Consider the following 53,833-nt stretch of genomic DNA (forward strand, 5'->3'; position numbering starts at 1 on the left):
CACCCAGGCCGTGCTCGCTCTGGCCCGCCGACGCGTGAACGTCCTGTGGGCCCTCATCCGTGACGGACGGTGCTACCAACACGAACTCCCGGTCACATCAGCGGGTTGACAACAGCATTAGGAGGTGGTCAAGGGCGCGCGGGTTCGGGGGAAGGCGTGGCCGCGGGCCGCGGTGGCTATGGCCAGGGCGGTTGCTGCTGCTGGGAGTGCCACCCACGGGAGTGCGGAGGCGCCTGCGTCGGTGCGTTCCAGGACGACGCCTCCGAGGAGCGAGCCGGCGGCGATGCCGATGTTGTAGACGGTGGCCTGGAGCGCTGTGGCCATGTCGGCTTGTGCCGGGCCCGACGCGTTGACGAGTGCGGTCTGGATCAAGGTCGGCGCGGCGCCGAAGGCCGTTCCCCAGAGGGCGGTTGCGGCGAGCAGGATCGTGGTGTTGTCGGAGCCCGAGGCGCCGAGGGCAGCCATGACTGCGGCGACTGCGGCCAGGGCAACTATCAGCGTCGGGCGGAGGCTGCGGTCGGCGAGTGTGCCGGCTGCCCAGATTCCGCCGACGGTTGCGATTCCGAAGATCAGAAGCACCAGGCCGGGGCCGACGGCACCGGCAGTCTTTGTGAACGGCGCGAGGTAGGTGTACAGCGTTTGGTGCGCCAGGAGGAGGGTGAGCGTCACGCCGAGGATCGGGCGGATGCCCGGTGTGGCGGCGATGCGGCGCAGGGGCAGGCGGTCGGCGGGCGGCTCGCCGGGGAAATTCGGGACGGTACGCCGGACCCAGAGGGCCACGGCGAGGCCGAGGACGGCCAGCCCGCCGAAGACGCCGCGCCATCCGATTGCTGTGCCGAGCGCTGTGCCTGCGGGGATGCCGGCTGCCAGGGCGACGGTGATCCCGGCGAGCACGACGGCGATCGCGCTGCCGCGCCGCTCGGCGGGCACCATGCGGGCGGCGTACCCGGCGAGCATTGCCCACATCGTGCCGCCCATCGCCCCCGCGACCAGCCGGGCGCCGAAGGTCAGCGGGTACGACGCCGACAGGGCCGTCACCGCATTGCACAGCGCGAAGCCGAGGAGAGCGCCGATGAGTACTGGGCGGCGAGGCAGCCCGCGCAGGGCAGCCGTGAGGGGGATCGCGGCAGCGAACGACGCGGCCGCGTAGGCGGTGACCAGGAAGCCGACCCGGCCTTCTGAGACCCCCAGGCCCGCGCTCATCTGGGGCAGCAGACCGGCCGGGAGGAGCTCGGTGAGTACGGCAGTGAAGGCTGCGGTGAAGAGCGCGAGCAATCCCGCCCAGGGAAGGGTGGGGCGAGATGCGACGGGAGGGGAGGACGCCTTGCGGGCGCTGCGCGAGGGGTCGTGCGGCGGCGTGGGCGGAACGTCGGGCAGAGCTGTCCGGGCTGCGGGCGCGGGCCCGCCCCTGGGGGATGACGCGGTCGGCATGCGACCATGCTTGAACCTTCACATCAATGTGAAGGCAAGCGGCGGCCCGGGAGCCTGTGGGGAGCGTACCCGGGGCGGTGGCCGTGAGCGGCGGCCACGAGCGGAGGGAACGGGATGCGGATCGGCGAGCTGGCCCGGCGTACCGGGGTTCCGACCCGGATGCTGCGCTACTACGAGGAGCAGGACCTGCTGCACCCGGACCGCTTGGCCAACGGCTACCGCGACTACCCGGAAAGCGCGGTCCACCGGGTCCAGCAGATCCGCGGCCTGCTGGACTCCGGCCTGACCACCGAGATCATCCGCAACGTCGTCCCGTTTCTGAACCGCCCTGACGAGATCCACCTGCACCCCGACTGCCTGACCGCGGAGACCGCGGCCCTGCTGCGCGGCGAGGCGGACCGCATCCAGGCCCGGATCGACTGCATGGGCCGCAACCTGTCGGCGATCCGGGCGTATCTGGCCGCAGTACAGCCGGGCGCGGGGGATGGGCCTCCGGCCTGAGCAGCGCATCGGGTATCGGCGCGCTGGGCCGCGGCGACCGACGGGTCGTTGCCGACTGGGAGCCCGCATGAGCCGCGTCGGCCGGCGGGATCCGGAGGGCGCGACCTGGGTCGAGCAGGCCGGATGAGCCGGATAGGTGCCGTCGGCGGCTTCGGCCGAGGGGCCCTCGATCCGGTCAACCCGCGAGGTGCCGGGCCAGCAGCGAGAAGCTGGAGTCGAAGCCGGCGTGCGCATGCGGGCCGCGGAACTGCTCGGGGACGTTCGTCTGGTGCAGGGTCAGCCGGCAGCGGCCGCCGCCCAGGTCGGTCAGCGTGATCTCCTGCTCCATCGCCTCGCCGGGCACATGGAACGCGAGCCGCTCGGGCTCCTCGATGGCCAGGAAGGCGCCCGCGAACGGGATCTCCATCTCGCCCATCACCATGGTCAGTTCGAACCGTCCGCCCTTCTCCGGCTCGACGGTGACGCTCTCGCGCGGCACGGTCAGACCCTCGGGAGCGAAGAAGTTCGCCAGTTGGTCCGCGTCGGTGTACGCGGCGAACACGGCCTCGCGCGGCGCGTCGAACTCGCGGACGAAGGTGACGTTCCCGTCGCCGTTGTCGGTCATGGCGGTGGTGAAGGGGGTCTCGGTCATTGCGGGCTCCTTGGGTGTGTTGCGCTCGTGCGTGCTTCTTGCGGGGGTAGACCCCGGCAAGGCGGCGGACTCATCGGTGCGGCGGAAAGAACTTTTCCGGCCGCCCCGACGCGCACGGCTGTGCCGCCGGGGGCGTCTCCCGCGGCACGCCGTCTGAGCGCACGATTCAGTGCACTGCCGCCGGACGGGACGCAGCCGCCTCCCAGGCCGCCCGGCTCGGGCCGTCCGGCGGGGGTACCCGGCCGTCGCGGTCGGCGAGCCACCGGGCGACATGGCTGCGGACCTCGTCCGTGCCGTACGCCTGCTCGGGCAGCTCGATCAGATGCCGGACCCGGGAACGGGCACGCATCACCACCGGGTCTTCGAATGCGCAGGCGGCACGTGCGGCGCGTTCGAGGACCGCCGGGCTCGGCGCCTCGTTTTCGGGTGCCACGCCGAGGCTGCCTGCCAGTGATTTGTCCGCGGCCACTTGGATGTCGAACCACGGCCGCAGCGTGGCCTGCGCCCAGGAGTGGTGGCGGCGCGCGAAGCCTTCGGGGTCTTCGGTTGCCTCCCCGGCGTGCCCGGCGACCCACTCGGCTTCCCGGAGCGCGAGCGAACAGCCCTGGCCGAGCGTCGGGTTGGTGTGCGTCACCGAGTCCCCGACGCCGATCAGCCCGGTGACCACCGGACCGCCGCCGTCGACGAGCGACGTCCAGCGGTTGTCGAGCCCGGCCATCGCATACACCCGGGACAGCGGTTCGGGGTCCGCTGCGAGCCAGGCCGCTGCGGTCGGGAACAGCCGGGCCACCGCCTCGAACACCGCCGGATCGCGTAGTGCGCCGCGCGTGGGGTCGAGGGTGGGGACCATGAGGGCGATCGCGAACACGTCGCCGTCGGACGGAAAGACCAGCGCGGAGGCGAACGCCGACACCGACGACAACCGCATCCCGCCGACCTCCGGACTCGGCCCGCGCAACCGGTACCAGCGGCACAGGTAGGCGATCCCGGTGCGGTGGCTCTCCACGACCGGCGGACGGGTCCCCGCGTCGGCGAGCAGACCCGGAATCGGGGAACGCCGTCCCGCGCAGTCCAGGACCAGGTCCGCATGGTGTACGCCGTGGGCGGTCCGGACAGCGGTCACGTGCGGAACATCCTGTGCGGTTCCGTCGGTTCCGCCAGTTCGGTCGTTGTTCGGCCAGGTGACCTCGAGGCCCGTCACCGGGTCGCCGAGACGCAGGCTGATGCCGTTCTGCTTGGCCATCGCATCGGCCAGCGCCGCCTCCAGGAGGATCCGGCGGGACCGTACGGTGATCAGGTCGGCGTCCCCGGGACGCGCCGGCGGATGGCTGCTGAAGCAGTCGAACTCGTGGTGCTCGCGGGAGCCGGCCTGCAGCATCTGTGCGTAGACGTCCGGAGCTTCCTCCCGCAGCACGGTACGGACCGGAGCCAGCAGGCTGTGCGGCTGAACAGCCTGCGGGACGCCGGGGCGCGGCCAATCGAAGAACTCGGCGCTTGTCGGCCGCCGCGCCGCGCGTTCCCCTTCGCGCTCGAACACCGTGACATCGTGGCCCCGCCGCGCCAGGAACAACGCTGCGGCCATGCCCCCGATCCCGCCGCCGACAACTGCAACGTGCACGACGTGCTCCCTTGCTCCGCGTTCCGGAAAGCCTGTCGAGGCGGTCCGGACAGCGGCAAGGGCAAAGTCCATCGCATCGGCGGAGCCGGGCGCGCTGGTGGCTGCGGGGGATCCTGCGGCCTGCGTCGGGTGCGTGGCGTGCGTGGGGTGGCTGGGGTGCGGTCAGGCTTTGCCGGTGGCGTACCAGTCGCGCACCTGCTCGGGGAAGTCCGGGGCCCGCTCTTCGACCTTGCCGCGGATGTCGGCGATGGTCTGCGCGGCGAGTTCGCGGCGCCAGGCCAGTTCGGCGCGCCGCATCGCCTCGTCGATCAGGCACGGCGACGGATCCTCGGCCTGGGACGCCGCGTGCGGCCCCTGGCGGCGGATCTCCGTGCAGCGGAACGCGTCCTCGGGTCCTTCGATGGCGGCCACGACGTCCATCAGGGTGATCCGGGCCGGTGCCTTGGCCAGCCGGAAGCCGCCGCGGGGGCCGGGGGAGGAGGACACGATCCCGGCCCGCGCGAGGGCCTGGAGCTGCTTGTTGAGGTAGGCGGTCGGAAGGTCGTAGAAGGCGGCCAGCTTGGCCGCTGTGACGGCCTGGTCAGGGCCGATCCAGGAGAGATTGACGCAGCAGTGCAGGGCCCACTCGACGCCTTCGTTCATCCGCATAATCTGGATGGTAGATATCCAGGTAGCCGACCGCAAACGCGCGGTCGGCAGGCCGCACGAGTACGGCGCGGCCGGCGCGGGGCCGGCCGCGCCACCCGCTCCGCACGATGGTCCGAACGACAGCGCCTGGTGATGTGCCAGTCGGAGCCCTTGAACCGGTGGATGGCGGGGGTCAGCTGCCGGCCAGGGCCCGCCCCGCGTCGCGGGCGAGTTCCAGTGCCCGGGAGTGCTCCCCGGCGGCGAGGTCCTGGAGCGCCTCCATTCCGGGTGTGGTGGCGGCGAGGGTGAGTTCGCGCTTGACGAGGGTCAGGTCGGCCTGCCAGACGTCGCGGACGACGCGCTCCAGGTAGGGCGTGGAGTGGTCCCAGCCGTCGCGCGGGGTGCCGGGTCCGTAGCCGCCGCCGACGGTGGTGACGAGCACGGTGGGCGTGTTCTTCAGCAGCGGCGTGGCCGGGCCGGCGCCCGCGATCACCAGGTCGACCCAGGTCTTGAAGTGCTGGGAGACGCCGTAGTTGTAGAGCGGTACGGCCAGGATCGCGGCGTCGGCGCCCTCCAGTTCCGCGGCCAGCTCGGCCGCGAGGGCGAGTGCCTCGCGGTGGCTCTGCGTGCGCTCCCCTTCGGGCGCGAACGCGGCCATGGTGGCGTGCGTCCAGGCGTCGGCGGGCAGCGGGGCGGTGCCCAGGTGCCGGCGGGTCACCGTGCCGTCGGGGTGCGCGGCGCTCCACTCGCGCTCGGCGGTGTCGGCGATCTCCGCGCTTGCGGAGGTGGCCGGGAAGAGGCTGGCGTCGAGCCGGAACAGGTTCATGGGTCTTGTCTCCTCGTGAAGCGGCCCGCACGTGCGGGCCCAGGGATCGGCGACGCGGCCGGACAGGCTCGGCCGCCTGCCGTCGTCGCGTGCCACTCTAAACGGACTTTACCCCGCTTAGGCTTCCCCGGGTAGATTTACCCTCGTGAACAGCCCTCTGGTGCCCTTTGGCAGACCACGCGGCGAGCGTGCGGACGCGGCGCGCAATCGCGAGCAGTTGCTGGAGACGGCCCGCGCGATGCTGGCCGAGCACGGCGCGGCCAAGGTCACCATGGACGCCCTGGCGGAACGCGCCGGGCTTGGCAAGGGGACCGTCTTCCGCCGCTTCGGCACCCGCGCCGGGATCTTCCAGGCGCTGCTCGACGACGACGAACGCCGGTTCCAGCAGCTGGTCCTGTCCGGGCCGCCCCCGCTGGGCCCGGGAGCGGACCCCGCGGCGCGCCTGATCGCGTACGGCCGCGCCCGGACCGCCTTCCTGCTCGACCACCACGCCATCGCGCGGGCGGCCCTGGACCGCAACCAGCCCGTACCGGCCGGGGATTCGCTGACCCGGCTGCACATCCGCATGCTGCTCGGCCGCCTCGACCTCGGCCTCGCCGACCTGGACAGCCTCGCCATCCAGCTCACGGGCGCTCTCGAAGGGCCGCTGCTGCTCTACCTCGCCATGGCCGAGTCGGAGGAACGACCGGTCCCCGTTGCCGACCACCCGCTGGCGGACGCGTGGCAAGTCCTCGTCGAACGCCTCACCTCGGGCGCCGGACAAGCTCCGAAAGACACCGCGTAGTTCCGAAAGACCCCGCGTGGTCCTGGAGCGCCGGCTCAGTCGTAAGGGGTCGGGTCGGTGCCGCCGGCCGGGGTGGCGGCCAGTTCGGTGCGGAGCCGGGTCAGGGCGCGGTGCAGTTCGCGTTCGGCGCCGACCGGCACTATCGCTGCGCGGCCCGGCACGCGGACTCCGCCGGTCAGCGCGACCCGGGTGCCCGGGGTGCCGTCGGGGAGGGGCTCGGCGGCCATGCCGATCACCAGGAACCGGCTCTGCAGCCAGCACCAGCCGGGGCGGACGACGCCGTGCAGGCGGGCCCGGAAGCCGAACCGGCTGCGGGCGTACGCCGTCACGCGCTCGCCTTCGCGATGCGTCACCCGGAGGTCGCGCATGTCCGGCTGGAACCGGCCGAAGCCGCCTTCCAGGTCGCCCATCACCAGCCATACGTCCGCGAAGTCGCCGGGCACGACGTCTGCCGCGATCCGCGCGCCCGGGATACCGGACACCATGACCTCCAGCCGGCCGACAGCCCCCAGTACCGCGTCGGACTCGTGGGCTGCAGGCTGTTCCGGCCCGCCCCCGGCCGAGGTGTCGTTCATCGGGTCCACATCCTTCGGAATCCGGCCCGGGCGCGGTGCAGCCGGGACTTGACGGTGCCTTCGGGCACCCCGAGCAGGGCGGCCGCCTCGCGTTCGTCCAGGCCCTCGACATCGCGCAGCACCAGGACGGCGCGGTGTTCGGGGGAGAGCCGGGCCAGGACGTCGGCGATATCGGCGGCGAGGTGGGGATCGTGGGAGCTCGTGCCGTGATCGTGACCGTGGCCGCGGCTGTGCCCGGAGCCGAGTTCTGCGGTGACGGCGGTGGTGCCCGACGCGGTGAAGTCGGCCGGCTCCACCGGAATGTCGCGTGCATCGCGCCGGGCGATCCGGACCGCTTCCCGGACCGCGATGGACCGGACCCACGCATAGAGCGCGTCCGGCCGATCCAGCGAGCGCAGCGCGCGGAAGACCGCGACCAGCGTTTCCTGGACTGCGTCCTGACGGCTGCTCAGGGCGATCGGATTGCAGATCGACGCGACGTAGGGGATCAGGTGGTCCAGCAGGTCGTTCATCGCGATCGTGTCGCCGCGCCGGGCCTGCCCGGCCAGTTCGATACCGCGGGCCCGGGTCTCGGCATGCCGGTCCGCGCCGGGGTCCGCCCGTGCGGCCGAGGGCGTTTGGTCCGCGGTCCGTTCGTCGCTCACGGCGCTGATCATGCCTCCTGGCCCGTGGCTCGGGCGGGCATCACCCCCCGCGCCGAGCCATGCGTCGACCGCGGCGCCGTGCCGTGCACGGTCCCGGGCGCCGACCCGTGCGACGGGCTCGGCGTCACTCCGCGCCGGCCGCCCGCGGCGGCGAGCCGGGCTGCCGCGTATCCGAAGCCCACGCAGACAGGCGTGTAGAGGGCCAGGTTGAGCCAGTAGAAGGTCGTGTCCGAGTCGGCGCCGATGCCGAACGCCCAGCCGACGCCCGCCAAGGCGCGCACGGTCATCCCCGCGGCGACTCCTGCGGTGGCCAGGCGTGCTGCGGAGCGTACGAACGGGCCGCCGAGGCTGCGGGAGTACGCGAACACGCCGAGCGCTGCCGTGCCGAGCACCGCGCACAAGGGCAGCAGTATCGGCGGAGTGAAGGGGACGTCGGCGTTGAGGAGGCCGTACGACAGCCCCTCGGTCGTCTCGGCGGGCCAGGTGGCGCCGGTCGCCCAGAAGGCGTGCAGCACGGCATCCGCCGTGAGCAGGGCGGCGACCGCAGTGCCGAGACGTCGCGCGGTGGCGGCCGCGAGCGGGGCGAATACGTCGACCATGGTGTCTCCTCGTTCCGAGTTCGAGTGCCGAGACCCGGTCTCGGCGTGGCGAGCCGAAGCGGGTGTCGGTGGGAAGAGGAGGCGTAGCGGCGGTTCGTTCCCTGCGAGTTTCGGGATTCTTTTGGCGAGGCGGATGAGGTGGACGCGGCGGACGAGGCTGGGCTGTGCAGGCCCGGTGACGCGGCGGTTCGGCGGCTGGATGGCTGGGTGGCCGGGCAGCCTCGGGTCAGGAGAGGTGCCGCCGGGCCGCGGTCGCCGGGCCGGACGGCAGGTCGGCCAGCATCGTGAGCTCGGTGCGCACGCGCGCGAGTTCGGCAGGGTCGAGGTCGGCGTACACGAGTGCGTCGCCGTGTGCCGGCGCCTGCGCCACCAGTTGCCCGTCCGGTCCCCAGAACGCGCTGCCGCCGCTTGCGTCCCAGGAACCGGCGGGTCCCACGTGGTTGGCCAGCAGCGTGTACACGGTGTTGTCGATGGCGCGGGCCGGGAACCAGGTGCGGTACTGGAGTTCGCCGCCCCCGCGGCTGAACAGCGCGCCGACCAGGTACGCGTGGCAGCCGTCCAGCGCCGCGGCGCGGGCGTGTTCGGGGAAGCCCGAGTCGTAGCAAATGCCCAGCCCGAGGCGCCATCCCCGCAGCTCGAACGAGCAGACGGTCCGGCCCGGCACGTAGTAGTCGACCTCGGTGGCGAAGAGGTGCTGCTTGTCGGCGCGGCCGAGGACCGTCCCGTCGGTGCCGAAAACGAGCGCGGAGATGAGGAGTTCGGTACGCCCGTCGCCGGCGGGGTCCGGATCCGGCTCGTCGTCCGCGCTGCGCCCGGCGACCGCCGCGCCGACCACCGCAGCGGCGCCCGTCGTCCGGCAGGCCTCGGCGATCGGTGCCAGGCGCGGGTCGGTCTCGGTCACCGCGTACCTCGCGGGGTCGGAGACGATGAGGGCCGGTTCGTACCCGGTGAGGATCTTCTCCGGGAACACCACGAGCGCGGCGCCCTGCGCCGCCGCCTCGCGGATCATGCGGGCCGCGGTCGCGACGTTGGCGGCGACGTCGCCGCGGACGGACGACGTCTGAGCTGCGGCTATCCGCAACGGGGTGTCCGGAAGCCCGGTGATGATCTTCATGGACGGCCAGCTTATCGAGCGGCGGGCACCGCGTACCGGCCCGATCGGACGGCTCCTTAGACTCCCGGCATGCTCATCGAACCGCGTGACTTCACCGACCCGGCTGTTGTCGCGTTGGCCGCCGAAGCGGTCGCCGAACTCGACATGCGCTACCCCGAGGACGCCGACAAGGGCCGCCCGCTGGACCCGTCCGCGGAGTTCCTCGTCGCGGTCGGCGACGACGGCACCGTGCTCGGCATCGGCGCGCTTGCCCGCATCGACGACGAGACCGCGGAGATCAAGCGCATGTACGTGCCCCCGGCCGGGCGCGGCCAGGGCGTCGCCAAGCAGCTGCTCGCGGCCCTGGAGGCCCTGGCGGTCGAACGCGGCGCGCGGCGGATCAAGCTGGGCACCGGTACCCGCCAGCCCGAAGCGATCGCGCTGTACGGCAAGCACGGGTACATGGAGATCCCGGTCTACGGCATCTACAGGACCAACCCGCTGTGCGTGTGCTTCGGCAAGGACCTGCCGGGGCCGAGCGCGGCCTGAGCACCCCGCCCGGCGGCGCTGCCGTCGTCCGCGGGCTGTCCCGCACCCGCCCCCTGGCTCGTACAGTGGCCGGTATGCCGATGCCTTCCGACCTGGACCTGCGCAAAGTGCGGGTGCTGCGCGAGCTGGACCAGCGCGGCACCGTCTCGGCGGTCGCCGAGGCACTGCACCTGACGCCGTCCGCGGTCTCCCAGCAGCTCACCGCGCTCGCCCGGGAGACCGGCGTACGCCTGCTCGAACCGGCCGGCCGCCGGGTCCGGCTGACCGGCGCCGCGCGCGTCCTGCTCCGGCATGCCGACCAGCTGTTCGCGCAACTGGAGCGGGTGCACGCCGATCTGGCGGCGTATCAGGAAGGCGGTACGGCCGAGGTACGGGTCACCGCCTTCGGGTCGGCGATCACCGGGCTCGTCCTGCCCGCGGTGCGTGACCTGCGCGAACGCCGCCCCGGGCTGTCGCTGATCCTGCGCGAGTCGGAGCTTCCCGAGGGCCATGTCGGCCTCGTGCACGGCGAGATGGACATCGCGATCGTGATCGCCGCGCCCAACGGCCCGGCCGGGGACGATGCGCGTTTCGCCCGCGTCCCGCTGCTGGCCGATCCGCTGGACGTCATGCTGCCTGCCGACCACCCGCTGGCCCGGTCGCGGTCGATCGCGCTGACCGACCTGGTCGACGAGGCGTGGGTGACCGGGTCGGTCGGCGCGTGCAGCCACCTGACCGCCACGGCCTGCGCGGCCGCCGGGTTCGCACCGAAGGTCGTGCACCGGGCCGACGAATGGACGACCGTGTTCGGACTGGTCGAGGCGGGCCTCGGTATTTCGCTGGTGCCGCGGCTGGTCACCGCCCGGGTGGGCCAGATGATCCCGCAGCGGGCCGGCGGCGTGGTGATCCGCGAACTGGCCGGGGTACCCCCGCAGCGGCACATCGCCGCGTACGTCCGCAACGGCTCCGAGGAAGCGCCGCATCTCGCCGTGGTGCTGGACGCGTTCGCGGCCCAGGCCGCCCGGGTCCGGACCGGGCGGCCGATGGCGGCGGTGGCCGCGGGGGCCTGAGCACTCCGTACGGACCGGCCTGCCCGGCAGCCCGGACCCGTGCGCGGCCGGGGTCAGCCGGCCGCGACCACCTCGACCTCGACCAGCCAGTCGTCCTCGAGGTGCTGCACGATGACGGCGGTGGTCGGGACCGGACGGCCCTCCAACGCGGCGACGCGCGCCGCGGCATTGGCCTCCGCGTGCGCCGGGTCGCGCAGGTAGCTGGTCAGCCGGACGATATTGGCCGTGGTCATGCCCGCCGAGGCGAGGATGGCCCGGATGTTGGACCAGATCAGCTCCAGCTGGACATCCAGATCGGCCCCAGGCTTGCCGGCCGGGTCGAGGCCCATCGTGCCGGAGACGAAGAGCAGGCGCTCGGCGCTGCGCACCTCCATCGCGTGCACGTAGTCGTCGGTCGTGGCGTAGACGCCGTCGGCGGGGTCGTGCGGCACAAGTTCCATGGCAGTTGCGGACCTTCCCGTCGGATCGCGCGGCGATCACGGAAGCAGTGGACGGGGGCATGCTGCGCGCGGCTCCGGCGGCCGGTCAACGGGATATCCGCACGGCGCGAGCAGGCCCGACCTTTCAGTCTTTGCTTAACGTTCTCCGGTGGATTTTGTCGATGGACGTAAACAGTCCGGGGCCGCCAGGCTGGACTCCGAAGGGCGGCGCGGCGGGCGCGCGGCCCAGGCGAGGAGGAGCCGGACATGGTCGGGACCGTGCGATGGGGGAGCCTGGCGCGGGTCGCACTGCTCGCCGCCATCTGGGGCTCCAGCTTCCTGTGGATCAAGCTCGCGCTGCGCGGCTTCTCGCCGGTGGAAGTCGCCCTGGTGCGGATCGCCCTCGGCGCGGCCACGCTGCTCGCCATCAGCCGGGTGCGCGGCATCGGCCTGCCGCGCGGGATGGGGACCTGGGGTCATCTGACGGTCGCGGCGTTCTTCAACAACGCCCTGCCGTACGCCCTGTTCGCGTTCGGCGAGGAGACCGTGGACAGCAGCGTCGCCGGGGTCATCAACGCCACCACGCCGCTGTGGACGATGCTGCTCGCCGTCCTCGTGGGCAGCGGCAAGCGGCTCGGCACCGGCCAGGTCGCCGGACTGTTCCTCGGCTTCGCGGGCGTCATCCTGATCCTCGCGCCGTGGCAGTCGGCCGGGGCTTTCGGCGCGGGCGCCGCGATGATCATGATCGCCGCGTTCAGTTACGCGATCAGCTACCTGTACCTCGAACGCTTCCTGTCCGGCCGCGGCCTCGACCCGATCGCCATGTGCGGCTCGCAACTCGCCGCCGCGACCGGCCTGCTGCTCCTCGTGCTGCCGTTCAGCGGCGATCTGGCCGTGCACGCCCGGCCGGACGCGTTCGCGGCCATCGCCATCCTCGGCGTCCTGGGCACCGGTATTGCGGTGGTCATCAACTACCGGCTGATCCTCGACGACGGGGCCGCGGTCGCGTCCTCGGTCACGTACCTGCTGCCGCTCGTGTCCGTTCTGCTCGGGGCGCTGGCATTGGGCGAGGGCTTCGGGCTGCGGATGGCGGTGGGGATCGCGGTCGTCCTGGGCGGTATCGCGCTCAGCCAGCGGACACCCAAGGACGATGCGGACGCCGACGGGGGCCTTGCCGACGATGCGGCTGCCGCGAGCGGCGCCGGCCTCTCGGGTGAAGCCGCCCTCGCAGGTGAAACGGCAGGTGAAGCCGCAGGTGACGCGCACGACGCCCGCGCCGGGGCGCCGAAGCAGGCAGTTGTCGGAGCAGGCACATAGGCTGCCGGGGCGGCCGCCGGGACAGCCGGCGCCCGCCCCGCAGTCCCGCTCGTCCGACGAAAGGCCCCCGGTGTTCGCTCTGCACGCGCTCTGGCGCGCGGACCGGACGCTCGCGGTCTGGGGCGAGGACGCCCGCCCGGCCGATGCCCCCGCCGCTCTGCCCGGCCTCCCCGGCCCGCCTGCCCTTCCCCGCCTTTCCCTGATCGCCGATGCCCCGGGTCCCGACCCCTCCGGGGCATCGGGCATGTCCGGGGACAGCCCCGAGGCCCGGCCGCACCCCTTCGCCGCGTCCGGCCAAGTGCTCGCCGAGCTGCTCTCCGGCGTCGGCCCGGGCCTCGAATGGCTCGTCGGGTACGCCCGTCCCGCGCCCCTCGTCATCGACCTCCCGACCCTCGCCGGCACCGCCCCGCAGCCCTCGCCCGAACTGCCCGGCGAACCGCTGCGCGGCCCCCGCCCCGACCTGGCCCTGCGGCCATGGCAGGTGCCCGCGCTGGTCTTCGGCGCCGACGAGGCGGCGCAGCTGCTGGGGGCTCTGTACGACCCGCGGCATGCCGCGCTGCGCACCGAACTGGCCGCGGAAGGCGCGGTCGACGTCCCGTACGGAGCTTCGCTGCGCTGGCTGACCGGCGTGCACGACCTGGCCTGGCGGCTGGTCGGACGCGGCCGCGTCCTGCCCGGGCTGGCCGACGAGCGGGACGGGCCGGACGGGCCCGAAGTCCCGTACGCCCGCTGGCGCCCGGCCCCGGCCGAGGCCGACTGGCAGCTCATCCGGGACCTGGCTGCGGCCTGCCCGCCGGTCTGCCGGGCCGAGCACCGCGGCCCCGACGCCGAGGCGGTCACCGCCACCGCGCTGGTAGGGGACCTCCTGGAGACCTTGGCCGACCGCGAAGTGCGGGCCGCGCTGGAAGGCCTGCCGCCGCTGCTTCCGGCCGGGCGCCCGCCGCGGCCGCCCGCGACGGCCGCGGAGCACTGGCTTGCCGCACTCGGGGCCTCCGACGGGCGCTTGCACGGGGTCGGCCGGGACAGCGGATCGATCGAGGAACTCGGCCTGCTGCGGGCGGCGTTGACGGACTGGCACGGGTCGGAGGCGGTGCCGCAGCGTGCGTTGCGTACCTGCTTCCGGCTCGTCGAGCCCCTCGGGCCCGACCCTGCCGACCTCTACGGCGGCACCACGGACGCGAATTGGCGCGTGGACATCCTGCTGCAGGCCCCTGACGAGCCGTCGCTTCTTGTCGAGGCCGCCGAGGTGTGGACCGCGGGGCCCGTGCTGAACGTCTTCGAACGCAAGCAGTACCAGCCGCAGGATGCGCTCCTCGCCGACCTGGAACGCGCCTCCCGGGTTTGGCCGGTGCTCGACGCGACCCTGCGCGAGGCCCGCCCCGCGCAGGTACGCCTGGACCGGGAGGGGGCCCTCGGGTTCCTGCGCGACGCCGCCCCGGTGCTGGCCGCATGGGGCTTCGGCGTGCTGCTGCCGACCTGGTGGCAGCACCCGCCGAAGGTGGGGCTCATGCTGTCGGCCCGCACTGCGACACCGGGCGTGGTCTCCGGCGGCAGCCTGCTGGACCAGGACGCCGTCGTCTCCTTCGAGTGGCGCGCGGCGCTGGGCGACACTCCGCTCACTTCCGCGGAGCTGCGCGAACTCGCCGCGGCCAAGCAGCGGTTGGTGCGGTTCCGCGGCCAGTGGACCGAAGTCGACCAGAAGGCCATCGCGGCGGCCGCGGCGTTCATCGCGCGCGACGGGTCGGGCACGATGACGGCCGGGGAGGTGCTGCGTACGGCGATCGATCCCGGGGCGAGCGCCGCCGGGCTTCCGGTGTTCGGCGTCGACGCGGACGCCTGGCTCGGGGAGTTGCTCGCGGGCGCGGAGGCGGTACGGGAGCGTCCCGTGCGTCTCCCGGACACCTTTGCCGCCGTGCTCCGGCCCTACCAGCAACGCGGCCTGGAATGGCTGGTGTTCCTCGCCCGGCTCGGAGTCGGAGCGGTGCTCGCGGACGACATGGGGCTCGGGAAGACCGTCCAGACCCTGGCGCTGCTTGCGGTCGAACATGCGGAACACGCGGAGCACGCGGCGCACGCGGAAGAGGCGGGAGGGGCGGAAGCGGCGGGAGAAGTGGGAGAGGCCGACGGCGGGCCCGGGCCGACTCTCGTGGTCTGCCCGATGACGCTCGTCGGCAACTGGCTCCGCGAAGCCGAACGCTTCACACCGACCCTGCGCGTGCACGTCCACCACGGCGCCGACCGCCTCGCCGAGGGCGTACTGCCGGGCGCGGTGGCCGCCGCCGACCTCGTCGTCACGACGTACGAGACCGCGCACCGCGACGCCGAAGCCCTTGCCGGGGTGGCCTGGCGCCGCATCGTCGCGGACGAGGCACAGCACATCAAGAACAGCGCGACCCGGCAGGCCCGGGCCATTCGCTCGCTGCCGGCCGGGCACCGGATCGCGCTCACCGGAACGCCGGTGGAGAACCGGCTCGCCGAACTGCATGCCGTCCTCGACTTCGCCAACCCCGGACTCTTCGGCAGCGCCGAGCAGTTCAAGGCGACCTTCGCGATCGCCATCGAACGCAACGGCAGCGAAAGGGCCTTGGCCGCGCTGCGCCGGGTCACCGCACCGTTCGTGCTGCGCCGCCACAAGACCGATCCGGCCATCGCCGCCGACCTGCCCGCCAAGCAGGAGATGACGGTGCTGTGCCCGCTGACCCCGGAACAGGCCGGGCTGTACCGGGCGGTGGTCGCGGACATGAACCACCGCATCGCGCACACCGCGGGCATCGAACGCCAAGGCCTGATCCTCGCCACGCTCGGCAACCTCAAGCAGATCTGCAACCACCCCGCGCAGTTCCTCAAAGAGCGCCGCACGCCCTTCGGCGGCCGTTCGGGCAAGGTGGAACGCCTGGTCGGGGTGCTCGAAGAGGCCCTTGCCGAGGGCGACAAGACACTCTGCTTCACGCAGTACGCGCAGTTCGGCAGCCGGCTGCGCGACCACCTCGCGGACCGGCTCGGCGTCGAAGTCCTCTTCCTGCACGGCGGGATCACGGGACGCAGGCGCGACGAGATGGTCGCCCGGTTCCAGGAGGGCGACGGCCCGCGGATCTTCCTGCTGTCGCTGAAGGCGGGCGGCACGGGGCTCAATCTGACCGCGGCCTCTCAGGTGGTCCATGTGGACCGGTGGTGGAATCCGGCGGTCGAGGACCAGGCCACCGACCGGGCGTACCGTATCGGTCAGGAACGGCACGTCCAGGTCAGAAAGTTCGTGTGCGTGGGCACCGTCGAGGAACGCATCGACGCGCTGATCGCGGCGAAGCGCGGCCTCGCGGCCTCGGTGGTGGGCGGCCCCGGGGGAAGCGCCGCGGGGGAGGGCTGGCTGACGGACCTGTCGGCGGAGGCGCTGCGCGAACTGGTCGCACTGTCGGAGGAGGCGGAGGCATGACGGACCACGGGGGCGCCCCGGCCGGGCCTGATCCGGACGGGCCGCTGAGTGCCCGGGTGGCGGATTTCTGGGGCGGCGGGCCGGTGCCGGCGGCTCCGGACGTACCCCTCGAACCCGATCCGGCGGTCGCTGCCCTCGGGCAGCCGGCCCTCGTCGTCCGCGGACGGAATTGCGCGGATCTTGTGCGCCCGGCGTACCGGGCGATGACCTCCCGGTGAGTCGCGGGTGACGACACGGGAAGATCGTGGTCGGCCCGCGCACCTTGCGGGCCGGAAAAACGTAAGGAGCTTTCCCATGTCCGCCGAGTCCGTCCGCATCCGGCCGGCCCAGCCCGCCGACCTCGAATCGGTCGCCGCCATCTACGCGCACTACGTCCACGAAAGCGTCGCGACCTTCGACGAAGTACCGCCCACCGCGGAGGATTGGCGGGCCAAGGCCTACGACCTGCACGCGCGCCGGCTGCCGTTCCTCGTCGCGGAGGTGGACTGGGCGGTCGCGGGCTTCGCGTACGCCGCCCCCTGGCGGCCCAAGCCGGCCTACCGGCACACCGCGGAGGACACCATCTACCTCGCGCCCGACCACGCCGGGAAGGGCCTCGGACGCGCACTGCTCGGGACGCTGCTGCCGCTGTGCGCCGACGCCGGGATCCGCCGCGTGCTCGCGGTCATCGCGGACGGCGGCGACGAGAACACCTCGACGCGCCTGCACAAGTCGTTCGGCTTCGTGGAGGCCGGCCGCCTGACCGCGGTCGGCTACAAGCACGAGCGCTGGGTCGACACGGTGCTGTACCAGCTGGAACTCCAGCCGCGGCAGCCTGCGTCCGGCGAGTAGCCGGCTCCTGCCGCATCAGCCCCGGGTCTCGATCCGGAACACCGGGTAGCCCGGGGCGATGCGCAGCAGGTCCTCGTCGCTCGACGACGCGTCCACGCCGTCGAAGAAGACGCCGACCTCCCACTTCCAGCGCTTCAGGTACGCGCGCAGGATGTCCGCCTTGTCGGCGTCCGCGATCTCGGTGTACGTGAACGCCTGCGCACGCTTGCCGACCCGCAGTTCGCCGCCGTCGGCGGCCCGCAGGTTCCGCACCCACTGGGTGATGCCGCGCGGCGCCACCAGGTACTCCGCACCCTCGTGCGTCAGCAGGTTGACCGGGGTGGTCCGCCACTCGCCGGACTTGCGGCCGCGGACCGCCAGGACGCGGCTGCCCCACATGCTGAGACCGCGGCGCGTGAGCCAGGCGATCGTCGTGTTGAAGACCAGGGTGGGACGGCCGGGCTCGATGTAGCGCATGGGGTTCTCCGTCGTCTCGGCACCGCGGTCCGCGGCGGGGGCGGGCGCGGGGGCGGGGGCGGTAGTCGCAGCTGCTGCGGCGATCGCAGCGGACTCGGCGGACTCGGCGGTGAGTGTGGCGTCGGCGTGCGCAGTCATGGTCGTCTCCCGGTTTTTTCAGGGGCTGCGTGAGCCCCGCTCCTTTTCGAGAGCACCGCTCTCGTCTGAGATCAGCTTGCACCATCGCCTCGCTCTCACGCAAGAGCACTGCTCTCGTTTTTGTGCGCCGCTCACTTCTCTGTCAGAATTCCCCTATGAACGCGAGCCGCACCGCCCGTGACCGGGCCCGGGTCGAGCTGACCCGGGAGATCAAGGAGACCGCCCGCCGGCAGCTTGCCGTCGAAGGCGCCCAGCGCCTGTCGCTCCGGGCCGTGGCCCGCGAGCTGGGCATGGTCTCGTCCGCGCTCTACCGCTATTTCCCGAGCCGCGACGACCTGCTGACCCAGCTGATCATCGACGCGTACGACGGCATCGGCGGCGCCGCCGAGCAGGCCGCCGCCGCGCTCCCCGCGGACCGCCCGCAGGCCCGCTGGCACGCCCAGTGCACCGCGATCCGCGCGTGGGCCCGCGCCAACCCCCACGAGTTCGCCCTCGTCTACGGCACTCCCGTACCCGGCTACGAGGCCCCCGAGGACACCGTCGCCCCGGCCAGCCGCGTGCCGATCGCCCTCCTGGGCACCCTGCGCGATGCCGACGCCCTCGGCCTCCTGGCCGGCCCGGCCGACGAACTCCCCGCCGGGCTCGCCGCCCAGGCCGCGGCGATCACCGAGGCCACCGGCGTATCGCTGCCCGCGGCCGTCACCGTCCGGGCGGTGATCGCGTGGTCACAACTGTCCGGCATGATCAGCTTCGAACTGTTCGGCACCTTCGCGGGAACACTGGAGCCGGCCGACGCATTCTTCGAGGCAGCGGTCGCGCGGATGTCCGACTTCGTCGGGCTCCCGCCCGCCGCGTGACCTCGGGATACGCAGGCCCCACCGCCGGGACCGGCCGTCCCGCACCGGCACCGCAACGCCCGCACGACGCCCCGGGAGCGCCAAGAGCATGACCGTGAGCCAGCAGACCCCGCCCTCGGCCGGCGGCTTCGAGGTACGCCACCTGCCGATAGCCGACCCCGCCGCCGAGCCGCTGCTGCGCTCGCTGGGCGAGGACTACATGGCCCGCTACGGCGAACTCGCGGCCGGCGAGATGAGCAGCATCCCGGACGGCGAATTCGACCCGCCGGACGGCGCCTTCGTCATGCTCTTCGAGAACGGCGAGGCCGTCGCGGGCGGCGCGTTCCGCCGCTACGACGACAAGACCGCCGAGTTCAAGCGCATCTGGACCCACCCGGACCACCGGCGCCGCGGCCTGGCCCGCAAGGTCCTCGTCGAACTCGAACACGCCGCCGCAGCCCGCGGCTACGCCCGCATCTACCTGACCACGGGCCCCCGCCAGCCCGAGGCCGTCGGCCTGTACCTGACAACCGCGTACACGCCACTCTTCGACCCCGAGAACCCGCCCTTCGCCCCCCTCGGCTTCGAGAAGTCCCTGCCCTGACCCACAGGCACAAACCGGCGCCCCCGGCTCACTCCGTGCACCACTGTCGGACGGCCCTGGGGGCGTCATTCGCGCAGCCAGGGCGTCAACTGTCAGGCCGGGGACGTCCTCTTCGCGACCGCGACGGATAGCGGTTCAGTCCGCTGCCCCTCCGGCGTCCGTGCTCTGCGATACGGCCAGACTGTGCGTCCACCTGCCGTGGCCTGCGCGTATCAGGGGGGCCTTGCCTGGGCCGCGCGTCCGCACCGGCACTGCCATAGCCTGGGCCGCACGCGCTGTGGGCGGTCCGCGGCGGGACGGGGCATGGCGCATGTGCACACTTGGCGCGGAGTACCACGCCGCCGCGGTCGCGGCGTTCATGGCGGAGTTCCCGCACCTAGTGGACTCGTCGTCAGCGGAGCATCCGTCACTGGCGGGCTGCGAGGACGTCGCGTGGGCGGACCTGCATTGGCTGTCATCCGCACGTGCCGGTGCTGCTGCGGGGGGTGTTGGACGCGGACGCCGCGCCAACGAAAGTGCCATTCCCTGGCCTTCGCCCGAGCAGCAGAAGCGCGACGAGGCCGCCTGCCGCGCGGCGTTTGCTGCGGACGCGGAATGGGTGCGCCGGCTCCTCGACGACACGGCACTGTGCGCCGCGGCGGACCTCGCCCCGGACGACCTCGCAGCCTTGGCCGCCCTGGCGACGTAGGCACATCGCCGCGATCTTCCGGCCCGGCCGTGATTCGCCGGACAGGTTTCAGTCCAAGCGGTGGATGGTGAAGCCGGCGCTGATCAGGAAGCGGCGGGAGTCGCGGCTTTGCTGGTCGTACACGCCCATGCACGTGCGGGCTACTTGCTTGACGGGGTAGTGGTACCCGCCGATCACCATAAAGTACGTCGTGATGCGGTCCGGGGCGATGCCGCGCATCCGGGCCTCCACATCCGCCCGACTGAAGTCGTACGCCTCGCCGCGGTACCTGAAGACCATCGCAACTTCCCCCGATCACCGCGGTTGCCGCCGACGTCGCGTCGTTCGGCATGCTCCGGAGACTGTCGCGGACGATGCTTCGACGCGTGCGGTCCAGTACAGCGCAGTCTCGTCGGCAGGACGTGCCGAACAGCGGTACGCGACTGGCCCGCGCTCCGGATTGCGGCGGCCGGATGCCCGGACGCCGCCCGAGATGAGGGCAGTTCACCGCGCGGCCGTACGAAGCGAGCCGCCATACGCTCTCGGCGGGGTCCGCGGGTGTGGGCGGACCCCGCCAAAGAAGGCGTCAGCCCAACTGGCGCATGACCTCTGCGGCTACCAGTTCCAGGTGGTCCAGGTCCGAGAGGTCCAGGATCTGCAGGTAGATGCGGGTCGAGCCGACCTCGGCGTAGCGGCCGATCTTGTCGACGACCTCGGCGGGGGTGCCGGCCAGGCCGTTCTCGCGCAGTTCGCCCGGCTCGCGGCCGATCGCCGCCGCGCGGCGGTTGATCTCGGCCTCGTCCCGCCCGACGCACGCCACCAGGACGTTCGAGAACGTCATCGTGTCGTGCGCGCGGCCTTCGACATCCATCGCGGTGCGGACGCCGTCGATCAGCCGGGTGGTCACCTCGGGCGACGAGAACGGCACGTTGAACTCGTCCGCGTAGCGCGCTGCCAGCCGCGGGGTGCGCTTGCGGCCGTGGCCGCCGATCAGCACCGGCGGCCGCGGCTGCTGCACCGGCTTGGGCAGCGCCGGGGAGTCGGCCAGCGTGTAGTGCTTGCCCGCGAAGTCGAACGTCTTGCCCTCGGGCGTCTCCCACAGCCCCGTCACGATCGCCAGCTGCTCTTCGAGCCGGTCGAACTTGTCCGCCGGGAACGGAATCCCGTACGCCGTGTGCTCCTCCTCGAACCAGCCTGCGCCCAGGCCCAGTTCCACGCGCCCACCGGACATCGCGTCCACCTGCGCGACCTGGATGGCCAGCACCCCGGGCAGCCGGAACGTCGCCGCCGTCATGAGCGTCCCGAGCCGGATCCGCTTCGTCTCGCGCGCCAGGCCCGCCAGCGTGATCCACGCATCGGTGGGCCCGGGCAGCGGATCGCCGTCGCCCATCCGCAGGTAGTGGTCGGAACGGAAGAACGCGTCATAGCCCAGCTCCTCCGTCGCCTTCGCGACGGTGAGAAGCGTGTCGTAACTGGCGCCCTGCTGTGGTTCGGTGAAGACACGAAGATCCATTCGAACAATCTAGCCACCGCCGCGGCCGCCCGACCGTCCGCCATTCCCACCCGGACCGGGCTTCCGCGTCTGCTGCGGCGCCGCAGGGGATCAGAGGAGGTCGATCTCGTCCGGCGTCGCGCAGTGGACGTATTCGCCGATGCGGACGATGTAGCCCTTCGGGGGCTCGAAGGGAGTGGTGCACCAGATTCCGGTGACTTCGCCGTGGGACTCGGTGGGGTCGGCCGGGTCGGTGCGGAGGCGGACGCGGGTGCCTTCGGGGAGGTCGCTGCGGTAGCGGGGCGGCATGTCAGGGCGCAGGCTGCCGAGGGAGGCCAGGAATTCCGGAGGCAGGCGCCAGGGGCTGCCGTCTTCGGTCTCGACCGCGTAGAAGAGGCGGACGGTCCCAGGCTCGGATCCGGGGCAGGGGGACATGCTGCCGTAGGGGGTGGGTCAGGTGGCGGTGGGGCGTTCGGCTTTGGCGGCGATGTCGGCCAGGTCTTGGCGCATGGTCTTCGCGACCGCCTTGGCGCCCAGCTTGGCGAAGAGTTTGTGGAAGACGCCGGGCTTGGCGCCTGCGGGAGTCGCGCCGAAGGTCATGCGGAGGACGGACGTGCCTTCCGTGTCCGGAACCACGGTGAACTCGGTGACGTAGTGCATGCCGTGCGAGTCGGCGTTGGCGACGTACCGGTGGGGCGGCTCGCATGCGGTGATGCGCATTTCCTCGGATGCTTCCTTGCCGAACATCTTGCGGGTCTCGCGCCAGCGGGTGCCGACCCCGAAGGGTTCCGGAGTGAGGACCTCGACCGTGGAGACGCCGCTGAGGGTGTCGGCGGCGCCGGCGAGGTCGGTCAGCACCTGCCAGACGCGGTCGGGGGAGGCTGCGACCCGGCGCTCGACGAATACCTGGGATTCGGTCATGCCTTCATGCCATCAGACGCGCAAACGATGCGCGCGGCGACACGGCGCGGGTGGTGTGCGGTGCTTGGTCCGATTTCCGCCGGTGCCCGGCGGGCGGCTGGGCGAGGGTGGGGGCATGGACGGGACGCAGCAGATGACTCTTGCCGTGCACGCGACGGACGGCGGTGAAGGCCGCGGGGTGGACGCGGCGGATTGGGCAGCCGTCGGGCGGGAGCTGGATGCTCAGGGCGCGGCGCTCACGCCGAGGCTGCTGGACGCGGAGGCCTGCCGGGAGATCGCGGGGTTCTACGACCGGCCCGGGTTGTTCCGGAGCACGGTCGATATGGCCCGGCACCGGTTCGGAGCAGGGGAGTACCGGTACTTCTCGTACCCGCTGCCGGAGGTCGTGGCCGGGCTGCGGGCCGCGCTGTACCCGCGGTTGCTGCCGATCGCGCGTGAGTGGGCCGCGCGGCTGCGGCGCCCCGCGCCCTGGCCCGACACGTTGGACGAGTGGCTTGGGCAGTGCCACGACGCCGGGCAGGTGCGGCCCACGCCGCTGCTGCTGCGCTACGGCCCGGGCGACTGGAACGCGCTGCACCGGGACCTCTACGGCGACCTGGTGTTCCCGCTGCAGGTGGTGATCGGGCTCGATCAGGCCGGGACGGACTACGAGGGCGGCGAGTTCATGCTCGTGGAGCAGCGCCCCCGGGCGCAGTCGCGGGGGACGTCGGTCACGCTTCCGCAGGGTCATGGCTTGGTGTTCACCACACGGGACCGCCCGGTCCGGTCGGCGCGCGGGTGGTCCGCGGCGCCGGTACGGCACGGCGTGAGCACCGTGCGGGCGGGCCGGCGGCACGCGTTGGGGATCGTCTTCCACGACGCGCTGTGAGCGGGAGCGCTCACGGTGTGCAGAAGTTCCGTACGTCTCAGAGAGACCCACCGGCCGCGCGCCGCGGTGCAGCCCCGGGCACGGCTTAGCATCGGCTCGACGGGCACAGGGCGGTCTCCGGGAGGTTGCGCATGGTCGGGTCGGGCGGGCCGTACGACGTGGTGGTGGTCGGCGGCGGCCACAACGGGCTGGTCGCGGCGGCGTATCTGGCCCGCGCCGGACGCTCCGTCCTCGTGCTCGAACGCGGTCCCGCGGTCGGCGGCGCGACGGTGTCCAGCAGGCCGTTCACCGGCGTGGACGTGCGGTTGTCCCGCTACTCGTACCTGGTCAGCCTCTTCCCCCGGAAGATCGTCGAGGACCTCGGCCTGCCCATCGAGCTGCGCCGCCGGCGGATCGGCTCGTACACGCCGTTGGGCGAGGGCGGGTTCCTGGTCGACGCCGCGGACCCGGCCCGCACCCGGGCCGAACTGACCCGGTTCGCCGGACGCCGCGAAGCCGACGCTTGGGAGCGGTTCGGTGCCGCGACCGGCCGGCTCGCCGCCCGGGCGTTCCCCTCGATGACCGAACCGCTGCGGTCCCGGGCGCAGTTCCGCGAGCTGGTCGACGACGAGTGGACGTGGAACGCGGTATTCCGCAACCCGCTGTCCGCGGCCGTCGAGTCCGTGTTCGCCGACGACACCGTGCGCGGCGTGGTGGCCACCGATGCGCTGATCGGCACGTTCGCCCCGATGGACGACCCGGAACTGCGCCAGAACCGCTGCTTCCTCTACCACGTCATCGGCGGCGGCACCGGCGACTGGGACGTCCCGGTCGGCGGCATGGGCGCGGTCTCCGGGGCGCTCGCGGACGCGGCCCGCGCGGCGGGCGCCGAGCTGCGCACCGGTGCCGAGGCGACCGCGCTCAGCCCGGACGGCGAGGTCCACTACCGCGCGGGCGGCGAGGAGTTCCGGGTCGCGGGCCGCCGGATCCTGGCCGCCGTCGCACCGCGCACCCTGGACCGGCTGCTCGGCACCGGGTCCGCCGCGCCGGACCCGGAAGGCGCGCAGCTCAAGGTCAACATGGTGCTGTCCCGGCTGCCGCGCCTGCGCGACGCGCGTACCGACCCGCGCGAGGCGTTCGCCGGGACGTTCCACATCAACGAGGGATACGGGCAACTGGCCGACGCCTACGCCGAGGCCGCCGCCGGGCACCTGCCGGCCCTGCCGCCCGGCGAGGTGTACTGCCACACGCTGACCGACCCGAGCATCCTCGGCCCCGGCGAGCAGGCGGCCGGCGTGCACACCCTCACCCTGTTCGGACTCCACATGCCCGCACGGTTGTTCGCCGGCCCGGACGGCGGAGCGCCGGACCGCGCCGCCCAGGACGCGTTCCGGGCGAAGGCGCTGCGCGCCGCGCTCGACTCGCTCGACAGCGTGCTGGCCGAGCCGATCGAGGACTGCCTGCTCCGCGACCGGGACGGCCGGCTCTGCGTCGAGGCCCGCACCCCGTTCGACCTGGAGCGCGAACTCGGGCTGCCGGCCGGGCACATCTTCCACCGCGACCTGTCCTGGCCGTACGCCGAGGACGATGCGGAGGCGGGGACCTGGGGCGTCGGCACCGGGCACGAGCGCATCCTGCTGTGCGGTGCGGGTGCCCGGCGCGGCGGCGGGGTCAGCGGGATCCCCGGCCACAACGCGGCCATGGCCGTCCTGCACGGAGCCGAGCGCTGACCGCGCCCGGCCCGGCGCAGCGGGACTGCGCCGGGCCGGGCGCAGCGGGACTGCGCCGGGCCGGGCGGCGGCATGTTCAGAAGGACAGCGGCCGAGGCCGGTCCACCACCTGCGGGGACGCGTCGCCCAGCACCCAGCGCATCGTGCCGTCGATGAACTCGGTCGGGAACCCGGGCCGGAAGCCGCTGACCGCGTCCAGCCGGGCCACTGCCTCGGCGGGCAGCGCGAGGCCGGCCGCGCCGAGGTTGTCGGTGAGCTGCTCGACGTTCCGGGCGCCGATGATGGGCAGTACCGCGGGGGACTTGGCCATGGTCCAGGCGATCGCGACCTGGGACGGCGTGGCGCCCAGCTCGTCGGCGACGTCCTGGACGGCCTGGGCGGCGGCGTGGTCCTCGGCGCTGATGCCGTCCGCGGCGAGACGCGTCGAAACCCCCTCCCCGGGGCCGCCCGGACGCGTGTACTTGCCGGACAGCAGACCGCTCTGCAGCGGCCCCCAGGCCGTCACCGACAGGCCGAAGGCCTCGGCGAACGGCAGGAGTTCGCGTTCGATGTCGCGGTTCACCACGCTGTACGGGACCTGGATCGCGGACACCGGGGTCCAGCCGCGCAGCAGCGCGAGGGTATGCATGTGCGAGACCACCCAGGCGGGCGTGTCCGAGATGCCGACGTGCAGCACCTTGCCGGCCCGGACCGCGTCGTCGAGGGCCCGCAGGGTCTCCTCGACCGGCGTGTTGGCGTCCCAGATGTGCACCCAGTACACGTCGATGTAGTCGGTCCGCAGCCGCCGCAGGCTGGTCTCCAGCGACAGCCGCAGGTTCTTGCGCTGGTTGCCGCCCGCATTGGGGTCGGCCCCGCCGCGCGACACGGTGTACTTGGTGGACAGGACGAGGCTGTCGCGGCGGCCCTCGACCGCCTCGCCGACGATGTGCTCGCTCTCGCCGCCGCGGTAGTTGATCGCGGTGTCGATGGTGTTGCCGCCCGCTTCGACGTAGGTGTCGATGATGCGCCGGGCCTCCTTGGGCGGGCATCCGACGCCGCCCTGCTCGCCGAACGTCATGGCGCCCAGGACGAGTTCGGATACCCGCAGGCCGGTTTTGCCCAGCAGTCGGTACTGCATGTGTGGTTCCCCCTGTGATCACGGCAGGCATTGCCTGCCCCCGGAACGCGCCCGGGTGCAAGGGGATTCCCGTCAGTCCAGGCCGAGTCCGGTCCACACGCGCGCGACCTGGTCCGCGACCAGGACGAGGACCGCGCCCAGCGTGCCGGTGAACGCGGTGATCAGGCCGGCCGCCGCCCACAGCCGCCCGGACCGGTCCGGTGCGGACTGGTGCACGACCGGAAGGCAGAGCGTCACGGCCGCGCCGGCGCCCAGCAGCGAGGCGAAGAGGCCGAGGACCGCCCACAGCGGCGACCCGCCCTTGCCGCCGGGCAGCCCCTGCCAGAGCAGGAACATGCCGAGCAGGGCAAGGATCCACGCGGCCGCGAGCGTGGCAGCCCGGAAGATGCGACCGGCCGGGTCAAAGGGAGCCGCAGCACCGAGACCCTCGGCGGCAGCGGGGGCCTCGGCTGCATCAAGAGAGGACGCCTGCGCCGGGTCGGCCGCGGGGACGGGCTCGGGTGTCCGGCGGGGCCGCATCGCGTCCGTCAGCGCGCCGAATACGGAGGTGACCGGCGCGGGGACTCTGCCTGCTTCGGCGCCTCTGCCGGCCTCGCCGGAATCACCGTTCAGGCCGTTCGGGCCGCTCACGCCGTTCGCGCTCTTCGGGCCGCGACGGATCGCTTCGGACACCGGACCTCCCAGCGTGGCGGGACCGCATGCCCGGCCGTCATGCCGCAGCATCCGATTTGTTCTGATTAGAAGCTAATTGTGGGCAGGGAATCGGGCAGCCGGGAGTACGCCACGCGGGTGAAGGAGCGAATTGGGACAATCCATGATGTGTGCGGATTTGCTCTTCTGTGTGGTCGACGTCAAATCCCACCAATTTGGGTAACTGGTCCGTCACACTCACTCTGCGGCATCACCGCATGTCACCCCGGCGGGTCGCGGCGCCCTTCCGCGGCCGGGCCCGCCTTCACGCGGCTTTTAGGTGTGCCGACCATCCGGTTGCGAGTTGTGGACCGCTGTGCGACCTGTCTAGCGTTCCCCCGGTTTCGCCAGCCAGGTGAAACCCGCCGACCGGTACGCCGAATCCCGTCCCCGGTCGTGGCGCATGCACTGCCTTCCGGACGGGAGCGGGGGAACCAAGTGATACGCCGTACCCGGGTCACCGGGTCCGGCTTGGGGTGAAGCCGCGTTGCACGCGGCCGGGCCGCTCCGGTCCGAATCCGACAGCTCACCTCGCAGGCGGCAGGAGAGGAACGACTTCATGCTGTCTGCCAACAGCTTCCGCTGCCTGGTGGCCGCGGCCGGCATAGCCGGCCTGGGTGCCGCCATCCCCGCCACCGCCGCGCAGGCCACGCCGGTCCCCGCGACCTTCCAGGCCGCCGCCGTCTCTTCGGCCCCCGACTACACCGTCGACGCCGCCGGCGCCGCGGCCGCGCCGACCGCCGCGGCCTCCGCCGACTACACCGTCGTCTCCGGCGACACCCTGTCCGAGATCGCCGCGGCGAAGGACATCGCCGGCGGCTGGCCCGCGCTGTACGAGGCCAACCGCGCACTGCTGACCCAGGGTCCGGACTGGATCTACGTCGGCCAGGTCCTCAAGCTCGCGGGCGTCGCCCCGGCCGCCCAGCCCAAGGCCGAGAAGCCCGCCGCGCCCAAGGCGCCGGCCGCGAAGCTCACCGTGGACGCCCCCAAGGCCGCCCCGGCCCCCAAGGCCCCGGCCAAGAGCACCGCCGAGAAGCCCGCGCAGCTCAAGACCGACGTCGCCAAGAGCAGTGCCGTCGCCGCGAAGGCCCCGGCGCCGAAGAGCGCCCCGGTCAAGCAGACCGCGCCGAAGGCCTCGACCGCGGACACCGCGCAGCAGCCCGCCCCGGCCGCCGCGTCCGGCAAGGCCGCCACCGCGATCGCCTACGCCCGCGCCCAGCTGGGCAAGCCGTACCAGTACGGCGCGGCCGGCCCGAACGCGTTCGACTGCTCGGGCCTCATGCAGGCCGCGTGGAAGGCCGCCGGGGTCTCGCTGCCCCGCGTCACCACCGACCAGATCAACGCCGGCACCCGCGTGTCGACGTCCAGCCTGAAGCCCGGCGACCTGGTCTTCTACTACTCGGGCATCAGCCACGTCGGCATGTACATCGGCGACGGCAAGATCATCCACGCGCCGAACTCGCGCAGCGTGGTCAAGATCGTCGCGGTCGACTCCATGCCGATCGCCGGTGCGGTCCGCGTCGGCTGACCTGCCGCGCCCCGAACCTCTCCGCAGCACCTGCAGCAGCTCCGTACGGGGCGGTGGACGCGTTCTCAGCCGCGTCGGCCGCCCCGTGCGGGTTTTCCGCGTCCGGCGTACGCTGCCGGGCTGATGCCCAGCATCTTGCGGAAGTGCCGGTTCAGGTGCGACTGGTCGAAGAACCCGGCCAGCCCCGCGACCTCGGCCGGCCGGCGGCCGTCCAGCAGCAGCCCCCGGGCCAGTTCGACCCGCCGCCCGGTCAGATAGCGGTGCGGCGGCAGGCCGTGCTCGCGCGTGAACGACCGCACCAGGTGGGCGGGATGCGCATGCAGCAGCGCGGACGCCTCCTCCAGCGTGACGCCCTGCGGCATCCGGGCGTCCAGCAACTCGCGCAGCTGATGTGCGAGCCGGGCGTCCCGGCGGACCGGCTCGGCGGCCTCGGGGCGGTCCAGGTGGTGCACCAGCCGCTCGCGGATCAGCGCCAGCCGGCTCGCCGCCTCGAGCGGATGGTCCGGCACTTCGAGCACCGCGTGCAGTTGGCCGATCCGCTCGCCCAGCAGCGGGTCCGCCAGCGTCGGATCGTCGACCGCGCGGCCGATCAGCCGGCCGTCCAGCATCGGCGCGTCCAGATACAGCACGCGCTTGCGGAAGCCCTCCGGATGCACGGTCCGGCCGTCGTGCGGGACCTGAGGCGGCAGCACCGAGACCGTGGACGGCAGCGCGCCGTGCTCGTGCCGGTCCAGCCCGTACCGCACCGCGCCGTCGTCGACGATCAGCAGCGTCCAGGTGTCGTGCGTGTGCTTCGGATAGACGTGCTCGGTGAAGTGCGCGTGGAAGACCTCGCTGATCCCGGGCACGTCGGGGCGCCACGCGGAGATGTCCGCCCGGGGCACCGCAGGTCCGGCCACGTCAAGAACGTACAAGACGCGCCCGCCGGCCGGCGGGGAAGGTGGCCGGGTGACGAAGAACGACGAGACACCCCGGCCCGCCACCAAGATCGCCGTCCTGCTGCGCGACGACCTGCCCGCCTGGCAGCGCCTCAACGCCACCGCATTCCTGGTCAGCGGCATCGCCGCGGCCTGCGGCGAGCTGATCGGCGAACCCTACGAGGACGCCGACGGCACCGAGTACCTCCCGATGTTCGGCCAGCCGGTGCTGGTGTTCGAAGGCGGCAAGGACCTGCTCACCGCGGCGCACGCCCGGGCGGTGGACCGCGGTCTGGGCATGGCCGTCTTCACCTCCGAGCTGTTCGCCACCGGCAACGACGCCGACAACCGGGCGGCGGTGCGGGCCGTGCCGCGGGCCGGCCTCGATCTGGTCGGCATCGCGGTGCACGGCCCGCGCAACTCCGTCGACAAGGCGCTCAAGGGCGCTCGGATGCATCCCTGACGCGGTCGGAAGCCGGGGCGGCGGCCGGGGCCGGGGACGAGGTCGCGGACGGGGCGGCGGGGAGTGCGGTGAGGTGCCGGATCGGCGACCGGAACACCGGGACGAACGCCACTGCCATGAACACCGCCCCGGCCCACAACGCCGCCCGGGGCGAGGCGAGTTCGCCGACCGCGCCGGAGACCGCGGCACCCACCGCGACCGCGCCGGTCAGGACGAAGTGGAACGTCGCGTTCATCCGGCCGAGCAGGGCGTCCGGGGTACGCGCCTGCCGCAGGCTCACGCCCAGGACGTTGTCGACGCCCATCCGCGCGGTGGTCAGGAACCACCCCAGGACGGCTGCCGCCATCGCGGGACCCGTGCCGACCAGCGGGATCAGCAGCGCGGCGGGCGCCAGGACCAGGCCGGCCAGCCGTATCGTGCGGCCGAACCCGAGCCGCCGGGCGACCGGCCGCGCCGCGCGGGCGCCGGCCAGCACCCCGGCCCCGCCGACCGCCAGATAGAGCCCCAAAGCGCCTGCGGAAAGCCCGAGTTCGTCGGTGAACACGAGCGGCATCATGGTGTTGGCGAACTGCGCGCCGAAGTTCGTCAGCATCGCGGTGAGGACCAGCGCCCGCAGTTCGGGGCTGCCGAAGACGTGGCGCATGCCCTCGGCGACGTCGGTGCGGAGCCGCGGGCGGGCCGGCTTCACGGCGGGCGCATCTGCCGCGGAGCCGCCGGTTGCGGGGGAGTCCTGCACAGTGGAGCCCTGCGCGGGGGAGTCCGGCGCCGGGCCGCCCGCAGTCGGATCGGCCGCGCGGCCGTACCGCATGCGCGCCAACTGCCAGGCGGAGCCCAGGTATCCGGCCACCGTGCAGAGCGCCGCCGCCGGGGCGCCGAAGAGCTGGACGACGCCGCCGCCCGCGCCGCGGCCGCCGATGCTGCCTGCCGCCTGCAGCGTCACCAGGGCCGTATTGGCCTGCACCAGGCCGGCGCGGCCGACCACCGACGGCAGTACCGATTGCGCGGCGATGTTGAAGAACACCGTCGCCGCGCCGCTGAGCAGCACGACCGCGAACAGCTGCCACAGCGTCAGGACCCCGCACCACCACGCGATCGGCACCGAGGCGAACAGCGCCGCGCGCACCACGTCGGCCGCGATCAGCACCCCGCGGTGCGGCAGCCGGTCCACCCATGCCCCGGCCGGCAGGCCGATGAGCAGGAACGCGGCGGTGTCCAACGCTGCCAAGGCACCGACCTGGCCTGGTCCCGCGTCCAGCGCGAGCACCGCGATGAGCGGTACGGCGACGGCGGCGATGTTCGCACCGGCCAGACTGAACGCGCTCGCGGCGAACAATGTGCGGAAGTCGCGTACCCGCCACGGCGAGGAGCCGGCCGCATCAACAGCGGCGGCGGGCCGGGGATCGGGACGGGGACCGGGTTCGGGGGCGCCGGGACGCGTCCCGGCGGAGGGCTGGAGCATCCCCGTACCCTGCCCGGCACCCCTCGGCGCGTCGAATGATTTAGTCTCGGCTGAATGCTGGGGATCGAGTTCACCGTCGAGGACGTCGCCCGGACCCGCTTCGCGCTGTCTCCCTTATGGGAAGTCGTCGCGAGCATCCGCGTGTTGAAGGGCAGCGACGCCGAGGGCATGCACCGCCCATGGGCCGACGAGGTCCGCCCGCGCCTGGCCGCCGCCGGGGCCGACCTGGCCCCGCTCTTCGACCTCGTCCCGGTGCCGACCCTGACGCTGCCCGCCTTCCTCGGCGCGCCGCCCACCCTGTCGCAGCCCTCGCTCGACGTCGAACTCGCCGCCTTGCGGGCCACCCCGCCGGAGCGCATCGACGGCTCCGACGGCATCCCGCCCGCGCGCATCGACGCGCTGCGCGCCGACCCGGACCGGGCCCTCGGCGAACTCGCCGACGCCGTCACGGCGTACTGGGAAATCGCCCTCGCGCCCTACTGGCCGCGCATCCTCACGCTGCTCGAAGGCGACATCCTCTACCGCGCCCGGCGCCTCGCGGACGGCGGCGCCTACCGGCTCTTCGACGACCTGGACCCCGGCATCAGCTGGGACGACGGCACGCTGCGCCTGGCGATGCGCTTCTGCCGCGGAGTCCGCCGCCTGGACGGCCGCGGACTGCTGCTCAACCCGTCGGTCTTCGTCTGGCCGCGCGTCTTCTCGCTGATCGGCGGCCCGTGGCAGCCGACCGTGCGCTACCCGCCGCGCGGCATCGCGAGCCTGTGGACGCCGACGGCGTCCGCACCCTCCGCGGCGCTGGCCGCGGTCCTGGGGCGCAGCCGCGCCCTGCTGCTCGGCGAACTCGCGGCACCCGCCTCGACGACCGATCTGGCCCGCCGCACCGGGCTCACCCCGGGCGGCGTCTCGCAGCACCTCACCGCCTTGCGCGACGCCCGCCTGGTCAGCGCGCACCGCACCGGCCGGACCGTGCTGTACGCGCGGACCAGGATCGCCGAGGCGCTGCTCGCGGAGCAGCCGTGACCCCGGCCCGGGCTGCGGCAGGCCGCCGTCCTACTCCGCCAGCGCGTCGAGGATCTGCTGCCCGTATTTGGCCAGCTTGTTCTCGCCGACCCCGCTGATCCCGGCCAGCGCCTCCAGCGTGGCGGGCCCGGCCGTGGCGATCTCGCGCAGCGTGGCGTCGTGGAAGATGACGTACGCCGGGACGCCCTGCTCCTTCGCGGTCGCCGACCGCCACGCGCGCAGCCGCTCGAAGACCGGCACGGCCGCCTCGGGCAGGTCCGCGGGCGCCGCCTTGGCCTTGCCCGACGAGCCCGATCCGCCGGACGACTTCGCCCGGGTGCGCTCCGGTTCGCGGCGCAGCATGACCTCGCGCCGCTGCCCGAGCACCTCGCCGCTCGCCTCGGTCAGCGCCAGCGTGCCGTACTCGCCCTCGACCGCAAGGAGGCCCTGCGCGAGGAGCTGGCGGACCACGCCGCGCCAGGCGTTGTCGTCCAGATCGGCGCCGACCCCGAAGACGCTGAGCGTGTCGTGGTCGAACTTGATGACGTTGGCGGTCTTCTTGCCGCGCAGGATGTCGATGACCTGCCCGGCGCCGAACTTCTGGCGGCGCTCCTTGGCCAGCCGGAACACCGTGGACAGCAGCTTCTGCGCGGCGATCGTGCCGTCCCACGACGCGGGCGGCGCCAGGCAGGTGTCGCAGTTGCCGCAGGGCGCGCCCTTCTCGCCGAAGTACGCGAGCAGTTGCACGCGGCGGCACTCGACCGTCTCGCACAGCGCGAGCATCGCGTCGACATGCGCGGACAGCCGGCGGCGGTGCGCCTGGTCGCCCTCCGAGCCGTCGATCATCTTGCGCTGCTGCACGACGTCCTGCAGGCCGTACGCCAGCCACGCGGTGGACGGCAGGCCGTCGCGGCCCGCGCGCCCGGTCTCCTGGTAGTAGCCCTCGACCGACTTGGGCAGGTCCAGGTGCGCCACGAAGCGCACGTCCGGCTTGTCGATGCCCATGCCGAACGCGATGGTCGCGACCATCACCACGCCGTCCTCGCGCAGGAACCGGGACTGGTTCTCGGCGCGGGTCCGGGCGTCCAGGCCCGCGTGGTACGGGAGTGCGGTGATGCCGCTCTGCACCAGGAACTCGGCGGTCTTCTCCACCGAGGCGCGCGACAGGCAGTACACGATGCCCGCGTCGTCGGGGTGCTCCTCGCGGAGCAGGCGGAGCAGCTGCTTCTTGGGGTCCTGCTTGCCCTCGATGCGGTACTGGATGTTCGGCCGGTCGAAGCTCGCCACGAAATGCTTCGCGTCGACCAGGTTGAGGCGGCCCGCGATCTCGTCGTGGGTGGCCGGGGTGGCGGTCGCGGTCAGGGCGACGCGCGGGATGTCCGGCCAGCGCTCGTGGAGTTCGGACAGCGCGAGGTAGTCGGGGCGGAAGTCGTGGCCCCACTGCGCCACGCAGTGCGCCTCGTCGATCGCGAAGAGGGAGATCTTCCCGCGGTCGAGCAGCCGGACGGTCGCTTCCACGCGCAGCCGCTCGGGGGCGAGGTAGAGCAGGTCCAACTCGCCCGACAGGAAGGCCTTCTCGACCTCCTGCCGCTCGTGCGGCATCTGCGTGGAGTTGAGGAACCCGGCGCGTACGCCGAGCGCGTTGAGGGTGTCGACCTGGTCCTGCATGAGCGCGATCAGCGGCGAGATGACCACGCCGACGCCGTCGCGCACGAGCGCGGGGATCTGGTAGCAGAGCGACTTGCCGCCGCCGGTCGGCATCAGGACGAGCGCGTCGCCGCCGGCCACGACGTGGGAGATGATCTCCTGTTGGTCGCCGCGGAATGAGTCGTAGCCGAAGACGCGTTGCAGGACTTCATGTGCGGCGTCCGGGCTGCCGACCGGGGCTGGCGTACTCATCCGGACAGTCTAGGGAGTCCTGGTGCGGGGGTGACGCAAACGTCCACAGGCGGTTAGTTAGGCTTACCTAAGTAGGTGCGCGCCTCGCGTGTGCCCGCACCCCACGTACCTGCACGTACCTGCACCACAGAGGAGCCATCCGTGAGCACCACGACCAGTGCGCCCACTCCCGCGCCCAAGGGCCGTGCGGTCATCGAGCTGCAGGTGCGCGAGGCCCGGCGCATCACGCCGCACATGATCCGCGTGGTCGCGGGCGGGGACGAGTTCTCCCGCTTCGTCGACAACGGCTACTCCGACGCGTACGTCAAGATCCTGTTCCCGCGGCCCGGGGTCACCTACCCCGAGCCCCTCGACATGCAGGTCGTGCGCGCCCAAATGCCGCGCGAGGACTGGCCGGTGACCCGCACGTACACCGTGCGCGCCCTCGACCCGGCGGCCCGCGAGATCACCATCGACTTCGTGTACCACGGCGACGAGGGCCTGGCCGGCCCGTGGGCGGCGGCCGCGCAGCCCGGCGACCGGCTCCTGCTGCTCGGCCCGGGCGGTGCGTACGCCCCGTCCGCGGACGCCGACTGGCACCTGTTCGTCGGCGACGAGAGCGCGCTGCCGGCGATCGGCGCCTCGCTGGCCCGGGTGCCCGCAGGCGTGCCGGCCCGCGCGCTGATCGAGATCGACTCGCCCGAGGAGGAGCAGGAGCTCGACTCGCCCGGCGACCTGAAGATCACCTGGCTGCACCGCTCGGCGGGCGCCCCCGCACTGCCCGACGCGCTGGCCGCCGCGGAGTTCCTGCCGGGCCGCGTGCACGCCTTCGTGCACGGCGAAGCGGACACGGTGAAGGAGATGCGCCGCCACCTGCTGGGCGAGCGCGGCGTGGCGCGCGAGGACCTGTCGATCTCGGGCTATTGGCGCCGCGGCCGCACCGAAGACGGCTTCCAGGCCGACAAAGCCGCCGAACGCGAAGCGGAGAACAAGCAGCAGTAACAAGCAGCAGTAACAAGCAGCAGTAACAAGCAGCAGTAACAAGCAGCAGTAACAAGCAGCAGTAAAGGGGAGGAGGGCGAGTCGGGGGAGCAGGGGCGCGGGCGACCAGGAGTCACGCTGCAGAACCCTTGTCATTGCACGATGACGCGCCTACGCTCCGGGCGTTCGGCTTGATCGACTTCGCGCGGTCGGGCGCTCCGGTCAGGCGGAAAGGCGGCGGCATGCCCGAGGCAGCTCCGCGACCGGCGGCCGCGCCGTTCGCGGCCGGGTCGGTCTCCCTGCGCATCTACCCGCACAACGAACTCGACGCCCCGGGCATCGCCGCCCAGCTCCTCGGCCACGCCGCACTGGCCGCCGAGGCCGGGTTCGACGGCGTCATGACCAGCGAGCACCACGGCGGCTTCGCCGGCTACCTGCCCAATCCGCTGCAGGTCGCGGGCTGGATGCTGGACGCGATGCCGGCCGGCTGGGCGGCCGCCTGCCCGGTCCTGCTGCCGCTGCGCCCGCCCGCGCTGCTGGCCGAGGAAGCCGCCTGGCTTGCCGTGCGGCACCCGGGTCGGGTCGGTCTAGGTGTCGCGCCCGGCGCCCTCGGACTCGACTTCCGGGTCATGGACGCCGACCTCGCCGACGCCGTGCCGCGCTTCCGCACCGGGCTGCCGCGGCTGGCCGCCATGCTGCGCGGCGAGGACCTCGGCGATCTGGCGGGCGACCGCGCCCTCGCCGCCTGCGCGGACCGCCCGGTCCCGGTGCTGAGCACCGCGATGAGCCCGGCCGCGGTCCGCCGCGCCGCCGGAGCCGGGACCGGCATCCTCTACGACGGCGCCTCCGACCCGGCCAGGCTTCGCGACCTGACGCAGCGTTACACGGACGCCGGCGGGACGGGCGCCCGCGTGCTGATCCGCCGCGTCTGGCTCGGCGACCCGCCGCGCGAGGCCTTCGAACGCCAGCACGTCATCTACCAGTCGTACTCGGCCGACGCCGCCCGGGAGCACTGGCGCGGCACCGGGTTCATCTGCCGCGACGACCCCGCCGAACTGGCCGCGGACCTCGCCGCCGCGCTGCGCGACACCGGCGCGACCTGCCTCAACCTCCGCGTGCAGGTCCCCGGCGTGAGCGCCGGGGCGGCCCGCGATCAGATACGCGCCCTCGGTGCGCACGTGCTCCCGCTGCTGCGCACCGCGATCCGTCCCGAGCCCGAGGAGTCCGCATGATCACCGACAGGCTGCGCCTGGACGGCCGTTCCGTCATCGTCTCGGGCGCGGGCGGCGGCGGCATCGGGACCTCCTGCGCGCGGGCGCTGGCCGAGGCCGGTGCCGTGGTCGTCGCGGTGGACCGGGACCAGGACCGGCTCGACGCGCTCGACCTGCCCGGCGAGACCGTCCTGGTCCGGGCCGACATCGGCACGGCCGAGGGGGTCGCGGAAGTCGTCGCGGCCGCCCCCGGCGTACTGCACGGCCTCGTCAACGTCGTCGGCGGCAGCCTCCTGCCGCACTGGGCGCCGGCCCTGGACTTCGCGCGGGAGCAGTGGGACGCCTCGCTCGACCTCAACCTGCACCACGTGATGTTCCTGTCCCAGGCCGTCGCACGCCGCATGGTCGACCAGGAGTCCGGCGGGTCGATCGCGACGATCGCCTCGACCGGCGGCGTGGTGGCCGCGCCGTACCACGTCGCCTACGGCACGGCGAAGGCCGCGGTCCTCGGCCTGACCCGGACGCTCGCCGTCGAATGGGGGCAGTACGGCATCCGCGTCAACGCCGTCGCGGCCGGCTCGATCACCACGCCGCGCGCCACCAGCACCGTCCAGGACCCCGGACTCGCCGGACGCGGCGTGCCGATGCGCCGCCGCGGCACCCCGGAAGACGTCGCCGCGGCCGTGCTGTTCCTGGTCTCCGACCTGTCCGCGTACACCACCGGCGCGGTGCTGCCCGTCGACGGCGGTGCGCTGCAGCGGCTCGGGCTGTTCGACGACGACAACGTGCCGGTGCACGTCACCAACCCGCAGATCCTCGCGCGTATCCGCGGCACGGACGGCTGAGCCCCGGCCGCGGAGCGCGGGCGGCCGTCGGAGCAGCCGGGTAGCGTCGGCAAGGAGAGCCAGGCCGCCCCGCCGCGACCCCGAGGAGCACCATGTCCACGTCTCCCGAGCAGCCCCTGCACGGCAAGGTCGCACTGGTCGCGGGCGCCACGCGCGGGGCGGGACGCGGCATCGCCGTGCAGCTCGGCGCGGCCGGCGCCACCGTCTACGCGACCGGCCGGAGCACGCGCGGCAAGCGCTCCGAGTACGACCGGGCCGAGACCATCGAGGAGACCGCCGAGCTCGCCACCGCGGCGGGCGGCAGCGGCATCGCGGTGCCCACCGACCACCTGGAGCCCGACCAGGTCCGGGCCCTCGCCGAGCGCATCGAGGCGGAGCAAGGCCGCCTGGACGTCCTGGTCAACGACGTCTGGGGCGGCGAGAAGCTCTTCGAGTGGGAGAACCCGGTCTGGGAGCACGACCTGGACAACGGCCTGCGGCTGCTCCGCCTGGCGATCGACACGCACGCCATCACCAGCCACTTCCTGCTGCCGCTCCTGCTGCGCCGGCCGGGCGGCCTGGTGGTCGAGATGACCGACGGCACGCTCGCGTACAACCAGGCGAACTACCGCAACTCCTTCTTCTACGACATCGCCAAGTCGGCGGTCCTGCGCATGGGCTTCGCGCTCGGGCACGAACTCGGCCCGCGCGGCGCGACCGCGGTCGCGCTCACGCCGGGCTGGCTGCGCTCCGAGATGATGCTGGACGCCTTCGGCGTGACCGAGGACAACTGGCGCGACGCCCTGGAGCGCGTACCGCACTTCGGGATCAGCGAGACCCCGCACTACGTCGGCCGCGCGGTCGCCGCGCTGGCCGCCGACCCGGAAGTGGCGCGCTGGAACGGGCAGTCGCTCTCCAGCGGGCAGCTCGCCCGGGAGTACGGCTTCACCGACCTGGACGGCAGCCGCCCGGACGCCTGGCGCTACATGGTCGAGGTGCAGGACCCCGGCAAGCCCGCCGACGCGTCCGGCTACCGCTGAGCGCGCCCGGCAAACCAGGTGCGGACCGGCGTCACCGCGGCCAGGGCCAGGGTCAGGCCCGCGGTCCACAGCACCTGCTCGCGGGTCGCCGGGTCGCGCAGCATGAGCACCAGCACCGCCGCGATGCCGGCCAGCGCCAGCCAGCTCAGGTACGGGAAGCCCCACATGCGGACCGGGAGTTCGCCGCCGTTCTCGCGCTCCAGGCGGTACCGCAGCCGCAGTTGCGAGGCGGCGATCAGGCCCCACACCACGAGCAGGACCGCGCCGACCGCGTTCAGCATGTAGGTGAAGACGGTGTCCTCCCATACGAAGCTGAACACCACCGAGACGAAGCCGAAGGCCACCGACGCCAGCACGGTCAGATACGGCACGCGGCGCCGCGACAGCTTGAGCAGCGCCCGCGGACCCTCGCCGCGGCCGCACAGCGAGAACAGCATGCGCGAGGTGTTGTAGACGTTGGCGTTCATCGCCGAGACCAGGGCGAGCAGCACGATGACGTTCATGATCTGCCCGGCGCCCGCGATACCGATCCGGTCCAGCACCGCGGTGTACGGGCTGGCCCCGACCTCCGCCGCGTCCCACGGCAGCAGCGTCACCACGACCGCCATCGAGCCGATGTAGAACAGCGCGATCCGCCACACCGCGGTGCGCACCGCCCGGGCCACCGCACCGCGCGGGTCGTCGGACTCCGCAGCCGCGATCGTCACGACCTCGAGGCCGCCGAACGCGAACACCGCGGCCAGCAGGCCGGTGACCACCCCGGCCCAGCCGTTCGGCAGGAAACCGCCGTCGCCGGTCAGATTCGCGAACCCGACCGGGTCGGTGTCCGGCAGCACCCCGAAGATGGCGAGTGCGCCCAGCCCGAGGAAGAGCACGATCGCGGCCACCTTGATGCCCGCGAACCAGAACTCCACCTCGCCGAAGAACCCGACACTGGCCAGGTTCGCGAGCGTCACCACGACCATGAGCACCAGCACGAACGACCACTCGGGCACGGCCGGCAGCCATCCGGCGAGGATCTTGGCGGCGCCGATCGCCTCGACCGCGACACCCATCGCGATCAGCGCCCAGTACAGCCACCCGGTGGTGAACCCGGCCGACCGGCCCAGCGCGCGCTCGGCGTACACCGAGAAGGACCCGCTGGCCGGCATCGCCGCGGCCATCTCGCCGAGCATCCGCATGACCAGCATGATCAGCGCGCCGGCCAGCACGTACGAGATGAGGATGGCCGGCCCGGCGGCCGCGATCCCGGCACCCGACCCGACGAACAGCCCGGCGCCGATGACCCCGCCGAGCGCCATCATCGAAAGGTGCCGCTGCTTGAGGCCGCCGCCGAGCGCCTGGGGAGCCGCGGGTTCGGCGAGCGCGGGCGCGAGTACGGCTGCGGAGGCGGGGGACGACGGTTCGGATGCGGCCGGTGCCGCGGGTGCGGCGGCCTTTGCGGGAGCGGGCATGGCGGAGCTACCGAAATCTGAGCGGAGATGGATGTACCTCACCACCATGGACTGATCGCCCGAATCGCCAAAACTCGGACGCAATCTGTCTCGCATGGTGGGATTTACCCAGGAAAGGGCCTGCCGATCCAGGACTTTCGGCACTCGCCCGGGGGCGGCGCAGTTCTCCGGAATCCGCGAGTGGGCGGTGGCCGCCGCGAAGATCTTTCTTCCGCGGAGTTCGCTATGCGGAAAGAACCTTTCCTATATGGCTTCTAGATTTCTGGATGTCGGGAAGAGCGCGAGCGCGGAACACGCACAAGGGAGAACGCAATGATCCTGGTCATCGGTGGCACCGGACACTTCGGGCGCGAGACCGTCGAGGCGCTGGCCGCAGCGGGCGAGCCGGTCCGGGTCCTCAGCCGGAACCCGGAGCGCGCCGGTCTGCCGGACGGCGTCGAGGTGGTCCGCGGCGACCTGGCCGACCCCGGCACGCTGGCCCCCGCGCTGGCCGGGGCGGACCGGATGCTCATGGTCCTGCCGTACGGTGCGGATGCGTCCGCGCTGCTCGCCGCGGCCCGCGAGGCCGGCCTGCGGAAGATCGTGTTCCTGTCCTCGGGTGCGGTCGTCGACGGTGCCGAGCCGCAGCCGGACGTCATCGCCGCCTACCACGCGGACGTCGAACGGGCGGTTGCCGCGACCGGCATCGAGCACACGTTCCTGCGGCTGTTCTTCCCGGCGGTCAACTCGCTGAGCTTCGCGATGCAGATGGGCGGCGGCAACGACGTCATCCGGGCCCCGTACGCCGATGCGGCGAGCGCGCCGGTCCACGAGCGCGACGTCGCGGACGCCGCCGTGCGGGTGCTCACCACGGACGGGCACGCGGGCCGGACGTACGCGCTCACCGGCTCGGAGTCGCTCACCCAGGCCGAGCAGGTGCACATCCTCGGCGAGACGCTGGGCCGCCCGCTGGTCTTCGACGAGCTGCCGGACGCCCCGGTGCGCGAGCAGATGGCTCAGTTCATGGACGCCGACTTCGTGAACGCCCTGTTCGACCTGCTGGCCGGCACGGTCGGCAAGCCCGCGGAGATCACCGAGACCCTGGAGCAGCTCATCGGGCGGGCGCCGCGCACCTACGCGCAGTGGGCGGCGGACCACACCGCGGACTTCCCGGCCGCCTGACCAGGGGGTACGAACATGCGTTGGGCCTGTCCCGGCCGGGACAGGCCCCTCGCACGACCGGTCGTGCGCCCGCGCATCGCCCCGCGCGTCACGTCCGCGGCGAGGCCATGGTCCCGGTGGACGCCTCGATGTCCGCGGCCGCGGCGTGCAGCAGCCGGTGCGCCAAGTCGGACAGCGCCCGCGCACAGGCGAGCTCGTCGCCGATCTGCGGCACGTCCATGTCGTCCGGGTGCTTGCGGGCATTACCCCAGCCCCGGAGCGACGTATTGGAGTCCGTGGTCAGACGGGCCTCGGCGTGCGTGCGCACCGTGATGGCCCCGTCGGACTCCTCGACTCCGGTCTTCTCCGTCAGGTAGATGTCGACGGTCCAGTGCTTCATGTCGGACATGGCTCCCACCTCCGCATGCGGGCCCCGCACTTCCAGTGTGGCCCTATATGCGGCGGCGGGAGCCGTCCGATCATCAGCGCCGTGCACGGTTCATCAGCGGCGTGCACGGTTCAGGAGCGGAGCGTCAGGAGCGGCGCCCCAGCCGGTCCATCAGCATCATGCCGTCGTTGCTGAGCACGAGCCCGGCGACCGAGTTGCCGTGGAAGACCGTGAGGCGGCCCTCCTGGTACGGCCAGATCGGGATGTCCTTGGCAGCCTGCGCGGCCATCGCCGTGTAGGCGGTCCGCCGCTGGTCCGGGTCGCTGGTCTTGCGGCCCTGGTCGAGGGCGGCGTCGACGGCCTGGTTCTTGTAGCCGAGGAAGTTCGTCGGGCTGGTGCTGTGCATGTAGCTGTAGCCCATCGGCTCGATGTCCGAGATCATCCAGTTGTACAGCGCCGCCTCGTAGGCGCGGTTGATGCGGACCGCCTGGGTGAACGCGACGATCGCCATCGGCTGGACCGTGACCTTGATGTTCTTCAGGCCGATCAGCTGCGACTGGATGTACTCGCCGGTGCGGGTCGCCTGGTTGTTCTGCGGCAGCAGGTAGGTGAAGCTCAACGGCTTGCCCTCGGCGGCCAGTTCGTCCAGCAGGCGCTGCGCCTCGACGCGGTTGGCGGACGGCACCGCCGGGGCGTCCGCGGCGACCAGCGGGCTGCCCGCCGGGAACAGGCTGTTGGTCGGCACGCCCTGGCCGTTGAACGCGACCTTGTTGATCTCGTTCGCGTCCAGTGCGAGCGCGACCGCCTTGCGGGCCCGCGGGTCGTCGAACGGCGGCTTGGCGTTGTTGAACGCGACCGCCTCGCCCACGATCACCGAGACCGAAACGGTACCGAGCCCCTTGGCCTGCGCCTTCGCGGCGTCGGTGGCGCTGCCGGTCACCTTGAGGTCCCGCTGGCCGGTGGCGACCGCGTTGAGCGCCTGCTCGCTGTCCGACAGGACCCGGAAGGTGACCTTGTCGAGCGCCGGCTTGTCCGCGCCCTGCCAGTACTTCGGGTTCTTGGTGAGCGTCATGTGGCTGTCGCGCACCCACTCGGTCATGACGAACGGGCCCGCGCCGACCGGCTTGGTGGCGAACGCGACCGGGTCCTTCTGCAGCGCGGTCGGGGAGCCGATGAACGCCAGCGACGAGGCCACCACGCGGTCGAAGTTCGCGTTCGGCGCCTTGAGCGTCACGCGCAGCGTGAGCGGGTCGACGACCTCGGTCTTGTCGATGGCGGCGGCCGAACCGGCCACGATCGAGCGGCGCTCGGGGTTCTTGTGCTCGTCCCAGAACCACTTCACCGCGGCCGCGTCGTACGGCGTGTCGTCGGTGAACTTGACGTTGGGCTTGATCTTCAGCGTCCACACCGCGCCGGTGGCGTCCGGCGTGAGGCTCTCGCCGATCTGCGCAATGGCCTTGCCGGTCTTGGGCTCGCTGTAGAACAGCGAGTCGTAGACGGCGTTCAGCCGCGAGTTCTCGGTGTAGTAGTTGCTGAGCGCACCGAACGGGTCGATCTTGGCCATGTCGGTGACCACGATGACCTCGAGGGCGCCGCCGGCCTTCGCCGCCGACGCCGCCGCCGACGGGTTGCTGTCCCCGCCCTTGCTGCCGCCTCCCCCACAGGCGGCAGCAAGAAGGCCGGCCAGCGCCGCGGCGGCCGCCGCCAAGGTGCGGCTGCGGCGGCGCCGGAGCGGACCGGCCGGGCGTTGTTCCCGGGCACGGGAGGATCTTTCGGCAGTTCGGGGGCTGCCGGGCATCGCTGGTGACATCGAGTACGTCCTTCCGGGAGGAGCAGGACAGAACTGCTGCGGCGGGGCCGCACGGAACCGGACGATCCTGTTCCGCATAGCTCCGAGGCCGCGTCGATCACGCTTGCGGGCGCACGGGCATGCCTAGCTGACGCTGCATCAGATGTCTACGGGGTACGGCTGGGTAACGCCTGATCCGGTCGCATATTCGAAGCCGGTTGCGCAAAGTGGACGTCCTGCTTGACAGAAAGCGGAATTCTCCGGAACTCCGCCCCGGTACGTGTCGGATTTCTCCAATCCCCGGCCCCGCCGCCGGTGCAACAGTGGGTGGCTCCGCCGACCGCAGGGGGACCGGATGTCGTCACCGGAGACGCTGCACGCACGCGAAGCGGCACGCGAGGACGCGGGACTCAGCACCGCGTACGCCGCCCCGCGCACCGAACTGGAAGAACGCCTGGTCCAACTGTGGGAGGCCGCTCTTCAGTTCGGCCCCGTCGGGATCGCCGACGACTTCTTCGAACTGGGCGGCGACTCGATGCTCGCCGCGCAGGTCCAACTGGACGTCGACCTGGAGTTCGGGGTGGAGATCTCGGCCGCCGCGCTGTTCCTCTCGCCGACCGTCGCGACCCTGGCCGAGGCGGTGGAGGACGCGGTCAAGACCGGGCGTACCGAGGCCGGCGGCCGGACCGGGCCGTGACCCCGCCCCGGGCGCCGGACCTCGCCGCGCCCGGCTGCGCGGTGCCCGACCTCACCGATCCCGACCTGTACGCGGACGGCCACCCGCTCGCCCTGTGGCGCACGATGCGGGCCCGTACCCCGCTGCACTGGCAGCCGGTGGCCCCGGACCTGGGCTTCTGGGCCGCCACCCGGTACGCCGACGTCGAACGCGTGCTGCGCGACCACGAGGCGTTCAGCTCCGAGCACGGCACCCTGCTCAGCCTGCTGGGCCGCCGCGACCCCGCGGCCGGGCACCAGCTCGCGGCCACCGACCCGCCCCGGCACGGCCGGCTCCGCGCGCCCGTCCACCAGGCGCTGCGGGCCGGGACCGTGGACGCGCACCGCACCGAAGTGCGGGCCGGCATCCGGGCGCTGCTGCCGTACGGCACCGAGCCGTTCGACTTCGCCGCGGCCATGCGCGCCCTCCCGCTGGTCCTGCTCGGGGTGCTGATGGGACTGCCCGAGGAGGACCGCCCGCACCTGATCCACCTGGCATTCATGGCCTCCGCCGAGGACGACCCCGACTACCGGTTGCCGGAAGGCCCGCGGGCGACGCTGCAGCGGGCGCACCGCGAACTCTTCGCCTACTTCGCCGACCTGGTCCGCGACCGCGTCCGGCGGCCGCGCGACGACCTGGTCGGAGTCCTGCTCGCCCAGCGCCGCGACGGCGAGCGGGTACCGCCGTCCGCGGTGGTCTCCAACTGCTACAGCCTGCTGCTCGGCGCCGTCGTGTCGCTCTCGCTGGTGCCCGCCGCGGCGGTCCGCGAACTCGGCCGCGACGGCGGCTTCGCCCGCTGGGCGGCCCGGCCCGACCTGCTCGACAGCGGTATCGAGGAAGCCCTGCGCTGGGCCACCCCCGGCCGGTACTTCATGCGCACCGCCAAACGGCCGGTGCACGTGGCCGGCACCGAAGTCGCCGAAGGGCAGGCCGTCCTCGCGTTCCTGGCCGCGGCCAACCGCGACGAACGGGCCTTCGCCGAGCCCGACGTGTTCGACGTCGCCCGGCGGCCCAACCGGCACCTCGCCTTCGGCGCCGGCCACCACTACTGCGTCGGGTCCAATATGGCCCGCCTCACCCTGCGGCTGCTCTTCGAGGAACTGTTCGCGATGTACGCCTCGCTCGACGTCGTGGGCGAACCGGTCCGCGTGCGGTCGATGTTCCTGGGCGGCTACAAGGCCCTGCCCGTCCGCGGGCGGCCCCGCCCCAAGTCCCAGACACGTGGAGGACATCCGTGACGGCCCCGTCCCGCGAGGAAGAGACCTGCGCCCTGTCGTACGCGCAGGAACTGCTGCACCTGGTCGACCTGGTCAACCCCGGCAGCGTGTTCGACCCGGACTTCATCGTGCGCGCCGCATTCCGGGTCCGCGGCCCGGTCGACACCGGCGTGCTGCAGGCGGCACTCGACGACGTGGTGGCCCGGCACGGCGCGCTGCGCACCGAGATCGTCCGCGACGGGTCCGACGGCTCCGGCACCGAGCCCTACCAGCGGATCCTTCCGCCGATGCCGGCACGGCTGGTGGTCGAGAGCCTGCCGGCGGGCAGCGACCCCGACGCATTCGTGGCCCGGGTCGCCGGACAGGGCCACGACTGGCGGACGCCGCCCCTGCTGTGGGCGTACCTCGGCCGGTACCCGGACGACGAACCCGGCGGCGCCGACCCGGTGCTCGTGCTGGTCGCCCACCACATCGCGGCCGACGCCTGGTCGCTCGGCGTACTGGCCCGCGACCTGGTCGCCGCCTACACCGCCCGCACGCGCGGCGAACCGCCGCTTGCCGCCGACGTCATGCAGTACACCGAGATCGCCGCCGACGACCGCTGCGCCAAGACCCAGGAGCGGTACGCCGCATCCCTGGAGTTCTGGCGCCCGCACCTGGCCGGCACCGCGGGCCGCGGCCTGCCCGCGCAGTACCCCGACGCGCCGCCGGGACCGACCGCGGTACACCGCTTCGTGGTCCCCGACGAGCTCGCCGCGGCGGTCGGCAAGGCGGCCCGGCGGGCCCGCACGACACCGTTCACCCTGATGCTCACCGCGTTCACCCAGGGCGTCCTTCCCGACCGGGACACCGTGGTGCCGGTCGTCACCGCCGGGCGGCTGCCCAGCGAATGGAACAGCGTCGGATTCCTCATGAACATGCTGGCCATCCGGATCGACCGGGCCGACGGCCCCGGCCTCGGCGAGCTGCGCACCCGCATCGACGCCGCACTGCGCCAGGCGTACGCGCACGAGACCGGACTGCTGGTGATCCTGCAGGCCGTCCCCGAGATGTTCGCCTCCCTGACCACGCGCGACCGGGTGCCGCCCGCGTTCCAGCTCATCCCGCCCACCCCGGTCCGCCCGGCCGCCGACCCCGCGCTCGACCTGGCGCCGCTCGGCGAGGAGGGCCAGCCTGCGCTGGCGATCCCGCTGCCGTTCCTGTGGTCGATGCGCTCGGACGCCGGACCGCTGCGCGGCTATGTGACATATGACTCGAATCTCTTCGACACGGCGTGGATGACCGCCAAAACCCAGGCCTTCCTGCAGGTCCTCGCCCGACTTGCCGACCCGGCGGGCTGACCCGGAAACAGCCGCCGGTCTGAAAAAATCCGCCATATGGCACCAAGCACCGACAAAGCTCTACTGTTCCGCTGGACCACCTTCGTTCCGCTGCTCGCCCTGGTGGCGCTTGTCCTGACCTGGGGGCGCGACGTCCCCGGCTGGGTGGTCGCGGTGGCCGGCGCGCTGCTGGCAGGTGCGGTGCTGGCCGCGGTGCACCACGCGGAGACCGTCGCGCACCGGGTCGGCGAGCCGTTCGGCTCGCTCGTGCTCGCCCTCGCGGTGACCGTGATCGAGGTCGCCCTCATCGTGACGCTGATGGCCGACGGCGGCGACAAGACCGCCTCGCTGGCCCGGGACACCGTCTTCGCCGCCGTCATGATCACCTGCAACGGCATCTTCGGCATGAGCCTGCTCGTCGGTTCGCTGCGCGGCGGCGTCGCCCGCTTCAACCCGGAAGGCACCGGTGCGGCGCTCGCCACCGTCACCACCCTCGCCGGGCTGAGCCTGCTGCTGCCCACCTTCACCACCAGCTCGCCCGGCCCGAAGTTCACCTCCGGCCAGCTGATCTTCGCGGCGGTCGCCTCGGCGATGCTGTACGGCCTGTTCGTCACCACCCAGACCGTGCGGCACCGCGAGTCGTTCATCCCGGTCACCTCGGACGGCGAGGTCGTCGAGGAGGAAGACCACGTCCCGCCGACCGAGCGGGAGGCCTGGACCAGCCTCGGCCTGCTCGGGGTCGCGCTCGTCTCCGTGGTCGGACTCGCCAAGGTCGTCTCGCCCACCATCGAATCCGGCGTCGCGAAGGCCGGCCTGCCGCACGCGGTCGTCGGTGTCGTGATCGCCCTGCTCGTCCTGCTCCCCGAATCGATCGCGGCCTACCGCGCGGCGCTGCGCGACCGCGTGCAGACCAGCCTCAACCTCGCCCTCGGCTCCGCGATGGCGAGCATCGGCCTCACCATCCCGGCAGTAGCGATCGCGTCCATCTGGCTGGACGGGCCGCTGCTGCTCGGACTCGGCGCCACCCACATGGTGCTGCTCGCGCTCACCGTCGTGGTCGGCATCCTGACCGTCGTCCCGGGCAAGGCGACGCCGCTCCAGGGCGGCGTCCACCTGTCGCTGCTCGCGGCCTACATCGTGCTGGCCATCAACCCCTGACCGCCTGGCGGTCCATCGTGCCCCCGTCCGGTGCGCGCCGGTGCGCGGCAGGCCCGCTGATAAGGTCCCGGCATGAGTTCAGCCCCGCCGGCCCAGCATTCCGGCGAACGGCCCGGCGGGGTGCCCGGCACGTACGACCTGGCCACCGCGGTCGCGGCCGAGATCGGCGGCAAGTCCAAGGGGCTTGCGCACGCCTACCAGGACCTGTCCGACCGGTACCGGGACGGCCGCGCCACCCCCGGCGACAGCCAGTTGACCAAGCAGCATGTGCACGCGTACCTCGCCGCGCGCATGCCCGCCACGCTCGCCGTGGACCGCGCGGTCTTCGACGCGGTGCTGCAGCGGCGCCCGGCCTGGGCCCCCAAGTCGCTCATCGACCTCGGCGCCGGGCCCGGCACCGCGACCTGGGCCGCGGCCGAGCTCTTCGACTCGCTCGAACACGTCACCTGCGTCGAGCAGGCCACCGCGATGGTCGAGGTCGGCAAGCAGCTCGCCCGGCGCTCGGCGTCCGCGGCGGTACGCGGCGGCACCTGGCACCGCACCTCGGTCACCGCACCGCCGGCCGGGCAAGCCGACCTGGTGGTCGCCTCGTTCGTACTCGGCGAGCTGCCCGACGCGGAGCTGGACGCCGCCGTCGACCGCTGGTGGGACATGACGCTGGGCGAACTGGTCATCGTCGAACCCGGCACCCCGGCCGGCTTCGCCCGCATCCGCCGGGTCCGCGAGCGGCTGATCGGCGGCGGCGCGACCATCACCGCGCCCTGCCCGTCGGACGCGGCCTGCCCGATGACCGGCGACGACTGGTGCCACTTCTCCGCCCGGGTCACCCGCTCCGGCGTGCACCGCGCCGTCAAGGGCGGCGAACTCGGCTTCGAGGACGAGAAGTTCGCCTACGTCTCGGCGTCCCGACTGGAGCCCTCGCACGCCCCGGCCCGCATCCTGCGCGCCCCGCAGATCCGCCCCGGGCACATCCGCTTCACCGTGTGCGAGGCGCCCGAACTGCGCGAAGAGGTCGTGGCGCGCAGCCAGAAGGACGCCTTCCGCTGGGCCCGCAAGGCGCACTGGGGCGACGAGGTGCCGCCCGGGACGTTCCGCGAGAAGCGCGGCAAGTAGCAGAGCTGCAGGGGAGGACCCGCAGGGTCCGGCGCGGGAAAGCGCGAGCCCCGGACCGCGGCTCGCGCCGCGGTCCGGGGCGACCCCATCCACACACAGGAACCGGTGTTACCCCCCCCGGGCGCGCGGGGGCCGGTTTGCGCCGCGGCGCGCCCTGAGCAGGGCCGATTCCACCCGTTCGGCCCGCAGCCGGGGAAAGTGCGTGTGCGAGCGGCGGTTCGGGGCAGCCGTCGGATGACGGGGTAATCCGCGGCCGGCGACGGCCGGAAAGGACCCGAACCGATGTTGTTCCTCGGAGTTCTGCTCCTCATGGCGACCGGCTCCTTCGCACTGCTGCTGATCGCCGACAACCACGGCGGTACACCGGAATACACGGTGACCCTCTTCGACCAGGACATCGCGACGATGAGCACCACCGCGGTGTTCATGGCCGGCATCGCGCTCGCGCTGCTGTTCGCGCTGGCCTTCTGGATGTGCGTATCCGGCGGCGGACGGTCCCGCCGGCGCCGCGCCGCGCTGCGCACCGCCCGTGCCGAGGCACGCGACGCCGCCGCCGAACGCGACGCCCTCCGGGACCAGTTGGACACCGCACCGGTGCACGGCGACGACACGGTCGAGCCGGTCTACCCGCCGCCCGCGGCAGCGGATGAGCCGGTGGCCCCGGCGTCGTCGTCCGCGCGGGGCGGGACGGCCACTGCGGCATCGACCAAGCAGTCGTCGCGCTCCGACCGGGTCAAGTACCGCATGCGCCACTTGTTCAACCACTGAGCCCACTGAGCCCACCCAGCCCACTGAGCCCACCGAGCACAGCGCGCGTACTCGCGGGCAGCAGCACACGAGCACGAGACGACGCGAGCACGCGAGTACGCGCCCAGGAAGGAATCCCATGAACGCACCCCGCGCCCGCGGCCGCCGCCGACATACCGTGCCCGGCACGCTGGCGCTCGCCGCGGTCCTCGCCTTCGGCGCCGCCGCGTGCGGTGCCGACGAGGACCCCAACTCCCTGCGCGACGACGCCGAACGCGCCGCCGAGGCGGTGCGGAGCGCGGCGGACGAGGCGCGCAGCGAGTTCGACAGGATCAAGGACGGCGTCGACGCGAAGCCGGACACCCGGGTCGGCACCGCGGAGACCCGGCCGGACGGGCGCATGGCGGTCCCGCTGACCGTGGAGAACACCGGCAACGACACCGTCGACTTCCTGGTCCTGGTCGAATTCCGCAACCAGGCAGGCGAGTTCGTGGACGCGGTCCTGGTTCGCATCGAGGACGTCCCGGCCGGGCAGGAGGGGAAGGCCACCGCGGTCAGCCGCGTGAAGCTGTCCCCGGAGGCGACGGCGGCCGTGTCCCGGGCGCTGCGGCACTGAACCATGTGTGAGCCGTAGGCATCGGACGCACGGCTGTGTCCGTCGCCACAGTGTCCGATCTCCATGGCAACCTCGGCACCGCGCTGTTAGCGTCGCGCGGACGTACCGAGGGAGGCCCCATGGGATTCGCGGAAGACCGCATCGACCCGCAACTGCGTGCACTGCTGCCGGTGCTGCCGAAGGTCGACGTGACCGACCCGCCCGCCTTCCGCGAAGCCCAGCGCGCCCAGTCCGCCGCCCAGGCGGCCGGCGCCGCACCGCTGCCCGGCGTGGCCGTCGAGGACCGCACCATCCCTGCCGCAGACCCGGGCGGGCCGTCGGCGCCGGACATCCTGGTCCGCGTCTACACGCCGACCGGCACTGCGACCGGCACTGCGCGCGAGCGCGGCGTCCTGGTGTGGTTCCACGGCGGCGGCTACGTCTTCGGCGACGTGGCCGGCTCGGACCGCTCCTGCGCCGCCCTTGCGGTCGAGGCGGACTGCGTCGTGGTGAGTGTGGAGTACCGGCTCGCCCCGGAGAACCCGTACCCGGCAGCCCTCGAGGACGCGTATGCCGCACTCGTGTGGACCGCGGCCAACGCCGCAGAACTGGGCGGCGACCCGGCCCGCATCGCGATCGGCGGCGTCAGCGCCGGAGCCGGACTGACCGCCGCCCTCGCCCTGTTCGTCCGCGACAAGGGCGGCCCGGCCCTGGTCCTGCAACTCCTCGACAACCCGATGCTCGACGACCGGGTCGGCACCGCTTCGGCCGCCGCGTTCACGGACACCCCGCTGTGGAGCGGCCCGCAGGCCCGGCTGGGCTGGCGCCACTACCTCGGCGCCCTGCATCCGGACGCAGCCTCGGCCGACTCCGATGGCGTACCGCCCTATGCGGCCGCGGCCCGCGCCACCGACCTCGCCGGCCTGCCGCCCGCGTACGTCGCCGCCAACGAGTTCGACCCATTGCGTGACGAGGGCATCACCTACGCCCTGCGCCTGCTGGAGGCCGGCGTCCCGGTCGAACTCCACCACCGCCCCGGCACGTTCCACGGCTCGAACTTCCTCCCGGGCGCCGAGGTGTCCGAGCGCGCCCGAGCAGACATGTACGCGGCCCTCCGCCGCTCGCTGGGCCGACCGCCGGGGATTCGCTCCTAGAGTGCGGTCCGTGCGGCGAGGCCGGCCATCACCAACTCGAACAAATGATCCCGGCGGTAGGCCAACGCGGGGGACTGGTCGGCGATCCACGCCACCGCGCTGACCAGGGCGAACAAGTCCGTGCCGTCGACGTCGCCACGGATGTCGCCGGCCTGCTGTGCGCGGCGCAGCAGGCCCGCGCCCGCGGTGCGCATCGCCTGGCACGAGGCGTGCAGCGGCGATCCAGGGTCGTCGAGCGTGGCCAGCAGCGTCGTCGAGAGGCCCCGATACGTTCCGGCGTCGGCGCCGAACTCGGCCAGCCAGGTGCGCAGGACCGTCTTCGCGGGACGCGGGTCGTCGGCGAGCGACTCGGCCAGTGCGGCGAGTTCGTCGAAACGCCTGCGGAGCAGCGCCTCCAGCAGCGCCTCGCGATTGGGGAAGTGCCGGTAGAGCGTCCCCATGCCCACTCCGGCGCGGCGCGCGATGTCGCGCAGCGACGCTTGCGCCCCCTGCTCGGCGATCACGGCGCGGGCGACCTCGAGGATCCGGTCGCGATTGCGCAGGGCATCGGCACGCATGGCGGACATCGGCAGCTCTCCGAGGCGGTACGGCACAGGCAGTGCCAAGTCGGCGGAACGGGCGGCAGCGTACGACCCGTTGACAAACGGAGCGGTGCTCCGCTTAATATTCGGAGCACCGCTCCGCATAGTACCGGGGCGGTCGACCGCGCCTGCCCGCACGGGCACGTGCCTTCACTCGGGGGACCTGTGATGCTGCCATCGACCATGCACGCCATCCGCCTGCACGCCTTCGGCGGTCCCGAGCAACTCGCCTACGAGGAAGTGCCGGTCCCGGAACCGGGTCCTGGCGACGTGCTCGTGCGCGTGCACGCGGCCTGCCTGAACCCGCCGGACTGGTACGCGCGTACCGGCTTCACGGCGATCCCCGCGGAACTGCGGCCCGTGCTTCCGCTGCCGTACACGCCCGGCTCCGACGTGTCGGGCGTGGTCGTCGCAGTCGGCGGGGGCGTCACCGAATGGCAGGCAGGTGACGAGGTGTTCGGACTGGTGCGCTTCCCGGCACTTGGTGACGGCGGCCGCGGGTACGCCGAGTACACGACCTCCCCGGCCGGCCACCTGGCCCGCAAGCCCGCGGGCATCGACCATCTGCAGGCCGCGGCCGTGCCCATGGCCGGGCTGACGGCGTACCAGTTCCTGTTCGAGCACATCGGCCTGCGCCCGGGCCGGACCGTGCTGGTGAACGGCGCGGCAGGCGGCGTCGGGCATTTCGCGGTGCAGCTCGCGAAGGCGCACGGGGCCCGGGTCGTCGCGGTCGCCTCGGGCCGGCACGAGGAGTTCCTGCGCAGCCTGGGCGCGGACCGGTTCATCGACTACACGACCACCGAGGTCGAGACCGCGGTCGCGGACGTCGACCATGTCGTGGACACGGTCGGCGGGCCTGACGGCCACCGGTTCTTGAGCGTGGTCAAGCGCGGCGGGACGGTCAGCCCCGTGTTCCTCGGCGACTACGACCCTGACCGTGCGGCGGCGCTGGGCATCACCCTGCGCGGCGGGCAGGTGCGTTCCGACGGGGCGGGGATGGCGGCCCTGGCCGCGCTGATCGACGCGGGCAGGCTCCGCCCCGCGATCGACAGCGTCTTCCCGCTTGCCGAGGCCGGCCAGGCCCATGCCCGGGCCGCACAAGGGCACATCCAGGGGAAGATCGTGCTGAAAGTCGTCTGACAGCCGAGCAGCAGGCGCCCCGGCGGCCGGATCGTCCGTGCGTCAGGCGGCGGTGAACGCACCGTCGCGGAGGACCGGAACGGCTTGGCCGGCGCCGAGTTCGGTGGCGATCGCGACGTCCTCGGGGAAGCCGCCGTCGACGAGTTCGCGGCCCGACGAACAGGCACGTACCGCGGCGGCGACGTCCGCGGTGGCCGCAAAGACGTCAGCGGCGGCCGCGGCCTCGGGTGACAGGGACTTCTGCCCGGCCGCGGCGGCGGAGGCGATCACCAGGCCCGCGCCGAGCAGGTCTTCCAACGCCGGGCGCAGACTCCCGTCCGGCCAGCGCTCGCCGGAGGCGATCACCGCGACCGGCCGGTCCGGACGTCCGAAGCCTTGGGCGGCAAGCCACTTGCCCACCGCGGCGCCGTTGCGCAGCGAGGCCGCGACGACCGGGACGCCGTACGGCCGCGCGGCCGCCGAGATCGCGGAGCCGTTCGGGGACGGGAGGACGAGGCGGGGCGCGAACGGGGCGCGCCGCAGCGCCGCGGGGGAGAGCGACCAAGGTGCCGCCTCACTGGTTTCCCGGCGGCCGACCGCGAGTTCCGCGCCGTGTCCGCGCGCGAAGTCCGCCGCGGCGGCATCCCGCCAGGGGCAGGGCAGCACGGCGGTGCCGCGTTCGGCCAGGACGCCGACCGAGGTGGTGAAGGACAGCACGTCGACCACGACCAGGCAGGCGACGTCGGGCGCGAGCCGCTCGGCGCCGGTCGCGCCCCATTCCAGGCGGATCCCGAACCCGGACTGCAGGAAGTTCTCACGCATCCGGGGATCGTCGCACGCCGGGGCCCGCCCGGAACCGGCCAGGTCAGAAGCCGCGCCACAGGTTGTCGAAGGCGGCCTGTTCGATGTCGCGGCGTTCGCGGGCGGCGACGAGTTCCACGGTGGCGTCGTCGACGGCGATCAGGACTGTCCGGGTGGCCGGGTCGGGGGTGTCTCCCGCGGCCTTGTCGCGGATGCCCACGGCTGCGGCGAGGGTGGCGAGGACGGGTTCGCCGGAGGCCCAACGCGCTGCGGCGGCCTGGCGTTCGGGGGAGTCGACCAGTGCGGGGGCGCCCGTGCGGGAGGGCAACAGGCGGCGCTTGCGCGCGATTCGGCCTTCGTCGGTGAAGGCCTGCGCATAGGCCGGGGCCAGATCGCGGCCGCGGCGCCACAGCCAGTCGGCGACCGGCTCGTAGGGTTCGTCGGTGCGCAGCGATGCCGCGGCCTGCTTCAGGAGCGGGTCAGCGGTGTCGGCCGGCGGGCCGGGCACGATGGCGCCGTCGTCGTCCAGGGTCGCGGTGCCTGCGGCCAGGAGGTCGACCAGTTCGGCACCGGCCAGGGCAAGCGACAGTACGCCGCTCTCGACGGGACGGCTGGGCGGCACGTCCATGGCCGTCATGAGGAGGTCCCGGGCAGTGGACATGGCGGCTCCAGGCGAGGAGGGGTCGGCACGTGCGGCGGCCGCGGAAGAGGATGCGGCCGGGGGTGCGATGGCGTGCGGTTTTGCTCACGAGCCTAGGCAGGGGGTCGCGGGGGGGGGGGGGGGGGGGGGCCCCCGCCCCCCCGCGCGCGCGGCCCGCCGC

At 72.9% G+C, this 53,833-nt stretch carries 56 protein-coding genes and 1 riboswitch; of the genes, 30 read left to right on the forward strand and 26 right to left on the reverse strand.

Annotated elements, in window-relative coordinates; translation table 11 throughout:
* Positions 1 to 117: 117 nt before the first annotated feature.
* Entirely contained in the window at positions 118 to 1,275 is a 1,158-nt protein-coding gene (locus LZ495_RS32910; protein WP_235056712.1) for an MFS transporter, read from the reverse strand.
* Positions 1,276 to 1,545: 270 nt separating this feature from the next.
* Between LZ495_RS32910 and LZ495_RS32915 the strand changes: the two genes are divergently transcribed.
* On the forward strand, positions 1,546 to 1,932 hold the full coding sequence (locus LZ495_RS32915) for a MerR family transcriptional regulator (RefSeq protein ID WP_235056713.1): 387 nt from the start codon (positions 1,546 to 1,548) through the stop codon (positions 1,930 to 1,932).
* 175 nt (positions 1,933 to 2,107) lie between these two features.
* Here LZ495_RS32915 and LZ495_RS32920 read toward each other — a convergent pair whose 3' ends face one another.
* The 4 genes from LZ495_RS32920 to LZ495_RS32935 form a co-directional block, all read right to left on the reverse strand.
* Positions 2,108 to 2,563 carry an SRPBCC family protein gene (locus tag LZ495_RS32920; RefSeq protein WP_235056714.1) on the reverse strand — a complete coding sequence of 152 codons (456 nt, stop codon included), beginning with the start codon at positions 2,561 to 2,563 and terminating at the stop codon, positions 2,108 to 2,110.
* Positions 2,564 to 2,729: 166 nt separating this feature from the next.
* A complete protein-coding gene (locus LZ495_RS32925) occupies positions 2,730 to 4,181 on the reverse strand; it encodes an NAD(P)/FAD-dependent oxidoreductase (RefSeq protein WP_235056715.1) in 1,452 nt (483 codons plus the stop codon).
* Between the two features lie 162 nt (positions 4,182 to 4,343).
* The gene (locus LZ495_RS32930) at positions 4,344 to 4,829 is read right to left on the reverse strand and encodes an RrF2 family transcriptional regulator (protein WP_235056716.1); all 486 of its coding nucleotides are present in this window, start codon (positions 4,827 to 4,829) and stop codon (positions 4,344 to 4,346) included.
* A 172-nt stretch (positions 4,830 to 5,001) separates the two neighbouring features.
* The gene (locus LZ495_RS32935) at positions 5,002 to 5,634 is read right to left on the reverse strand and encodes an NAD(P)H-dependent oxidoreductase (RefSeq protein ID WP_235056717.1); all 633 of its coding nucleotides are present in this window, start codon (positions 5,632 to 5,634) and stop codon (positions 5,002 to 5,004) included.
* Positions 5,635 to 5,779: 145 nt separating this feature from the next.
* On the opposite strand from LZ495_RS32935, the gene LZ495_RS32940 reads away from it, so the two are divergent.
* Entirely contained in the window at positions 5,780 to 6,418 is a 639-nt protein-coding gene (locus LZ495_RS32940; RefSeq protein WP_235056718.1) for a TetR/AcrR family transcriptional regulator, read from the forward strand.
* A 35-nt stretch (positions 6,419 to 6,453) separates the two neighbouring features.
* Here LZ495_RS32940 and LZ495_RS32945 read toward each other — a convergent pair whose 3' ends face one another.
* The 4 genes from LZ495_RS32945 to LZ495_RS32960 form a co-directional block, all read right to left on the reverse strand.
* Positions 6,454 to 6,993 (reverse strand): hypothetical protein, encoded by a 540-nt coding sequence (locus LZ495_RS32945; protein ID WP_235056719.1) that lies wholly within the window; start codon positions 6,991 to 6,993, stop codon positions 6,454 to 6,456.
* The gene (locus tag LZ495_RS32950; protein WP_308268677.1) at positions 6,990 to 7,637 is read right to left on the reverse strand and encodes an RNA polymerase sigma factor; all 648 of its coding nucleotides are present in this window, start codon (positions 7,635 to 7,637) and stop codon (positions 6,990 to 6,992) included. Before LZ495_RS32950 ends, LZ495_RS32945 begins: the two co-directional genes overlap by 4 nt.
* Positions 7,638 to 7,645: 8 nt before the next feature.
* Positions 7,646 to 8,236, reverse strand: coding sequence for a DUF3995 domain-containing protein (locus tag LZ495_RS32955; protein WP_235056720.1), 591 nt, complete (start codon positions 8,234 to 8,236; stop codon positions 7,646 to 7,648).
* A 226-nt stretch (positions 8,237 to 8,462) separates the two neighbouring features.
* A complete protein-coding gene (locus LZ495_RS32960; protein ID WP_235056721.1) occupies positions 8,463 to 9,350 on the reverse strand; it encodes a carbon-nitrogen hydrolase family protein in 888 nt (295 codons plus the stop codon).
* A 69-nt stretch (positions 9,351 to 9,419) separates the two neighbouring features.
* Between LZ495_RS32960 and LZ495_RS32965 the strand changes: the two genes are divergently transcribed.
* Entirely contained in the window at positions 9,420 to 9,878 is a 459-nt protein-coding gene (locus LZ495_RS32965) for a GNAT family N-acetyltransferase (RefSeq protein WP_235056722.1), read from the forward strand.
* A gap of 74 nt (positions 9,879 to 9,952) precedes the next feature.
* Positions 9,953 to 10,927 (forward strand): LysR family transcriptional regulator, encoded by a 975-nt coding sequence (locus tag LZ495_RS32970; protein WP_235056723.1) that lies wholly within the window; start codon positions 9,953 to 9,955, stop codon positions 10,925 to 10,927.
* Positions 10,928 to 10,980: 53 nt separating this feature from the next.
* On the opposite strand, the gene LZ495_RS32975 is transcribed toward LZ495_RS32970, so the two are convergent.
* A complete protein-coding gene (locus tag LZ495_RS32975; RefSeq protein ID WP_235056724.1) occupies positions 10,981 to 11,367 on the reverse strand; it encodes a RidA family protein in 387 nt (128 codons plus the stop codon).
* A 246-nt stretch (positions 11,368 to 11,613) separates the two neighbouring features.
* Here LZ495_RS32975 and LZ495_RS32980 point away from each other — a divergent pair, with 246 nt between their 5' ends.
* From LZ495_RS32980 to LZ495_RS32995, 4 genes are all read left to right on the forward strand, one after another.
* Positions 11,614 to 12,663 carry a DMT family transporter gene (locus LZ495_RS32980; protein WP_235056725.1) on the forward strand — a complete coding sequence of 350 codons (1,050 nt, stop codon included), beginning with the start codon at positions 11,614 to 11,616 and terminating at the stop codon, positions 12,661 to 12,663.
* 70 nt (positions 12,664 to 12,733) lie between these two features.
* Positions 12,734 to 16,093 (forward strand): DEAD/DEAH box helicase, encoded by a 3,360-nt coding sequence (locus tag LZ495_RS32985; RefSeq protein ID WP_235056726.1) that lies wholly within the window; start codon positions 12,734 to 12,736, stop codon positions 16,091 to 16,093.
* Positions 16,090 to 16,311, forward strand: coding sequence for a hypothetical protein (locus LZ495_RS32990; RefSeq protein ID WP_235056727.1), 222 nt, complete (start codon positions 16,090 to 16,092; stop codon positions 16,309 to 16,311). The genes LZ495_RS32985 and LZ495_RS32990 overlap by 4 nt, the downstream gene beginning before the upstream one ends.
* Before the next feature lie 76 nt (positions 16,312 to 16,387).
* Positions 16,388 to 16,924 carry a GNAT family N-acetyltransferase gene (locus tag LZ495_RS32995; RefSeq protein WP_235056728.1) on the forward strand — a complete coding sequence of 179 codons (537 nt, stop codon included), beginning with the start codon at positions 16,388 to 16,390 and terminating at the stop codon, positions 16,922 to 16,924.
* Between the two features lie 15 nt (positions 16,925 to 16,939).
* Here LZ495_RS32995 and LZ495_RS33000 read toward each other — a convergent pair whose 3' ends face one another.
* Positions 16,940 to 17,380, reverse strand: coding sequence for a nitroreductase family deazaflavin-dependent oxidoreductase (locus LZ495_RS33000; RefSeq protein ID WP_235056808.1), 441 nt, complete (start codon positions 17,378 to 17,380; stop codon positions 16,940 to 16,942).
* Positions 17,381 to 17,673: 293 nt separating this feature from the next.
* Between LZ495_RS33000 and LZ495_RS33005 the strand changes: the two genes are divergently transcribed.
* The 3 genes from LZ495_RS33005 (at position 17,674) to LZ495_RS33015 (ending at position 19,646) form a co-directional block, all read left to right on the forward strand.
* Entirely contained in the window at positions 17,674 to 18,375 is a 702-nt protein-coding gene (locus LZ495_RS33005) for a TetR/AcrR family transcriptional regulator (RefSeq protein ID WP_235056729.1), read from the forward strand.
* An 88-nt stretch (positions 18,376 to 18,463) separates the two neighbouring features.
* Entirely contained in the window at positions 18,464 to 18,958 is a 495-nt protein-coding gene (locus LZ495_RS33010) for a GNAT family N-acetyltransferase (protein ID WP_235056730.1), read from the forward strand.
* 310 nt (positions 18,959 to 19,268) lie between these two features.
* On the forward strand, positions 19,269 to 19,646 hold the full coding sequence (locus LZ495_RS33015; RefSeq protein ID WP_235056731.1) for a hypothetical protein: 378 nt from the start codon (positions 19,269 to 19,271) through the stop codon (positions 19,644 to 19,646).
* A 48-nt stretch (positions 19,647 to 19,694) separates the two neighbouring features.
* Here LZ495_RS33015 and LZ495_RS33020 read toward each other — a convergent pair whose 3' ends face one another.
* The 4 genes from LZ495_RS33020 to LZ495_RS33035 form a co-directional block, all read right to left on the reverse strand.
* Positions 19,695 to 19,925, reverse strand: coding sequence for a hypothetical protein (locus LZ495_RS33020; RefSeq protein WP_235056732.1), 231 nt, complete (start codon positions 19,923 to 19,925; stop codon positions 19,695 to 19,697).
* 286 nt (positions 19,926 to 20,211) lie between these two features.
* Entirely contained in the window at positions 20,212 to 21,138 is a 927-nt protein-coding gene (locus LZ495_RS33025) for an LLM class F420-dependent oxidoreductase (RefSeq protein WP_235056733.1), read from the reverse strand.
* Positions 21,139 to 21,228: 90 nt separating this feature from the next.
* On the reverse strand, positions 21,229 to 21,552 hold the full coding sequence (locus tag LZ495_RS33030) for a hypothetical protein (protein ID WP_235056734.1): 324 nt from the start codon (positions 21,550 to 21,552) through the stop codon (positions 21,229 to 21,231).
* 18 nt (positions 21,553 to 21,570) lie between these two features.
* The gene (locus LZ495_RS33035) at positions 21,571 to 22,038 is read right to left on the reverse strand and encodes an SRPBCC family protein (protein WP_235056735.1); all 468 of its coding nucleotides are present in this window, start codon (positions 22,036 to 22,038) and stop codon (positions 21,571 to 21,573) included.
* Positions 22,039 to 22,171: 133 nt separating this feature from the next.
* Here LZ495_RS33035 and LZ495_RS33040 point away from each other — a divergent pair, with 133 nt between their 5' ends.
* Together LZ495_RS33040 and LZ495_RS33045 are read left to right on the forward strand one after the other, a co-directional pair.
* The gene (locus LZ495_RS33040; protein ID WP_235056809.1) at positions 22,172 to 22,906 is read left to right on the forward strand and encodes a 2OG-Fe(II) oxygenase; all 735 of its coding nucleotides are present in this window, start codon (positions 22,172 to 22,174) and stop codon (positions 22,904 to 22,906) included.
* A gap of 131 nt (positions 22,907 to 23,037) precedes the next feature.
* Positions 23,038 to 24,615, forward strand: coding sequence for a phytoene desaturase family protein (locus LZ495_RS33045; RefSeq protein ID WP_235056736.1), 1,578 nt, complete (start codon positions 23,038 to 23,040; stop codon positions 24,613 to 24,615).
* A 76-nt stretch (positions 24,616 to 24,691) separates the two neighbouring features.
* Here the strand turns inward: LZ495_RS33045 and LZ495_RS33050 are convergent, their stop codons facing one another.
* Both LZ495_RS33050 and LZ495_RS33055 read right to left on the reverse strand, forming a co-directional pair.
* On the reverse strand, positions 24,692 to 25,732 hold the full coding sequence (locus LZ495_RS33050; protein WP_235056737.1) for an aldo/keto reductase: 1,041 nt from the start codon (positions 25,730 to 25,732) through the stop codon (positions 24,692 to 24,694).
* A gap of 72 nt (positions 25,733 to 25,804) precedes the next feature.
* Positions 25,805 to 26,404: a hypothetical protein gene (locus tag LZ495_RS33055; RefSeq protein WP_235056738.1), complete on the reverse strand. Its 600-nt coding sequence runs from the start codon at positions 26,402 to 26,404 to the stop codon at positions 25,805 to 25,807.
* Positions 26,405 to 26,821: 417 nt separating this feature from the next.
* Positions 26,822 to 26,976, forward strand: a riboswitch (cyclic di-AMP (ydaO/yuaA leader).
* Positions 26,977 to 26,981: 5 nt separating this feature from the next.
* On the opposite strand from LZ495_RS33055, the gene LZ495_RS33060 reads away from it, so the two are divergent.
* Positions 26,982 to 27,950, forward strand: a complete 969-nt coding sequence (locus LZ495_RS33060; RefSeq protein ID WP_235056739.1) for a C40 family peptidase — start codon at positions 26,982 to 26,984, stop codon at positions 27,948 to 27,950.
* A gap of 65 nt (positions 27,951 to 28,015) precedes the next feature.
* Here LZ495_RS33060 and LZ495_RS33065 read toward each other — a convergent pair whose 3' ends face one another.
* Entirely contained in the window at positions 28,016 to 28,849 is an 834-nt protein-coding gene (locus LZ495_RS33065; RefSeq protein WP_235056740.1) for a helix-turn-helix transcriptional regulator, read from the reverse strand.
* Between LZ495_RS33065 and LZ495_RS33070 the strand changes: the two genes are divergently transcribed.
* Positions 28,818 to 29,330, forward strand: a complete 513-nt coding sequence (locus tag LZ495_RS33070; protein ID WP_372498676.1) for a DUF2000 family protein — start codon at positions 28,818 to 28,820, stop codon at positions 29,328 to 29,330. The genes LZ495_RS33065 and LZ495_RS33070 overlap by 32 nt on opposite strands.
* Here the strand turns inward: LZ495_RS33070 and LZ495_RS33075 are convergent.
* Positions 29,305 to 30,789 (reverse strand): MFS transporter, encoded by a 1,485-nt coding sequence (locus tag LZ495_RS33075; RefSeq protein WP_235056742.1) that lies wholly within the window; start codon positions 30,787 to 30,789, stop codon positions 29,305 to 29,307. The genes LZ495_RS33070 and LZ495_RS33075 overlap by 26 nt on opposite strands.
* A gap of 54 nt (positions 30,790 to 30,843) precedes the next feature.
* Here LZ495_RS33075 and LZ495_RS33080 point away from each other — a divergent pair, with 54 nt between their 5' ends.
* Complete coding sequence (locus LZ495_RS33080; protein WP_235056743.1) at positions 30,844 to 31,809, forward strand: ArsR/SmtB family transcription factor; 966 nt, start codon at positions 30,844 to 30,846, stop codon at positions 31,807 to 31,809.
* 30 nt (positions 31,810 to 31,839) lie between these two features.
* Here LZ495_RS33080 and recQ read toward each other — a convergent pair whose 3' ends face one another.
* A complete protein-coding gene (recQ, locus tag LZ495_RS33085) occupies positions 31,840 to 33,687 on the reverse strand; it encodes a DNA helicase RecQ (RefSeq protein WP_235056744.1) in 1,848 nt (615 codons plus the stop codon).
* A gap of 141 nt (positions 33,688 to 33,828) precedes the next feature.
* Here recQ and LZ495_RS33090 point away from each other — a divergent pair, with 141 nt between their 5' ends.
* The 4 genes from LZ495_RS33090 (at position 33,829) to LZ495_RS33105 (ending at position 37,722) form a co-directional block, all read left to right on the forward strand.
* Positions 33,829 to 34,668, forward strand: a complete 840-nt coding sequence (locus tag LZ495_RS33090; RefSeq protein ID WP_372498677.1) for a siderophore-interacting protein — start codon at positions 33,829 to 33,831, stop codon at positions 34,666 to 34,668.
* 221 nt (positions 34,669 to 34,889) lie between these two features.
* Entirely contained in the window at positions 34,890 to 35,879 is a 990-nt protein-coding gene (locus LZ495_RS33095; RefSeq protein ID WP_235056745.1) for an LLM class flavin-dependent oxidoreductase, read from the forward strand.
* Positions 35,876 to 36,703, forward strand: a complete 828-nt coding sequence (locus LZ495_RS33100; RefSeq protein ID WP_235056746.1) for an SDR family NAD(P)-dependent oxidoreductase — start codon at positions 35,876 to 35,878, stop codon at positions 36,701 to 36,703. The genes LZ495_RS33095 and LZ495_RS33100 overlap by 4 nt, the downstream gene beginning before the upstream one ends.
* Positions 36,704 to 36,795: 92 nt before the next feature.
* Entirely contained in the window at positions 36,796 to 37,722 is a 927-nt protein-coding gene (locus LZ495_RS33105) for an SDR family oxidoreductase (protein ID WP_235056747.1), read from the forward strand.
* On the opposite strand, the gene LZ495_RS33110 is transcribed toward LZ495_RS33105, so the two are convergent.
* Positions 37,713 to 39,176 (reverse strand): amino acid permease, encoded by a 1,464-nt coding sequence (locus LZ495_RS33110; protein WP_235056748.1) that lies wholly within the window; start codon positions 39,174 to 39,176, stop codon positions 37,713 to 37,715. The two genes, LZ495_RS33105 and LZ495_RS33110, sit on opposite strands and share 10 nt — an antisense overlap.
* Before the next feature lie 312 nt (positions 39,177 to 39,488).
* Between LZ495_RS33110 and LZ495_RS33115 the strand changes: the two genes are divergently transcribed.
* Complete coding sequence (locus tag LZ495_RS33115) at positions 39,489 to 40,337, forward strand: NmrA family NAD(P)-binding protein (RefSeq protein WP_235056749.1); 849 nt, start codon at positions 39,489 to 39,491, stop codon at positions 40,335 to 40,337.
* An 88-nt stretch (positions 40,338 to 40,425) separates the two neighbouring features.
* On the opposite strand, the gene LZ495_RS33120 is transcribed toward LZ495_RS33115, so the two are convergent.
* Positions 40,426 to 40,725 carry a DUF1876 domain-containing protein gene (locus tag LZ495_RS33120; protein WP_235056750.1) on the reverse strand — a complete coding sequence of 100 codons (300 nt, stop codon included), beginning with the start codon at positions 40,723 to 40,725 and terminating at the stop codon, positions 40,426 to 40,428.
* Positions 40,726 to 40,849: 124 nt separating this feature from the next.
* Positions 40,850 to 42,412: an ABC transporter substrate-binding protein gene (locus tag LZ495_RS33125; protein ID WP_235056751.1), complete on the reverse strand. Its 1,563-nt coding sequence runs from the start codon at positions 42,410 to 42,412 to the stop codon at positions 40,850 to 40,852.
* A 436-nt stretch (positions 42,413 to 42,848) separates the two neighbouring features.
* Here LZ495_RS33125 and LZ495_RS33130 point away from each other — a divergent pair, with 436 nt between their 5' ends.
* From LZ495_RS33130 to LZ495_RS33165, 8 genes are all read left to right on the forward strand, one after another.
* Positions 42,849 to 43,190, forward strand: a complete 342-nt coding sequence (locus LZ495_RS33130) for a phosphopantetheine-binding protein (protein ID WP_235056752.1) — start codon at positions 42,849 to 42,851, stop codon at positions 43,188 to 43,190.
* Positions 43,187 to 44,446, forward strand: a complete 1,260-nt coding sequence (locus LZ495_RS45080) for a cytochrome P450 (protein WP_235056753.1) — start codon at positions 43,187 to 43,189, stop codon at positions 44,444 to 44,446. The genes LZ495_RS33130 and LZ495_RS45080 overlap by 4 nt, the downstream gene beginning before the upstream one ends.
* Positions 44,443 to 45,765 carry a condensation domain-containing protein gene (locus LZ495_RS33140; protein WP_235056754.1) on the forward strand — a complete coding sequence of 441 codons (1,323 nt, stop codon included), beginning with the start codon at positions 44,443 to 44,445 and terminating at the stop codon, positions 45,763 to 45,765. Before LZ495_RS45080 ends, LZ495_RS33140 begins: the two co-directional genes overlap by 4 nt.
* Positions 45,766 to 45,801: 36 nt before the next feature.
* On the forward strand, positions 45,802 to 46,902 hold the full coding sequence (locus tag LZ495_RS33145; RefSeq protein WP_235056755.1) for a calcium:cation antiporter: 1,101 nt from the start codon (positions 45,802 to 45,804) through the stop codon (positions 46,900 to 46,902).
* Positions 46,903 to 46,974: 72 nt separating this feature from the next.
* The gene (locus LZ495_RS33150; RefSeq protein ID WP_235056756.1) at positions 46,975 to 48,015 is read left to right on the forward strand and encodes a small ribosomal subunit Rsm22 family protein; all 1,041 of its coding nucleotides are present in this window, start codon (positions 46,975 to 46,977) and stop codon (positions 48,013 to 48,015) included.
* Between the two features lie 282 nt (positions 48,016 to 48,297).
* Positions 48,298 to 48,783 (forward strand): hypothetical protein, encoded by a 486-nt coding sequence (locus LZ495_RS33155; protein WP_235056757.1) that lies wholly within the window; start codon positions 48,298 to 48,300, stop codon positions 48,781 to 48,783.
* 118 nt (positions 48,784 to 48,901) lie between these two features.
* Positions 48,902 to 49,378: a hypothetical protein gene (locus LZ495_RS33160; RefSeq protein WP_235056758.1), complete on the forward strand. Its 477-nt coding sequence runs from the start codon at positions 48,902 to 48,904 to the stop codon at positions 49,376 to 49,378.
* 119 nt (positions 49,379 to 49,497) lie between these two features.
* Positions 49,498 to 50,511 carry an alpha/beta hydrolase gene (locus tag LZ495_RS33165; protein ID WP_235056759.1) on the forward strand — a complete coding sequence of 338 codons (1,014 nt, stop codon included), beginning with the start codon at positions 49,498 to 49,500 and terminating at the stop codon, positions 50,509 to 50,511.
* On the opposite strand, the gene LZ495_RS33170 is transcribed toward LZ495_RS33165, so the two are convergent.
* The gene (locus LZ495_RS33170) at positions 50,508 to 51,077 is read right to left on the reverse strand and encodes a TetR/AcrR family transcriptional regulator (RefSeq protein ID WP_308268678.1); all 570 of its coding nucleotides are present in this window, start codon (positions 51,075 to 51,077) and stop codon (positions 50,508 to 50,510) included. The two genes, LZ495_RS33165 and LZ495_RS33170, sit on opposite strands and share 4 nt — an antisense overlap.
* 183 nt (positions 51,078 to 51,260) lie before the next feature.
* Between LZ495_RS33170 and LZ495_RS33175 the strand changes: the two genes are divergently transcribed.
* Entirely contained in the window at positions 51,261 to 52,232 is a 972-nt protein-coding gene (locus LZ495_RS33175) for an NADP-dependent oxidoreductase (RefSeq protein WP_235056760.1), read from the forward strand.
* A gap of 42 nt (positions 52,233 to 52,274) precedes the next feature.
* Here the strand turns inward: LZ495_RS33175 and LZ495_RS33180 are convergent, their stop codons facing one another.
* Both LZ495_RS33180 and LZ495_RS33185 read right to left on the reverse strand, forming a co-directional pair.
* On the reverse strand, positions 52,275 to 53,033 hold the full coding sequence (locus LZ495_RS33180; RefSeq protein ID WP_235056761.1) for a 2-phosphosulfolactate phosphatase: 759 nt from the start codon (positions 53,031 to 53,033) through the stop codon (positions 52,275 to 52,277).
* A gap of 43 nt (positions 53,034 to 53,076) precedes the next feature.
* Positions 53,077 to 53,673, reverse strand: a complete 597-nt coding sequence (locus tag LZ495_RS33185; protein WP_235056762.1) for a GOLPH3/VPS74 family protein — start codon at positions 53,671 to 53,673, stop codon at positions 53,077 to 53,079.
* Between the last annotated feature and the right edge of the window lie 160 nt (positions 53,674 to 53,833).

This window comes from Yinghuangia soli, from assembly GCF_021502675.1.
In the GTDB taxonomy this organism is placed as follows: domain Bacteria; phylum Actinomycetota; class Actinomycetes; order Streptomycetales; family Streptomycetaceae; genus Yinghuangia; species Yinghuangia soli.

Coding starts and splice junctions, on each gene's coding strand:
- LZ495_RS32915 (WP_235056713.1), top strand. CDS start 1,546: ATGCGGATCGGCGAGCTGGCCCGGCGTACCGGGGTTCCGACCCGGATG.
- LZ495_RS32920 (WP_235056714.1), bottom strand. CDS start 2,563: ATGACCGAGACCCCCTTCACCACCGCCATGACCGACAACGGCGACGGG.
- LZ495_RS32930 (WP_235056716.1), bottom strand. CDS start 4,829: ATGCGGATGAACGAAGGCGTCGAGTGGGCCCTGCACTGCTGCGTCAAT.
- LZ495_RS32935 (WP_235056717.1), bottom strand. CDS start 5,634: ATGAACCTGTTCCGGCTCGACGCCAGCCTCTTCCCGGCCACCTCCGCA.
- LZ495_RS32945 (WP_235056719.1), bottom strand. CDS start 6,993: ATGAACGACACCTCGGCCGGGGGCGGGCCGGAACAGCCTGCAGCCCAC.
- LZ495_RS32955 (WP_235056720.1), bottom strand. CDS start 8,236: ATGGTCGACGTATTCGCCCCGCTCGCGGCCGCCACCGCGCGACGTCTC.
- LZ495_RS32960 (WP_235056721.1), bottom strand. CDS start 9,350: ATGAAGATCATCACCGGGCTTCCGGACACCCCGTTGCGGATAGCCGCA.
- LZ495_RS32965 (WP_235056722.1), top strand. CDS start 9,420: ATGCTCATCGAACCGCGTGACTTCACCGACCCGGCTGTTGTCGCGTTG.
- LZ495_RS32970 (WP_235056723.1), top strand. CDS start 9,953: ATGCCGATGCCTTCCGACCTGGACCTGCGCAAAGTGCGGGTGCTGCGC.
- LZ495_RS32975 (WP_235056724.1), bottom strand. CDS start 11,367: ATGGAACTTGTGCCGCACGACCCCGCCGACGGCGTCTACGCCACGACC.
- LZ495_RS32980 (WP_235056725.1), top strand. CDS start 11,614: ATGGTCGGGACCGTGCGATGGGGGAGCCTGGCGCGGGTCGCACTGCTC.
- LZ495_RS32990 (WP_235056727.1), top strand. CDS start 16,090: ATGACGGACCACGGGGGCGCCCCGGCCGGGCCTGATCCGGACGGGCCG.
- LZ495_RS32995 (WP_235056728.1), top strand. CDS start 16,388: ATGTCCGCCGAGTCCGTCCGCATCCGGCCGGCCCAGCCCGCCGACCTC.
- LZ495_RS33000 (WP_235056808.1), bottom strand. CDS start 17,380: ATGCGCTACATCGAGCCCGGCCGTCCCACCCTGGTCTTCAACACGACG.
- LZ495_RS33005 (WP_235056729.1), top strand. CDS start 17,674: ATGAACGCGAGCCGCACCGCCCGTGACCGGGCCCGGGTCGAGCTGACC.
- LZ495_RS33010 (WP_235056730.1), top strand. CDS start 18,464: ATGACCGTGAGCCAGCAGACCCCGCCCTCGGCCGGCGGCTTCGAGGTA.
- LZ495_RS33015 (WP_235056731.1), top strand. CDS start 19,269: ATGTGCACACTTGGCGCGGAGTACCACGCCGCCGCGGTCGCGGCGTTC.
- LZ495_RS33020 (WP_235056732.1), bottom strand. CDS start 19,925: ATGGTCTTCAGGTACCGCGGCGAGGCGTACGACTTCAGTCGGGCGGAT.
- LZ495_RS33025 (WP_235056733.1), bottom strand. CDS start 21,138: ATGGATCTTCGTGTCTTCACCGAACCACAGCAGGGCGCCAGTTACGAC.
- LZ495_RS33030 (WP_235056734.1), bottom strand. CDS start 21,552: ATGTCCCCCTGCCCCGGATCCGAGCCTGGGACCGTCCGCCTCTTCTAC.
- LZ495_RS33035 (WP_235056735.1), bottom strand. CDS start 22,038: ATGACCGAATCCCAGGTATTCGTCGAGCGCCGGGTCGCAGCCTCCCCC.
- LZ495_RS33040 (WP_235056809.1), top strand. CDS start 22,172: ATGACTCTTGCCGTGCACGCGACGGACGGCGGTGAAGGCCGCGGGGTG.
- LZ495_RS33045 (WP_235056736.1), top strand. CDS start 23,038: ATGGTCGGGTCGGGCGGGCCGTACGACGTGGTGGTGGTCGGCGGCGGC.
- LZ495_RS33050 (WP_235056737.1), bottom strand. CDS start 25,732: ATGCAGTACCGACTGCTGGGCAAAACCGGCCTGCGGGTATCCGAACTC.
- LZ495_RS33060 (WP_235056739.1), top strand. CDS start 26,982: ATGCTGTCTGCCAACAGCTTCCGCTGCCTGGTGGCCGCGGCCGGCATA.
- LZ495_RS33070 (WP_372498676.1), top strand. CDS start 28,818: ATGTCCGCCCGGGGCACCGCAGGTCCGGCCACGTCAAGAACGTACAAG.
- LZ495_RS33075 (WP_235056742.1), bottom strand. CDS start 30,789: ATGCTCCAGCCCTCCGCCGGGACGCGTCCCGGCGCCCCCGAACCCGGT.
- LZ495_RS33080 (WP_235056743.1), top strand. CDS start 30,844: ATGCTGGGGATCGAGTTCACCGTCGAGGACGTCGCCCGGACCCGCTTC.
- recQ (WP_235056744.1), bottom strand. CDS start 33,687: ATGAGTACGCCAGCCCCGGTCGGCAGCCCGGACGCCGCACATGAAGTC.
- LZ495_RS33095 (WP_235056745.1), top strand. CDS start 34,890: ATGCCCGAGGCAGCTCCGCGACCGGCGGCCGCGCCGTTCGCGGCCGGG.
- LZ495_RS33100 (WP_235056746.1), top strand. CDS start 35,876: ATGATCACCGACAGGCTGCGCCTGGACGGCCGTTCCGTCATCGTCTCG.
- LZ495_RS33105 (WP_235056747.1), top strand. CDS start 36,796: ATGTCCACGTCTCCCGAGCAGCCCCTGCACGGCAAGGTCGCACTGGTC.
- LZ495_RS33110 (WP_235056748.1), bottom strand. CDS start 39,176: ATGCCCGCTCCCGCAAAGGCCGCCGCACCCGCGGCACCGGCCGCATCC.
- LZ495_RS33115 (WP_235056749.1), top strand. CDS start 39,489: ATGATCCTGGTCATCGGTGGCACCGGACACTTCGGGCGCGAGACCGTC.
- LZ495_RS33120 (WP_235056750.1), bottom strand. CDS start 40,725: ATGTCCGACATGAAGCACTGGACCGTCGACATCTACCTGACGGAGAAG.
- LZ495_RS33130 (WP_235056752.1), top strand. CDS start 42,849: ATGTCGTCACCGGAGACGCTGCACGCACGCGAAGCGGCACGCGAGGAC.
- LZ495_RS33145 (WP_235056755.1), top strand. CDS start 45,802: ATGGCACCAAGCACCGACAAAGCTCTACTGTTCCGCTGGACCACCTTC.
- LZ495_RS33150 (WP_235056756.1), top strand. CDS start 46,975: ATGAGTTCAGCCCCGCCGGCCCAGCATTCCGGCGAACGGCCCGGCGGG.
- LZ495_RS33155 (WP_235056757.1), top strand. CDS start 48,298: ATGTTGTTCCTCGGAGTTCTGCTCCTCATGGCGACCGGCTCCTTCGCA.
- LZ495_RS33160 (WP_235056758.1), top strand. CDS start 48,902: ATGAACGCACCCCGCGCCCGCGGCCGCCGCCGACATACCGTGCCCGGC.
- LZ495_RS33165 (WP_235056759.1), top strand. CDS start 49,498: ATGGGATTCGCGGAAGACCGCATCGACCCGCAACTGCGTGCACTGCTG.
- LZ495_RS33170 (WP_308268678.1), bottom strand. CDS start 51,077: ATGTCCGCCATGCGTGCCGATGCCCTGCGCAATCGCGACCGGATCCTC.
- LZ495_RS33175 (WP_235056760.1), top strand. CDS start 51,261: ATGCTGCCATCGACCATGCACGCCATCCGCCTGCACGCCTTCGGCGGT.
- LZ495_RS33180 (WP_235056761.1), bottom strand. CDS start 53,033: ATGCGTGAGAACTTCCTGCAGTCCGGGTTCGGGATCCGCCTGGAATGG.
- LZ495_RS33185 (WP_235056762.1), bottom strand. CDS start 53,673: ATGTCCACTGCCCGGGACCTCCTCATGACGGCCATGGACGTGCCGCCC.